The organism is Halomarina rubra, assembly GCF_023699475.1.
Taxonomy (GTDB): domain Archaea; phylum Halobacteriota; class Halobacteria; order Halobacteriales; family Haloarculaceae; genus Halomarina; species Halomarina rubra.
In genome coordinates this window covers 306,667-353,398 of record NZ_JALXFV010000003.1, presented here as the reverse complement: position 1 = coordinate 353,398, position 46,732 = coordinate 306,667, and the positions used below count along the sequence as shown (strand labels likewise).

54 protein-coding genes, 2 tRNA genes, 2 rRNA genes and 1 pseudogene (2 of these 59 running past the window's edge) are annotated in these 46,732 nt (G+C 68.9%); 39 read left to right on the top strand and 20 right to left on the bottom strand.

Annotated elements, in window-relative coordinates:
* The 6 genes from M1L36_RS07065 to M1L36_RS07040 all read left to right on the top strand — a co-directional run.
* A 23S ribosomal RNA gene (locus tag M1L36_RS07065) occupies positions 1–1,344 on the top strand; it begins 1,567 nt to the left of the window's first position.
* Between the two features lie 105 nt (positions 1,345–1,449).
* A 5S ribosomal RNA gene (gene rrf / locus M1L36_RS07060) occupies positions 1,450–1,568 on the top strand.
* 239 nt (positions 1,569–1,807) lie between these two features.
* Positions 1,808–1,883 (top strand) — tRNA-Cys (locus M1L36_RS07055).
* A 407-nt stretch (positions 1,884–2,290) separates the two neighbouring features.
* Entirely contained in the window at positions 2,291–3,529 is a 1,239-nt protein-coding gene (locus tag M1L36_RS07050) for a DUF8231 family protein (protein ID WP_250873016.1), read from the top strand.
* Between the two features lie 93 nt (positions 3,530–3,622).
* Positions 3,623–3,696, top strand: a tRNA-Lys gene (locus M1L36_RS07045).
* 210 nt (positions 3,697–3,906) lie between these two features.
* Positions 3,907–5,223 (top strand): M20/M25/M40 family metallo-hydrolase, encoded by a 1,317-nt coding sequence (locus M1L36_RS07040; protein ID WP_250873015.1) that lies wholly within the window; start codon positions 3,907–3,909, stop codon positions 5,221–5,223.
* A gap of 90 nt (positions 5,224–5,313) precedes the next feature.
* Here M1L36_RS07040 and M1L36_RS07035 read toward each other — a convergent pair whose 3' ends face one another.
* Both M1L36_RS07035 and M1L36_RS07030 read right to left on the bottom strand, forming a co-directional pair.
* Complete coding sequence (locus tag M1L36_RS07035; protein ID WP_250873014.1) at positions 5,314–5,982, bottom strand: DUF7119 family protein; 669 nt, start codon at positions 5,980–5,982, stop codon at positions 5,314–5,316.
* A gap of 117 nt (positions 5,983–6,099) precedes the next feature.
* Positions 6,100–6,261, bottom strand: a complete 162-nt coding sequence (locus M1L36_RS07030; RefSeq protein ID WP_250873013.1) for a DUF8595 family protein — start codon at positions 6,259–6,261, stop codon at positions 6,100–6,102.
* Between the two features lie 383 nt (positions 6,262–6,644).
* Between M1L36_RS07030 and M1L36_RS07025 the strand changes: the two genes are divergently transcribed.
* Both M1L36_RS07025 and M1L36_RS07020 read left to right on the top strand, forming a co-directional pair.
* The gene (locus M1L36_RS07025; RefSeq protein WP_250873012.1) at positions 6,645–8,417 is read left to right on the top strand and encodes a nitrite/sulfite reductase; all 1,773 of its coding nucleotides are present in this window, start codon (positions 6,645–6,647) and stop codon (positions 8,415–8,417) included.
* Positions 8,417–8,701 (top strand): DUF6360 family protein, encoded by a 285-nt coding sequence (locus tag M1L36_RS07020; protein ID WP_250873011.1) that lies wholly within the window; start codon positions 8,417–8,419, stop codon positions 8,699–8,701. The genes M1L36_RS07025 and M1L36_RS07020 overlap by 1 nt, the downstream gene beginning before the upstream one ends.
* Before the next feature lie 60 nt (positions 8,702–8,761).
* Here M1L36_RS07020 and M1L36_RS07015 read toward each other — a convergent pair whose 3' ends face one another.
* A complete protein-coding gene (locus M1L36_RS07015; protein ID WP_250873010.1) occupies positions 8,762–9,172 on the bottom strand; it encodes a hypothetical protein in 411 nt (136 codons plus the stop codon).
* A 195-nt stretch (positions 9,173–9,367) separates the two neighbouring features.
* Between M1L36_RS07015 and M1L36_RS07010 the strand changes: the two genes are divergently transcribed.
* Positions 9,368–10,765, top strand: a complete 1,398-nt coding sequence (locus M1L36_RS07010; RefSeq protein WP_250873009.1) for an HD domain-containing protein — start codon at positions 9,368–9,370, stop codon at positions 10,763–10,765.
* A gap of 113 nt (positions 10,766–10,878) precedes the next feature.
* The gene (locus M1L36_RS07005) at positions 10,879–12,111 is read left to right on the top strand and encodes an MFS transporter (protein ID WP_250873008.1); all 1,233 of its coding nucleotides are present in this window, start codon (positions 10,879–10,881) and stop codon (positions 12,109–12,111) included.
* Between the two features lie 68 nt (positions 12,112–12,179).
* Here M1L36_RS07005 and M1L36_RS07000 read toward each other — a convergent pair.
* Positions 12,180–12,542, bottom strand: a pseudogene (locus M1L36_RS07000) (MBL fold metallo-hydrolase RNA specificity domain-containing protein); the annotation flags it as partial.
* 92 nt (positions 12,543–12,634) lie between these two features.
* On the opposite strand from M1L36_RS07000, the gene M1L36_RS06995 reads away from it, so the two are divergent.
* The 15 genes from M1L36_RS06995 (at position 12,635) to M1L36_RS06925 (ending at position 23,283) form a co-directional block, all read left to right on the top strand.
* Positions 12,635–12,934, top strand: a complete 300-nt coding sequence (locus tag M1L36_RS06995; protein WP_250873007.1) for a hypothetical protein — start codon at positions 12,635–12,637, stop codon at positions 12,932–12,934.
* A complete protein-coding gene (locus M1L36_RS06990) occupies positions 12,931–13,866 on the top strand; it encodes a hypothetical protein (protein WP_250873006.1) in 936 nt (311 codons plus the stop codon). The genes M1L36_RS06995 and M1L36_RS06990 overlap by 4 nt, the downstream gene beginning before the upstream one ends.
* Positions 13,863–14,168, top strand: coding sequence for a hypothetical protein (locus M1L36_RS06985; protein ID WP_250873005.1), 306 nt, complete (start codon positions 13,863–13,865; stop codon positions 14,166–14,168). The genes M1L36_RS06990 and M1L36_RS06985 overlap by 4 nt, the downstream gene beginning before the upstream one ends.
* Entirely contained in the window at positions 14,165–17,602 is a 3,438-nt protein-coding gene (locus M1L36_RS06980) for a winged helix-turn-helix domain-containing protein (protein WP_250873004.1), read from the top strand. Before M1L36_RS06985 ends, M1L36_RS06980 begins: the two co-directional genes overlap by 4 nt.
* Before the next feature lie 452 nt (positions 17,603–18,054).
* A complete protein-coding gene (locus tag M1L36_RS06975; protein ID WP_250873003.1) occupies positions 18,055–18,507 on the top strand; it encodes a hypothetical protein in 453 nt (150 codons plus the stop codon).
* Positions 18,508–18,714: 207 nt separating this feature from the next.
* Entirely contained in the window at positions 18,715–19,695 is a 981-nt protein-coding gene (locus M1L36_RS06970; protein WP_250873002.1) for a hypothetical protein, read from the top strand.
* 1 nt (position 19,696) lies between these two features.
* A complete protein-coding gene (locus M1L36_RS06965; RefSeq protein WP_250873001.1) occupies positions 19,697–19,936 on the top strand; it encodes a hypothetical protein in 240 nt (79 codons plus the stop codon).
* 1 nt (position 19,937) lies between these two features.
* Positions 19,938–20,360 (top strand): hypothetical protein, encoded by a 423-nt coding sequence (locus tag M1L36_RS06960; protein WP_250873000.1) that lies wholly within the window; start codon positions 19,938–19,940, stop codon positions 20,358–20,360.
* Positions 20,357–20,800 carry a hypothetical protein gene (locus M1L36_RS06955; protein WP_250872999.1) on the top strand — a complete coding sequence of 148 codons (444 nt, stop codon included), beginning with the start codon at positions 20,357–20,359 and terminating at the stop codon, positions 20,798–20,800. Before M1L36_RS06960 ends, M1L36_RS06955 begins: the two co-directional genes overlap by 4 nt.
* 3 nt (positions 20,801–20,803) lie before the next feature.
* The gene (locus tag M1L36_RS06950; RefSeq protein WP_250872998.1) at positions 20,804–21,106 is read left to right on the top strand and encodes a hypothetical protein; all 303 of its coding nucleotides are present in this window, start codon (positions 20,804–20,806) and stop codon (positions 21,104–21,106) included.
* Entirely contained in the window at positions 21,103–21,489 is a 387-nt protein-coding gene (locus M1L36_RS06945; protein WP_250872997.1) for a hypothetical protein, read from the top strand. The genes M1L36_RS06950 and M1L36_RS06945 overlap by 4 nt, the downstream gene beginning before the upstream one ends.
* 63 nt (positions 21,490–21,552) lie before the next feature.
* Complete coding sequence (locus M1L36_RS06940; protein WP_250872996.1) at positions 21,553–21,771, top strand: hypothetical protein; 219 nt, start codon at positions 21,553–21,555, stop codon at positions 21,769–21,771.
* Between the two features lie 117 nt (positions 21,772–21,888).
* The gene (locus M1L36_RS06935) at positions 21,889–22,146 is read left to right on the top strand and encodes a hypothetical protein (RefSeq protein ID WP_250872995.1); all 258 of its coding nucleotides are present in this window, start codon (positions 21,889–21,891) and stop codon (positions 22,144–22,146) included.
* 59 nt (positions 22,147–22,205) lie between these two features.
* Complete coding sequence (locus tag M1L36_RS06930; RefSeq protein ID WP_250872994.1) at positions 22,206–22,775, top strand: hypothetical protein; 570 nt, start codon at positions 22,206–22,208, stop codon at positions 22,773–22,775.
* A 40-nt stretch (positions 22,776–22,815) separates the two neighbouring features.
* The gene (locus M1L36_RS06925) at positions 22,816–23,283 is read left to right on the top strand and encodes a hypothetical protein (protein WP_250872993.1); all 468 of its coding nucleotides are present in this window, start codon (positions 22,816–22,818) and stop codon (positions 23,281–23,283) included.
* Between the two features lie 38 nt (positions 23,284–23,321).
* On the opposite strand, the gene M1L36_RS06920 is transcribed toward M1L36_RS06925, so the two are convergent.
* Positions 23,322–23,528 carry a hypothetical protein gene (locus M1L36_RS06920; protein ID WP_250872992.1) on the bottom strand — a complete coding sequence of 69 codons (207 nt, stop codon included), beginning with the start codon at positions 23,526–23,528 and terminating at the stop codon, positions 23,322–23,324.
* Positions 23,529–23,717: 189 nt separating this feature from the next.
* On the opposite strand from M1L36_RS06920, the gene M1L36_RS06915 reads away from it, so the two are divergent.
* From M1L36_RS06915 to M1L36_RS06905, 3 genes are read left to right on the top strand one after another with little or no spacing between them, the layout of a single operon-like run.
* Positions 23,718–24,248: a hypothetical protein gene (locus M1L36_RS06915; protein ID WP_250872991.1), complete on the top strand. Its 531-nt coding sequence runs from the start codon at positions 23,718–23,720 to the stop codon at positions 24,246–24,248.
* Complete coding sequence (locus M1L36_RS06910) at positions 24,241–24,786, top strand: hypothetical protein (protein WP_250872990.1); 546 nt, start codon at positions 24,241–24,243, stop codon at positions 24,784–24,786. Before M1L36_RS06915 ends, M1L36_RS06910 begins: the two co-directional genes overlap by 8 nt.
* Entirely contained in the window at positions 24,783–25,970 is a 1,188-nt protein-coding gene (locus tag M1L36_RS06905; RefSeq protein WP_250872989.1) for a tyrosine-type recombinase/integrase, read from the top strand. Before M1L36_RS06910 ends, M1L36_RS06905 begins: the two co-directional genes overlap by 4 nt.
* Positions 25,971–26,366: 396 nt before the next feature.
* On the opposite strand, the gene M1L36_RS06900 is transcribed toward M1L36_RS06905, so the two are convergent.
* The 4 genes from M1L36_RS06900 to M1L36_RS06885 form a co-directional block, all read right to left on the bottom strand.
* Positions 26,367–27,434: an MBL fold metallo-hydrolase gene (locus M1L36_RS06900; protein WP_250872988.1), complete on the bottom strand. Its 1,068-nt coding sequence runs from the start codon at positions 27,432–27,434 to the stop codon at positions 26,367–26,369.
* 88 nt (positions 27,435–27,522) lie between these two features.
* Positions 27,523–27,831 (bottom strand): WNWW family protein, encoded by a 309-nt coding sequence (locus tag M1L36_RS06895; protein WP_250872987.1) that lies wholly within the window; start codon positions 27,829–27,831, stop codon positions 27,523–27,525.
* A gap of 101 nt (positions 27,832–27,932) precedes the next feature.
* Positions 27,933–28,250, bottom strand: coding sequence for a hypothetical protein (locus tag M1L36_RS06890; RefSeq protein WP_250872986.1), 318 nt, complete (start codon positions 28,248–28,250; stop codon positions 27,933–27,935).
* 148 nt (positions 28,251–28,398) lie between these two features.
* Positions 28,399–28,701 carry a hypothetical protein gene (locus M1L36_RS06885; protein WP_250872985.1) on the bottom strand — a complete coding sequence of 101 codons (303 nt, stop codon included), beginning with the start codon at positions 28,699–28,701 and terminating at the stop codon, positions 28,399–28,401.
* Positions 28,702–28,788: 87 nt separating this feature from the next.
* Between M1L36_RS06885 and M1L36_RS06880 the strand changes: the two genes are divergently transcribed.
* The 3 genes from M1L36_RS06880 (at position 28,789) to M1L36_RS06870 (ending at position 30,170) form a co-directional block, all read left to right on the top strand.
* Positions 28,789–29,196, top strand: coding sequence for a 30S ribosomal protein S6e (locus tag M1L36_RS06880; RefSeq protein WP_250872984.1), 408 nt, complete (start codon positions 28,789–28,791; stop codon positions 29,194–29,196).
* A gap of 4 nt (positions 29,197–29,200) precedes the next feature.
* Positions 29,201–29,623, top strand: a complete 423-nt coding sequence (locus M1L36_RS06875) for a DUF7112 family protein (RefSeq protein WP_250872983.1) — start codon at positions 29,201–29,203, stop codon at positions 29,621–29,623.
* A gap of 88 nt (positions 29,624–29,711) precedes the next feature.
* Positions 29,712–30,170, top strand: a complete 459-nt coding sequence (locus tag M1L36_RS06870) for a DUF5807 family protein (RefSeq protein WP_250872982.1) — start codon at positions 29,712–29,714, stop codon at positions 30,168–30,170.
* Between the two features lie 40 nt (positions 30,171–30,210).
* On the opposite strand, the gene M1L36_RS06865 is transcribed toward M1L36_RS06870, so the two are convergent.
* From M1L36_RS06865 to M1L36_RS06855, 3 genes are all read right to left on the bottom strand, one after another.
* Positions 30,211–31,344 carry a DHH family phosphoesterase gene (locus M1L36_RS06865; RefSeq protein WP_250872981.1) on the bottom strand — a complete coding sequence of 378 codons (1,134 nt, stop codon included), beginning with the start codon at positions 31,342–31,344 and terminating at the stop codon, positions 30,211–30,213.
* Between the two features lie 152 nt (positions 31,345–31,496).
* Positions 31,497–31,886, bottom strand: coding sequence for a universal stress protein (locus M1L36_RS06860; protein ID WP_250872980.1), 390 nt, complete (start codon positions 31,884–31,886; stop codon positions 31,497–31,499).
* A gap of 53 nt (positions 31,887–31,939) precedes the next feature.
* A complete protein-coding gene (locus tag M1L36_RS06855) occupies positions 31,940–32,353 on the bottom strand; it encodes a DUF7344 domain-containing protein (protein WP_250872979.1) in 414 nt (137 codons plus the stop codon).
* A gap of 91 nt (positions 32,354–32,444) precedes the next feature.
* On the opposite strand from M1L36_RS06855, the gene M1L36_RS06850 reads away from it, so the two are divergent.
* Complete coding sequence (locus M1L36_RS06850) at positions 32,445–32,825, top strand: universal stress protein (RefSeq protein ID WP_250872978.1); 381 nt, start codon at positions 32,445–32,447, stop codon at positions 32,823–32,825.
* 31 nt (positions 32,826–32,856) lie between these two features.
* Here the strand turns inward: M1L36_RS06850 and M1L36_RS06845 are convergent, their stop codons facing one another.
* Both M1L36_RS06845 and M1L36_RS06840 read right to left on the bottom strand, forming a co-directional pair.
* Positions 32,857–33,426, bottom strand: a complete 570-nt coding sequence (locus M1L36_RS06845; protein WP_250872977.1) for a GNAT family N-acetyltransferase — start codon at positions 33,424–33,426, stop codon at positions 32,857–32,859.
* The gene (locus M1L36_RS06840; protein ID WP_250872976.1) at positions 33,423–33,791 is read right to left on the bottom strand and encodes a universal stress protein; all 369 of its coding nucleotides are present in this window, start codon (positions 33,789–33,791) and stop codon (positions 33,423–33,425) included. Before M1L36_RS06840 ends, M1L36_RS06845 begins: the two co-directional genes overlap by 4 nt.
* A 186-nt stretch (positions 33,792–33,977) precedes the next feature.
* On the opposite strand from M1L36_RS06840, the gene M1L36_RS06835 reads away from it, so the two are divergent.
* Positions 33,978–34,712, top strand: a complete 735-nt coding sequence (locus M1L36_RS06835) for a DUF5806 family protein (protein WP_250872975.1) — start codon at positions 33,978–33,980, stop codon at positions 34,710–34,712.
* 63 nt (positions 34,713–34,775) lie between these two features.
* Here M1L36_RS06835 and M1L36_RS06830 read toward each other — a convergent pair whose 3' ends face one another.
* The gene (locus tag M1L36_RS06830; protein WP_250872974.1) at positions 34,776–35,309 is read right to left on the bottom strand and encodes a DUF7529 family protein; all 534 of its coding nucleotides are present in this window, start codon (positions 35,307–35,309) and stop codon (positions 34,776–34,778) included.
* A gap of 103 nt (positions 35,310–35,412) precedes the next feature.
* On the opposite strand from M1L36_RS06830, the gene M1L36_RS06825 reads away from it, so the two are divergent.
* The 5 genes from M1L36_RS06825 to M1L36_RS06805 all read left to right on the top strand — a co-directional run bounded on the left by M1L36_RS06825 (position 35,413) and on the right by M1L36_RS06805 (position 42,329).
* Positions 35,413–38,085 (top strand): dipeptide ABC transporter ATP-binding protein, encoded by a 2,673-nt coding sequence (locus M1L36_RS06825; RefSeq protein ID WP_250872973.1) that lies wholly within the window; start codon positions 35,413–35,415, stop codon positions 38,083–38,085.
* A 90-nt stretch (positions 38,086–38,175) separates the two neighbouring features.
* Positions 38,176–39,927 carry an ABC transporter substrate-binding protein gene (locus M1L36_RS06820; RefSeq protein ID WP_250872972.1) on the top strand — a complete coding sequence of 584 codons (1,752 nt, stop codon included), beginning with the start codon at positions 38,176–38,178 and terminating at the stop codon, positions 39,925–39,927.
* Between the two features lie 35 nt (positions 39,928–39,962).
* On the top strand, positions 39,963–40,976 hold the full coding sequence (locus M1L36_RS06815) for an ABC transporter permease (protein ID WP_250872971.1): 1,014 nt from the start codon (positions 39,963–39,965) through the stop codon (positions 40,974–40,976).
* Positions 40,973–41,950, top strand: coding sequence for an ABC transporter permease (locus M1L36_RS06810; protein ID WP_250872970.1), 978 nt, complete (start codon positions 40,973–40,975; stop codon positions 41,948–41,950). The genes M1L36_RS06815 and M1L36_RS06810 overlap by 4 nt, the downstream gene beginning before the upstream one ends.
* 1 nt (position 41,951) lies before the next feature.
* Positions 41,952–42,329 (top strand): DUF7268 family protein, encoded by a 378-nt coding sequence (locus tag M1L36_RS06805; RefSeq protein ID WP_250872969.1) that lies wholly within the window; start codon positions 41,952–41,954, stop codon positions 42,327–42,329.
* Positions 42,330–42,365: 36 nt separating this feature from the next.
* Here M1L36_RS06805 and M1L36_RS06800 read toward each other — a convergent pair whose 3' ends face one another.
* Both M1L36_RS06800 and M1L36_RS06795 read right to left on the bottom strand, forming a co-directional pair.
* Entirely contained in the window at positions 42,366–43,643 is a 1,278-nt protein-coding gene (locus M1L36_RS06800; RefSeq protein ID WP_250872968.1) for a dihydroorotase, read from the bottom strand.
* A 91-nt stretch (positions 43,644–43,734) separates the two neighbouring features.
* Positions 43,735–44,415 (bottom strand): lipoyl protein ligase domain-containing protein, encoded by a 681-nt coding sequence (locus tag M1L36_RS06795; RefSeq protein ID WP_250872967.1) that lies wholly within the window; start codon positions 44,413–44,415, stop codon positions 43,735–43,737.
* Between the two features lie 133 nt (positions 44,416–44,548).
* On the opposite strand from M1L36_RS06795, the gene M1L36_RS06790 reads away from it, so the two are divergent.
* Positions 44,549–45,430 carry a DUF8155 domain-containing protein gene (locus M1L36_RS06790; RefSeq protein WP_250872966.1) on the top strand — a complete coding sequence of 294 codons (882 nt, stop codon included), beginning with the start codon at positions 44,549–44,551 and terminating at the stop codon, positions 45,428–45,430.
* A 4-nt stretch (positions 45,431–45,434) separates the two neighbouring features.
* Here the strand turns inward: M1L36_RS06790 and M1L36_RS06785 are convergent, their stop codons facing one another.
* The 3 genes from M1L36_RS06785 to M1L36_RS06775 all read right to left on the bottom strand — a co-directional run.
* Positions 45,435–45,887 (bottom strand): DUF4385 family protein, encoded by a 453-nt coding sequence (locus M1L36_RS06785; protein WP_250872965.1) that lies wholly within the window; start codon positions 45,885–45,887, stop codon positions 45,435–45,437.
* A complete protein-coding gene (locus M1L36_RS06780; RefSeq protein WP_250872964.1) occupies positions 45,884–46,099 on the bottom strand; it encodes a hypothetical protein in 216 nt (71 codons plus the stop codon). Before M1L36_RS06780 ends, M1L36_RS06785 begins: the two co-directional genes overlap by 4 nt.
* Before the next feature lie 304 nt (positions 46,100–46,403).
* On the bottom strand, positions 46,404–46,732 hold the final stretch of the coding sequence (locus tag M1L36_RS06775) for an iron transporter (RefSeq protein WP_250872963.1). The gene runs 745 nt beyond the window's last position; the window shows 329 of its 1,074 coding nt (coding positions 746–1,074); its start codon lies beyond the right edge, outside the window — the gene reads right to left on this strand; the stop codon is at positions 46,404–46,406.

Here is a 46,732-nt window from a genome sequence, read left to right as displayed (position 1 = left end):
ATCCGTGGAAGCCGTAATGGCACGAAGCGGATGAACGGCGAGATAGTGAAAATCTGGTCAACCTGGGGCCCGTGAAAAAGCAAGTACGGAATCCGTACCAAGAACCGACACAGGTGTCCGTGGCGGAGAAAGCCAAGGCCTGTCGGGTCAAACCGACGTTAGGGAATTCGGCAAATTAGTCCCGTAAGTTCGCGATAAGGGATGCCTGCCTCGGAAAGAGGCAGGTCGCAGAGTCTAGGACGCTCCGACTGTCTAGTAACAACATAGGTGACTGCAAATCCGAAAGGACTCGTACAGTCACTGAATCCTGCCCAGTGCGGGTATCTGAACACCTAGTACAATAGGACGAAGGACCCGTCAACGGCGGGGGTAACTATGACCCTCTTAAGGTAGCGTAGTACCTTGCCGCTTCAGTAGCGGCTTGCATGAATGGATCAACGAGAGCGTCACTGTCCCAACGTTGGGCCCGGTGAACTGTACGTTCCAGTGCGGAGTCTGGAGACCCCCAAGGGGAAGCGAAGACCCTATAGAGCTTTACTGCAGGCTGTCGCTGAGACATGGTCGCTAATGTGCAGCATAGGTAGGAGCCATTACACAGGTACCCGCGCTAGCGGGCCACCGAGGCATCAGTGAAATACTACCCGTTAGTGACTGTGACTCTCACTCCGGGAGGAGGACACCGATAGCCGGGCAGTTTGACTGGGGCGGTACGCGCTCGAAAAGATATCGAGCGCGCCCTAAGTCCATCTCATCCGGGTCAGGAATCCGGAGAAGAGCGCAAGAGCAAAAGATGGGCTGACAGTGTCGTGCCTAACGAGCGACGCTGACGCGAAAGCGCGGTCTAGCGATCTTATGTGCCCGCCCGATGCGGGCCATAAGTGACAGAAAAGCTACCTTAGGGATAACAGAGTCGTCACCGGCAAGAGCACATATCGACCCGGTGGCTTGCTACCTCGATGTCGGTTCCCTCCATCCTGCCCGTGCAGAAGCGGGCAAGGGTGAGGTTGTTCGCCTATTAAAGGAGGTCGTGAGCTGGGTTTAGACCGTCGTGAGACAGGTCGGCTGCTATCTATTGGGGGTGTTTTGGTACCTGACGTGAACGTTCGTATAGTACGAGAGGAACTACGAATGGTTGCCACTGGTGTACCGGTTGTCCGAGAGGGCACGTGCCGGGCAGCTACGCAACAAGGGGTAAGAGCTGAACGCATCTAAGCTCGAAACCCACATGGAAAAGAGGTACCGTTGAGATCGCTCGTAGAAGACGAGTTCGATAGACTCGGGGTGTACGCACCAAGGTAACGAGGTGTTCAGCCCGCGAGTACTAAACGATCGAAGCCACACAATCATCTGCACTGGTCCCGTAAACGGGTCCAGGCGTTAACTGGATTGCACGTACACTGACCGACGGTGGTCCTTACCCACACGCGGTTCGATTCCGCGAGTCGGCGTTAAGGCGGCCACAGCGGCAGGGCGACTCCCGTACCCATCCCGAACACGGAAGATAAGCCTGCCAGCGTTCCAGCGAGTACTGGAGTACGAGAGTCTCTGGGAAAACTGACCCGCAAGGGTGGCCAAGCACGGGCCGAGGACCGTGATCCGTAGTACACGCAGGGTTCGTCCCGGTGGAATCGGAGATCGGTCTGTCGACGCCCGCAGCTGGTGGTTCGCCGCCTACCATTCATTCCGTATTCATCCAACCGAGAGCGGCCGCACTATCGCAGTGCGGCCGCTTTTCGTATTTGGTTCGGGAAGTGGTCACACCAGACCGCTACCCTTATTCACGCGCTCCCGGTAGAGACAGCCGCGCGCCAAGGTGACAGAGTCTGGCCATACGTACTCGCCTGCAGAGCGAGATCACGCCGGTTCGAATCCGGCCCTTGGCTCTCCTTCGTATCCGACGTCGAACAACGGTCGCGTCGTCGGACGACACACACGTATCACAGAGCGGTCCCGTTCCGTGGCCGACCGTCACGACCCGTCGTCGGCCGTTGCAGTCGGATCGTTCGTCGCGTTTACTGGCCGTCCACGAGTGGCGACACCGTACGGACCGAGACGAGGTCGGCTGTCGACCCCGACTCTCCCCGGTCGACTCCGGGGGTCGACGGGCCGAAGAGTCGTCCGCGAGGGGGCGAGGGCGGGCTGTTGGCGGGTCACACACGAGCGTGGCCGGTGTCGCCTGTGCGTGGGGGCGCAGCGTCCGGTCACTGGTCGAGAACCGTGTCACGGGGAGCGGGGCAGTGTCGTCGAGGAGAACGCAATCGATATAGGCCGCGCTATCTTCGCGTGATGTATGCAACGACGAGCAGCGGCGGTCCTCTTCGTCTTCTTCCTCGTGATGGGGGCGAGTGCGTACTCCGTCATCTCGGTCGCCGAGGAGCCGGCGATCGAGTTGCCGAACGAGCAGGCGTACGGGAACGGTACGAACTTCACCGAAGACGGCCAGGAGTACCGAGTGCTCACGGAGATGTCCGAGGGTGGTGGTGGTGGCGGCCACGGCGGTGGTGGCGGTGGCGCGACCGCGGCCGGCACGCTCCAGTGGTACGTTCCGGAGGTCGCGCAGAACCAGACCTACGACAACGGGACGGCTGCCGAGGTGTTCAACGGGACGTACCTCGTGACGACGGGTGTCTCGCCGAACCTCGACGCGGCGTACGTCAACGCCAGCGGCGGCGTCATCCCGTACGCCAGCGCCGGGCAGGCGATGAGCAGCGGGAACGACAGCGGCAACGCGTCGGGTGGGAACACCACGGGAACGGCTGCACCGAACGCGACCAACGCGTCGGGTGGCGGAGCGAACGTCTCTGCCGGAACGGCCACCCCTGCCCCGACCGCGGGTAACGGGTCGAACGCGAGCAGCGGTGCGAACGCCGCCAACGCCTCGAACGGGTCGTCGGCGGGACCGAGCGTCCCCGCCCAGCAGTCGAACCAGTCCAACGGGTCGAGTTCGCTCTACGTCCCGGCGGAGAACACGCTCGTGTTCACGAACACGACGGACCTCGCCGCCACTCTGGAGTCCGACTCGGCGGTGTACAACGAGACGGTCACCTCCGAGGGCCAGGCGTTCGTCCGGTACCGCTCGAACGGGTCGTTCGTCCCGCTGAGCGAGTACCTCCCGCGCGCGGAGCAGACCCGCGTCCAGGAGGGTGACAGCTTCCAGCTACAGATCGAGATCGACACGTTCAGCGACTCGAAGACGCTGAACGTCAGCGCGACCGTCGCGAACGTCACCAACGAGTCGGCCGTCATCGAGTACACGGCACCGCAGTACAACACGGCCGAACTCGAGTCCGGCGCGAACGTCACCCTCGCGAACGGTGACCAGCGCGTCGTGAACCTCCAGACCGAGGGCCACGGCAACGACACCAGCGTCTCGGCCCAGTTCGGCTCGAACTACACCGAGTACTCCCAGCAGGCGGCGACCCAGGAGTCGTACCACGACCGCATCACCGGTCTCTGGAACGTCCTCGTCATCTGCTCCATCGCCGGGATGCTCGTCATCGGTCTCGCGTTCCTCCCCGTCCGGGGCTGACCGGACTGTCTGACGTGGTCCGTCGGGTCGGCCGACGCTCTCCGGCCGCGTCAACCGTAACGGTTTAGCGACGAGCGGGGGTAGTCGTGGTGAGGGCTGATAGCTCAGTTAGGGAGAGCGTCTGGCTTTTAACCAGACGGTCGGGGGTTCAAATCCCTCTCAGCCCGTTTTCCTGCGAACACTGTGAGCAGTGAAAACGCCACAGAGGATTTGAATCAGGAAGCGAACGACAGTGAGCGACTGTGGTTCAAATCCCTCTCAGCCCGTTTCTACTCCGGGTGCTCGAACGAGCAGCGGTCGCGCCGCCCGAACACCCCCTCGGTTTCGTGTGGAACGATAGCGAACGCTCTTGTCGCTGGCCGGTCCATCGTCGGCCGATGACCGACCTCTCGGCTGGGTTCACGGAGCGGTACGGCGAGGACCTGCGAGCGTTCGTCGAGCGTCTCGTCTCCTTCGAGTCGACACCGGGTGCGGAGGCGGGCGTGCAGTCGTTCGTCCGGGGTCACCTCGACGCCCTCGGCTTCGAGACCGACGAGTGGGAGGCCGACCCCGAGCGGTTGGCCGGCCACCCGTCGTTCCCGGACACCCCGGCCGAGATAGCGACGGCAGGTCGCCCCAGCGTCGCCGGCGTGCTCGAACTCGGCTCGGGCGAGGGGCGGACGCTCCTGTTGAACGGCCACGTCGACGTGGTGCCCGCGAGCGACGCGAGCGACGGTGATGCAGACACGGACGGACCGTCGGCCGACGGCGCGTGGCACAGCGACCCGTTCACGCCGACGTGGTCCGAGGACGGAGGGCGACTGACCGCTCGCGGTGCGGCGGACATGAAGTCGGGGGTCGCCGCGTGCGTCTACGCCGCGCGGTACCTCGCCGACCGTGTCGAGGCGGGCGAAGTGGACCTCGACGGTCGCATCGTCGTCGAGTGCGTCGCCGGCGAGGAAGAGGGCGGCATCGGAGCGGCCGCGAGCGCGCTCGACGCGCCGTACCCCGGCGAGCGCGACGCCGCCATCGTCGCCGAACCGACCGAACTCCGGCCGGTCGTCGCCAGCGAGGGGAGCCTGATGGTACGTCTCGACGTCCGCGGGCGGTCGGCCCACGCCGCGACTGCCTGGCGCGGCGCGAGCGCCCTCGACCGCTTCGAGGTCGTCCACGACGCACTGCGCGCGCTAGAGACCGAACGCACCGACACGGTGACGCACCCGCTGTACGAGCGGTTTCCGACACCGTGGCCCCTCGTCGTCGGGACCGTCGAGGCTGGCGAGTGGGCGTCGACGGTCCCCGCGCGCCTCACCGCCGAACTCCGCGTCGGCGTCGCGCCCGGCGAGACCGTCGCCGAAGTGGAGTCGACCGTCCGGGAGCGCCTCGCCGCGACCGCCCGCGAGGCGGGGTGGCCCGACGCGCTGTCGGTCGAGCGACTCGGTATCCAGTTCGAGGCGAGCGAGATCGCACCCGACGAACCGGTCGTCGAGTCGGTCCAGGCGTCGATGACCGAGCACGGACTGGCCGGCACCGACCCGCTCGGCGTCACCTACGGTGCGGACGCGCGCCACTACATCGACGCCGGCGTCCCGACGGTGCTGTTCGGGCCGGGCACCATCGACCAGGCGCACTTCCCGAACGAGACCGTCGAGTGGGCGGAGGTGCTGACCGCGGGCGCGACGCTCGCGACGGCGGCCGAGCGATACCTCTCCTGAGTCGTTTCAGTTCGTCTCCACCAGTCTCTCTCGCGACTTTCGGCTGTCGCCGCTCGGTTGTCCGTGGTTCTCACTCAGGTTCGAACCACGCTACTCCTCCAACGGGTCGAGTTCGGCGAGCGCATCGGCGACGACGTCCTCGGGGTCGACGCCGCGACGCGCGGCCCGCCAGCGCAGGTCCCGGTAGCTCTCGGCGTCCAGCGAGAGGGTGATGTCGCCCACGGCGACGTCCTGGGCGGCGAGTGCGGTCTCGACGCTCTGCCCGTCGTTGATGGCGCTGGCGACGCTCCGGACGTCCCGGACCGTCAGGCCGTGGTCGAGGACGGCCCACGCGAGGTGGTAGCGCGCTTCGCCACGGACGCGGGCGATGTGTTTGGCGGCCGTCGGCGCGATGCGCCCCGTCGCGACGCACTCGCGGACCATCCGCGGCAGGTCGTGGACCCGCGCCCACTTGCGGATGAACGCGACTGTGACGCCCTCGCCCGCGCGTTCGGCGGCGGCCTTGTACGAACCCTCCCCACGGACGAGCGCGGCACAGGCGGCCGCGCCCCGGAGCATGTAGACGTTGTCGGCGGCCCCGGCGTTCTCGGTGGCGAACGCGTGGACGACGCGGGCGGCCCGGTCGAGGCTCTCCGGGTCGTCGGGGTCGAACTGGACGGCGCGCTGTGCCCGCGGGCCCATCAGGTCGGGGTCGCCACGGACGACCGGTCGCCCGACTGGCGACTTCCGGTCGGCCGCGGGCACGTCGTCCTCGCTCATCGTTCCGTCTCTGGGCGGGGGAGTCTAAAAGCGTCGCGCGGTCGTGCAGCGGTCGGGACGGTTCGGCGTCCTGGCCGGGGCGTCCGGGCGGTGGTCTCCCGTCCCGTCAGCCCCGGGCTACTCCTCGCGCTGCTCGGAGAGGTGGTCCATCACCTCCGCACAGCCACAGCCGTCCTCGAGGCCGTCCAGGTGGCTCGTGTCGATCTCTTCGTCCTCGTCTCGCTCCGTTCGGGACTCGCCACGGCCGGACTCGCGCGATTCGCTACGCTGTTCGGTCACTCTGTGTCCTCCTCGTACAACTCCGGTGCGACGTCCGCGGGTGCGACCGACGCACCCGACGACTCGGTCTCGGTCATCGCCCGCCCTACGTCTCGCCCTCGTTTAACCTCGCTCTCACCCGTAACGTTGGCCCGTGCTGCCGTCTCTGGGCAACGGTTGCCGCTATCTGGGTGGGCGACGTCGCCCTCGCAGACGGGCGACGCCCGACTCGCCCGAGCGTTCCCGTCCGCTGGGGTCGGGCGGACGGGACGGTGGCTCCTCCTCGCCGGCCGCCGCGCCGAACCGTCCCGACAGCTCCCGGCAACATGCTCCGGATGGCGGGAGTCACCGCCACGCTTGACGCGAGCCACGGGGGTTTACCCCGGAGTCACGGACGAGGGGTAATGCCGTCGAAGGTCGAAGGGTGGAAAGACGAGGTGTACGGGGTCGAGGTTCGCGACCACCTCCGTCGGTTCGCCGAGGAGGGTGGCTTCGAGGCCATCCCCGAGGACGAACACGACGCGTGGTTCGAGCGCTTCAAGTGGTGGGGGCTGTACCACCAGCGGTCGGGCCAGGAGGGCAACTTCATGCTGCGCGTCGGGGTACCGATGGGTCGACTCACGCCCGAGCAACTGCGCGTGGTCGGCGAACTCGCCCGCGAGTACGCGAGCGGTCCCGTCGACAACCCCGAGTTCGGGGACGCGTGGGCCGACTTCACGACCCGCCAGTCCATCCAACTGCACTGGATTCGACTGGAGGACATCCCGGCCATCTTCGACCGCCTCGACGAGGTCGGTCTCTCGACCATCCAGGCCTGCGGGGACTCCTGGCGCAACATCGTCGGTTCGCCCGTCGCGGGCCGCGACGCCGACGAGCACCTCGACGTCTGGCCGCTCGTCCAGGAACTCAACGAGGAGTTCAAGGGCAACCCCGCTCACTCCAACCTCCCCCGGAAGTGGAAGGTGTCGGTGACGGGCGACACCCGCGGCGCGGGCCAGGGCGACATCAACGACCTCGCGTTCGAACCGGCCACGAAGGAGGTCGACGGCGAACGCGTCGACGGGTTCAACGTCCGCGTCGGCGGCGGACTCGCTCGCAAGGAGCCACGCTTCGCCCGCGACCTCGACGTGTTCTGCACGCCCGAGGAGATGACCGCCGTCTCGGCGGGCGTCTCCGCGCTGTTCCGGGACCACGGCGACCGCGACAACCGGTTCAACGCCCGCGTGAAGTTCCTCGTCGACGAGTGGGGCGCGGAGAAGTTCCGCCGCGTCCTCCAGGAGGAGTACGTCGAGTACGACCTCCCCACGGCGGGCGAGGACCTGCGCCACCAGTACGACTACAACGCCGGACGCACCGACGCGCCGGGTGACTACGTCGGGATTCACGAACAGAACGACCCCGACAAACGATTCGTCGGTCTCTCGGTCCTCACGGGTCGGATGGCCGCCGAGGACGTCGTCGAACTCGCCGACCGCGCCGCGGAGTACGGCAGCGAACTCGTCGGGCTGACCCAGCGCCAGAACGTCGTCGTCGCGGACGTCCCCGAGGACGACGTCGACGAGTTCCTCGACGACCCGCTGTTCGAGGACTACTCGCCCGACCCCCACCCGTTCATGCGCGGCTCCATCGCCTGTACGGGCACGGAGTTCTGTGGGCTGGCCATCACGGAGACGAAAAACCGGATGGTCCGCTACGCTCGTCACCTTCGAGACACCGTCGACCTCCCCGACGGCGTCGAGGAGTTCCACATCCACCTCTCTGGCTGTACCGCCTCCTGCGCCCAACCCCAGATAGCGGACGTCTCCCTCCGCGGGATGAAGACCCGCAAGGACGGCGAGCCGGTCGAGGCGTTCGACGTCGGTCTCGGTGGCGGCCTCGGGGAGAACCCGCAGTTCGCCGAGTGGGTCGAGATGCGCGTGCCCGCCGACGAGGTGCCGGGCTACGTCGAGAACCTGCTCGCGACCTACGAGGCCGAGCGAGAGGACCGCGAGGAGGGCGTCGAATCGTTCCGCGAGTTCGTCACGCGCGTCTCCGAGAGCGACGGCGAGGAGGGGCTGAAGGCTCTCGCCGAACCGATGGAGACGAGCTACGACGACCCGATGATGCACAACACGAAACAGGCGTGGTACCCCTACGACGAGGAGACCATCCCCGGGACCGCCCCGAGCGACGACTGATGGCCGAGCGAATCCTGAGCGTCACGGCCTACACGACGCTCGACCTGGTCGCCGCCGAGGCGGAGGGTCACGACTTCACCGAGGAGACCGACGGCGTCCTCGACGTGAGCACGCCGCGAAACGACCCCGACCACGTCACGCTCGCACTCGAACTCGACGGGACGACGCTGGAGCACCTCCCGCCCCACGCCGACCGCGTGAGGCTCTCACCCGAGGAGGCCCGCCGGGTCGCCGCGGCGCTCGAAGAGGAGGCCGACGCGGTCGACGCCGCGCGGGCGGAGTGACCGCTGACGGCCGACCCGCCTCGGCGCGGGTCTCGGGAGCGCAGCGACCGGGACCCGCACTCACTCCGGGGGTCGGTCGTCGCGTTCGGCGCGCTCGCGCCACTCCCGTTGTTGCCGACGCTCGGTGACGTGTGGTGAGCCGTCGGCGAGCGCCTCCCGGACGTCGCCCTCGAACGCCGTCACGTCCGCGAGGAACTCCGCCCGGAACTGGTCGACCAGTTCGTACGTCCAGCGGTCTTCGATGGCTCCCACCGGGAGGTGGACGTCCCGGAGCGTGTCGGCGAACTCGGTGTGGCCGGCCGCGCGCAGTTGCGCCTCGGCCTCGGCGAAGTAGTCCATCCCGCCGCCGACGAGGTGGTGCCACTCCAACAGCGCGCCGTAGCCGCGGTAGAACTTCTCGATACCGATCTGGAGGTTGTGCAACGCCGCCCGCTCGTCCTCGTTCAGGTCGGGGTCGGTGTACTCGACCATGGCTCCCTTTCGTGTGCTGACACGATACGCGCTTTCCCGGCGGGTCCGAACGGTACTCGTGGCTCGTTCGGGGTCTCCGGCGACCGAAAGAGCCTCACTCGCCGAACTACTGCGTTCGGTAATCGGAGCGTTCGCGAACCACAACGAACGCACGCGGTCGCCTCGCGGCGACGCTCTCACCGACGACCCCCATCCATGACTCGACAGTTCAAAGACCCAGTCCACGGCTACGTCGACCTCGACGAGCGAATCGTCGAACGCGTCGTCGACACCGCACCGTTCCAGCGCCTGCGTCGCGTCCGCCAGCTCTCGGCGACCCACCTCGTCTACCCCGGCGCGACCCACACCCGGTTCGAACACTCGCTTGGCGTCTACCACCTCGGCCAGCGCGTCTTCGAGAACCTCCGCACCCAGTCGTACTTCACCGACGGTATCGGGAACGACGAACTCGACACTATCGAGCGGACGCTGGCGTTCGCCTGCCTGCTCCACGACGTCGGTCACCCGCCGCTGTCCCACCTCGGCGAACGGCACCTCGACGCCGACGCGTTGCGCGAGCGCCTCCGCGACCACGGTCTCGTCGCGGCGTTCGAGCGCTGTGGCGTCCCGAGCGTCGAGGGACTCCCGGTTCCCGTCCGACGGGCGAACCCCCACGAACTGCTCGGCTGTGTCACCGTGCTCGACCACTACGCCGACGCCATCGCGTCGTTCGGCGTCGACCCCCACGAGGTGTGTGCGTACGTGCTGGGCTGGAGCCTGCGCTACGAGGCCGGCGACCACTGGCAACACGGCGTCGCCGCCGAACTGCTCCACTCGCCCATCGACGTCGACCGCCTGGACTACATCATCCGCGACGACCACATGACGGGCGCGAACGTCCTCAACGTCGACACCGAGCGGATGGTCGCCGCCTACACCGCCCACCCCGACGCCGGCCTCGCGCTCTCGGAGAAGGCGCTGAGCACCATCGGCAACTACCTCGAAGGACGCATCTCGCTGTACATGTGGGTCACCCAGCACCACAAGTCGGTGTACGCGAACGTGCTCGTCCGCCGCCTGCTCGACGAGTTGGCCGCCCACACCGACGAACGCCTCATCACCGTCGACGCGGTCCTCGACGACGACCTGGACGACCACGCCGTCCTCGACCGGTTCCGACGGGCGGCCGCGGACCCGCCCAGCGAGGCGTTCGCCGACCTCTACGAGCGCTACCGGACCCGTCGGTTCGCCGAGTCCTGCTGGAAACACCGCCTGGGGTACGCCGACGTCGTCGCCGCCGAGGACGAACGCGCCGTCGACGACTACACCCGCTGGCTGCTCGCCAACGACGAGCGCCTCGAAGCCCACCTCGCCGACGAACTCGACGTGCCGGCCCACGAGGTGTGGATCGAACGCTCGTACGTCCCGGAGTACGAACCCGCCGAGTTGAAGGACATCCCGCTGGCGCACAACGGCCGCACCCAGTCGGTCGGCGCGTACGGTCTCTACGGCGACCGGGCGTTCGACCGCTCCATCCCGTTCGTCTACGTCCCCGCCGGCCACGTCGACCGGACGGTCGACCTGCTCAACGAACGCTACCGCGCCGAGCGGTGAGCCGGGTCGTCCGCGCGGGCGACGGGTCGTGCACGCGTCGTCGAGTTATGCACGTGTCGTCGAATCGGTCATAACAGGACGTAATCGTCCGTTCGTCGTCGGGCCGTACACAGATGGCAGCGCGCGACGTGGGCGGTCTCTCCCGGCCGGTCTCCGGGGCCGTCCTGAAGTACTACCTCTACAAGTCGACGAAGGCGGTCGAGTTCTACCGGCCGGTGATGTACCTCTTCTTCCTCGCCCAGGGGTTGACGTTCACCGAAATCGCGGTGCTGGAGGTGCTGTACAACCTGACGACGCTGTTCGGCGAGATTCCGACGGGCTACGTCGGTGACCGGGTGGGTCGGCGCAACAGCCTGCTCGTCGGGACGTCGCTCATCGCGCTGACGCTGGTCGGTATCGGCCTCTCGAACTCCTTCCTCCCGCTGGCGGTGCTGTACGTCTGCTGGTCGATGGGCTACAACTTCCGCTCGGGAAGCGAGGACGCCTGGCTCTACGACACGCTCACCGACGACCTCTCGGCCGACGAGTTCGCCCACGTCCGGGGGCGCGGGGAGTCGGTGTCGCTGGCGGTCGGCGCGGGCGCGGCGGTGCTCGGGGGGTACCTCGGCAGCGTCGACCTCTCGTACCCGTGGTTCGTGGCCGCGGGCGTGACGAGCGGCGGCGTCCTCGTCCTGCTCACGCTCGACGAACCGGAGACGTACGAGGAGACGGCGAGCGCCGACCTGAGCCTGCGCCGGACGGCCGGCATCGTCCGAGACGTGCTCGCGCGCCGTCGCCTCCGGGCGTTCCTGCTCTACTACTACGTGCTCTACGCCGCGATTACCTACCTCGTGTTCGTCTTCCTCCAGCCCATATTCGAGACCGTCGTGCTCGACCTGGGGGTCGCCGAGCCACGCGTCGAGTCGCTGCTGGGGTGGTTCTACGCGGCGTACAGCCTCGTCGGCGCGCTGTTGAGCTACTACACCGGAGCCATCCGGGAGACCGTCGGCCTGCGGACGTGGTTCCAGGTCCTCCCGTTCGCCGTCGGCGGGGCGCTGGTCGGGATGTACTTCCTCCCGCTGCTGGCGCTGCCGACGTTCCTGTTGATTCGCGGTGTCTCGGACGTCACGCGCTCGTTCGCCGGTCAGTACGTCAACGACCGCATCGACTCGCTGGCCCGCGCCACCGTGTTGAGCGCGATGGCGATGGTCAGCGGTCTGGCGGTCGTCCCGTTCCAACTCGGCAGCGGCGTCGTCTCCGACGTCGTCTCGCCGCTGTTCGCGCTGGGCGTCGCGGGCGGCGTGCTCGTCGTGGGCGCGAGCGTCCTCCTCCTCTGGGAGGACCCGGTCGCCGACGCGGCGGGGTGAGGGTGTGGCGGCGGCCGAGTGGTCCGTGTGCGTCCGAGCGGTCGCTGCGATGATAGGACGGCCGCCCTCTACACCGCGAGCGTCTCGCCCAACTCCGGGGCGTGCGCGTCGTACCCCTCGGTGCGCAACTGCTCGGCGAACCACGCACAGCGGTCGCCGTGGTTGACCAGCACCGTCGCGTCCTCGTAGTCGGCGAGGAACCCGCGAAGCCCCTCGCGGTCGGCGTGGGCCGACAGTTCGAACAGCTCCGTGCGGGCGCTGACGGGGAGGACGCGGCCGTCGAACTCGCCGCGGCCGCGCTCCAGCACGCGCCGGCCGGTCGTCCCCTCGACCTGGTAGCCGACGAACGCGACGAGGTTCGTCGGCGACCCCCTGATGGCGGGGACGTACGTCATCGCCGGGCCGCCTGAGAGCATCCCGGTCGCACATACACATTACGTCCCGGAGCGGCGACGAACGGGGGACCGAACACCCACCCCGTTGTCCGGAGCAGGCCGACGGGGGACCCTTCGGCCCCGACGTGGTGGAACTTCGCACCATCCTCCCCGCCCCGCCCGAGGCACGTGCCCACCCGTGCTACGAGTTAGCGCGGGCGCTCACCGTCCACGACGGCGTGGACGAGGTAGTGGACCTCTACCCCGACGGCACGGTGCGATTCTTCATCGTCCGCGGTGAGGACCACACGACGACGCTCCCGCGTCTCATGACCTACACACTCGACGCGTTCGACGCGCGGGTCGTGAGCGTCCGGGCCGAACCCGGCTACGGCGACGGGCCGTTGCTGGAGGTGGTTGTCGGACGGTGCGAGGAGGCAGGCCGATGAGCGACGACGGCCAGCGTGCTGGCGACGCTGACGAGACGACCGTCTCGTCCGCCAACCGGAACGGCGAGCGTTCCGGTGACGCCGAGCAGGCGTCGCTCGACGCGTTCACGGCGACCCACGAGTGTCCGTGCGGGCGGGCGTTCGACTCTCGCCCCGCGCTCACCGGCCACCAATCGACGTGCGACGAGTACGACCCGCCGCACCGCGACCCCGACGTTCTCCACGTGTTGTACGTCGAACAGAAGCTCACGGCGGCTGAAATCGGGGAGAGATTCGGTGTAGCTGAGAAAACGGTCCTGAGCGCGTTGGAGGACGCCGAGATAGACCGGCGAACGACCGGCGAATCGCTTCGCCTCGGCCCGGATGTGTGGCGAGTGGCCCCGCGGGGCTATCCTATGTTCGGGTCGGTGTGCGGCCACGAAAAGGACCGGATAGCACACCACCACCTGCTCGCTATCGCCGACGGCGCGGACCCCTACCGCGTTCTCGCTGACGACGGCTACCACGTCCACCACCTGTCGCCCGTATGGACCAACCCGCCAGCGCGGTTATCCACGCACGAACAGTTCATCATCAACGACGCGCTGAACGTCGCCGATAACCTCGCCGTCGTCCCTGCCAGCGACCACAGCATCGGTCACAACGACCACCTTTGGGGTAACGAACCGTACCGCGACGAGCGCGTTCTACGGACGTTGTACGGGACGCTCGGACTCTCGACGGCACAACTCGGCGAGCTGTTGGGGTGTAACGCCATGTCGGTAACGCGCTGGCTTCGGCACCATGGCATCGCCGTCCGCGACGCGGGGTTCCCTATCCGCCGCGCCGACGACGAGACGCTGGCCTACGCCCGAGAATGGTTCGACGCCTACCTAACGGAAACGCGAGGAGCGACCGTTGACGACGCTGACCCGGAGGTGACGAGCGCGTGACCGCGCACTCCCGCGCGGTTCGACCCGACGGGCCGGTGTGTGCGTGCTGTGGCCTCGCCGGGGCCGCCGACGAGTTAGACCCCGTGAACGAACAGACCGACAGCGGCGTGGGGCAACTGCTCGTGTGCGTTCCCTGTCGCCGCGCACTCCACGCCGCTGTCTGCTCGGTGTGTGGCCGACCGGCGACGACGGGCCGCCGCGTTGACGACGCTCCGGTGTGCTACCGCTGTCACACCGACCTGTTGCTCGGCAACGGGCGAGCGGGCTACCGGCTTCGGTCCGACCGAGGCGGTCGGTCGTGAGCGACCCCGGCGCGTTCAGCGAGCGCGTCGGGCCGGACTTCAGCGCGACCGACACGGCGACGTGGCCCGCCGAACTACTCGCTCGACGGCGGTGGACGGGTCGGACAGCGGCGAGCAAGCGCGGGTTCGCCCCGTGGGCCGACCGTGACGCCGACCTGTCCTGCTCGAAAGACCACTGCCGGGACCACCGGAGCGACGGCGACGGCCCCGTGAGCGAGACGCTGGCCGCCGCCCGCGACGACTGTGCGGCCTGTCGCGCCCACCGGGACGGGACGACGACCGCCGAGTGCGGCCACGACGCCCGGTTCAAGTGGAGCTACGACGTGAACCTCGTGGACGGCGAGACGGTCGGGCTGGCCGAGGACGACCCTCGCCTCGCCGGGCGGATGTACGTTCAGCGCGGTGGCGACGAGACGCTGTTCGGCGACTGGGATAACGTCCGCTGTCCCGAGACGGGCGCGGTGCATCCCGTCGCGCGGGCGCTGTGCGTCCACCTCGGTCCGACCTACACCTCGCTCTCGTCGTCGGCCTCGGGGTTCCACACTCCGTTCGCCTACGAGGGCGACCTGCCCGGCGGGCGCTCGACGGCGAAGCTCCAACTCGACAGCGAATCGTGGGGCGCGAACGACGACCCGCCCGTGCTGGAGCTATACACCGGCACCAAACTGTTCGGGCTGACGGGCCGCCACGTCGCCGGGACGCCGGAGACGGTCGAACCCGTCGCCGAGGACGTGCTGGCCGCCGTGCTGGAGGCCCACGGCTTCGCCGCGACCGACGACGCCGAGCAGGCCACCACGGCCACCGAGCGGACGTTCGACGCCGACCAGTACGAACCGACGGCCACCGCCAGCGACGAGACGACGACGGACGTGCGGGACGTGTTCGCCGCGCTGGAACGACTCGACGCCCGCGACGTGGCGGAGGCCACTATCGTCCACCGATGGAACGACGGCGCGAACACCTCGGCGGGCGAGCGGGCGTTCGTCCCGACGTGGGGACCGAACGCGAACGGGACGGCGAACATCGTCAACCGCGACCGCTGGCAGGACACCGGGGCCGGTGGCTACGGCGGCCCGGCGGTCATGGCGAGCATCGCCCTCGGCGACACCGACCCCGCGACGGTCATGGGCCGCGTGACGGGGCGGGCGTGGTGGCGAGCGGTCGAACACCTCCGCTCGCTCGGCTTCGACATCCCCGAGTGCGTCCGGACCGACGGCGGCACCGCGACGGCCGAGGTGGGCGGCCCTGCCGACGTGGCGCTGTTGCCCGACCTCCCGCGAGCGCGGCGGTGGGGCGACCTGCAACCGGACCGCCGCGAGGACGACGGGCTGACGCTCGACGCCGTGCGCGAGCGGACACAGACCGCGCTGGCGAGCGCGGTTCAGCGCGGCGACCGCGTGGTGTTGGACGCCCCGCCGAGCGCCGGAAAGAGCTACAGCGTGGTGGCCGCCGCCGCGGAGACGGGCAAGCCGGTGACGGTCCTCGTCCAACGTGGCAACGAGGAGACGTATGACGAGCTTCGACGGCTGTGCGACGAGTTCGACCTGTCGGCGAAACGGCTACCCTCTCCGTTCGAGTTCTGCCCGACGTTCATGGGCGAGGCGGGCGAGGACTGGTTCACGCGCGTCACCGACCGCTACGACCGGGGTGCGACGCCCGCGAACATCCACGCCCACGCACAGGACTACTTCGGCGCGACCCTGCCGTGCAACCACGACGGCCAGTGCCCCTACTCGGCGCTGTGGCGGTTCGACGCCGAGGACTACGACGTGCTACTCGGCCACCCGACCCACGCGCTCAACGACCGCGTGATAGCAGGCCGGACCGTCGTGATTGACGAGTACCCCGGTGCGGCGTTCCTCCGGACGTTCGACGCCGGAGCGGAGTGGACGCCGGGGCGGGCGGCCTCGGCGTTCCTCGCGGCGACGCCCGGCCTCCCGTTCGCCGATGTGGCGGCCATGCTCGACGCCGACCCCGACGGCGACCGAGTACGCGAGGCGCTGGCGTGGTTCGCCGACGAGGGGACCGACCGCGACGACGACGCCGCCGGACGACCCGGTGGCGGCCACGCCGACGGCCCGGCGGTGACGCTCGGCCTGCTCGGCCACCACGCCAGCGCGGCGGCCTGCCGCGATGCCGGTATCGCCGTCCACGACGCCGGGCCGGGGTTCACCCGAACGACCCTGCCCGGAGGCCGGGGGTTCGCTGTCCGTGGCCTCACCAACAGCGACGAGCGCCGCGTCGGCGTGTTCCGACCGCCGGACTACCGCCACACACACGGCCTCGTCGGCCTCGACGGCACGCCCGTTCACGGCCTGTGGGAAACCGCTGTCGGAACCCGCCTCGACGCCCGGAGCGTGCTATCCGACGACGAGAAGGCCGCGTTCGTCCGCGGCACGCAGGGCATGACCGTCGTGCGGACGACCGACAGCGCCGCCCCTGTCTCGTCGGGCAACTGGGTTCGCCCGGAGACGGTCGCCGCGCTGTGCGAGGCCGTCCGCGACCGCCACGGCGAACGACCCGCCCTGCTCACTTCCGCGGCGGTGAGCGCGACGCTCGACGCCGCCGCCGACGCGGGCGACTACCCGACCGACCTCCTGCCCGACCCCGATGTGTATTACGGGAATCTGATAGGTAGTAACAAGCTCGTCGGCGAACGCCTCGGCGTCGTGTTCGGCTCCCGCCACTTCGGCGACGCGCACGTCGGGCTGTGGACGGCGCTGGCGGGCGAGACGTTCGACACCCCCGACCGGAGCGACACCGAGAATCGCGGTATGGGGCTGTCCTACGGCGGGTCCGGCTTCGGCGACGAGGTGCTACGGCAGATGCGCGAGCAACAGACCGCCCAAGCCATGCTCCGGTTCGGACGCGACGGCGGTGGCGCGACGGTCTACGTCCACACCGCCGCCCTGCCCGACTGGGTGCCGGTCCACGACACGGGCGAGGTGATTCGCACCCGGAGCGCGGGCGAGCGGGCCGTGCTGGCCGCGTGCCGGGACCTCGCCGACGAGCAGGAGCAGGGCGACGACGGATGGACGAGCGCCGACGTGGCCGCTCACCCCGACGTGGACGTGGGCCAGCGACAGGCCCGGACCCACCTTCGACGGCTGGCCGATGCGGGCGTGCTGGCCCAACGCGGCGCGGGCCGCACCCACCGCTACGCCCCCGGCGACGACGACGCACTCGACACCGCGAACGTGAGCGCCGATGTGAACCTGCCCGAACCTCCCGATTCGGCGGCTGACGGCGACGACGACCCGGTGAACGGTGCGGGTGTGTTACACAGTAACAATCCGGAAGTCTCACGTTATAGGGTTAGTACGTGGGACTTCCGGTTTGACACACCGTGGCATGGTCGCTCCGACACCGACGCCGCCGAGGGCGTTGACCCACCGCCGGAGCCGGTCGCCGACGGGTCGGATTCGCCGGGCTGACGCTCGTCGCTCGGCGGTCGCTGGCCGCCGGGGGCGGACCCCCCGACCGAAGCGGCCCTGTGGGTGGCGTGCGTACCCCCGAACGCCACGCACGACCGGACCGGCCCAAACTACCGGCGGCGTGCGGGCCGAGGCGAGGCCGTGGATGCCTCGCCCATGCACACCGACGCATTCGGTGTTGTTCGTAGATGCGGGCAGGTTCGACTGTCGTTGCCACCGAGCGAGCGTGTGTCCTGCTCGGTGGGCGGTCGGGGTGGTTTTCACCCCCGGCCGCGGTTTTGTCACCCCGACGTGATGGTGCCGACTACCACCACCACCGCCCTCGTCGTCGGGTCCGCTCATCCGCCAGCGACCGACGGTCCGAACCGGTGACTGAAACCCCGTGAGCGGAAGGTACAACGCCCCTCGGCGAATATCAGCGAATAACAATGACCGATGTGCCACTCGACGGCGTGAGCCTCGACCCGTCGAAGCCGACGGAGGACTACTCGCCCGACGAGCGCCGGAAGGACCTACTCGACCGTGTGAAAGAGGCAGGCACCCCGGCCGCCCTTCCTGCACAGGCACGTTTGGCGGAACAATATGGTGTCTCTCAGCCGACAATCTCCCGCGACCTATCGGCGATTAGTACGTGGGTGGCCGAGAACATCGGCGACCGCCACGCGCTGACGACGTATGCGGCCTTCGAGCGGTCGCTACAGGGCGCGCTCGACGCCGAGGAGTGGGAGGCCGCGAGCAGGATAGCGAAGCGCCGGGCCGACTGGATAGAGGGCCGCAACGGCCACGACGCGCCCGTGGACGACGTGCCGGACCACCGTGACCCGAACGCAACGCTCGACTACGAGATAGTCACCGACGACGGCGACGCCGACGCCGAGGCTGACGTGGCCGAGGCCGAGCAGTAGGACCCACCCACCGGCCTCGCCCGACCGCGTACTGTACCCGACGTGGTTCCGGCCACACTGAACGCGGTTCCGCGCGGTTCGACGCGCACCTCATCCCCGCCGACCGCGCGGTTGTGCGCGGTCCGACGCGTTTCGACCCGGTGAGCGACCTGCTCGTCAGTGTGACCGAAAACGGACCTTCATATATGAAGGCACTAATGTCACCATATGACGCGCGAGTTCTGCGTCAATCAGGCCCCGACGGGTCACATCGGTGGCGACCCCGGCGTCGCCGACGTGGCGACCGACGGCGGACTGGTGGGCAACGACGACGGTACGGATAGCGACGGCGACGGAACCAACGACGACGGCCTACCCGACGACGCCGTGCGGCTGACGAAAGAGCAGGTGACGGAGAGCATCCAGTCGGCGCTGGCGACGTACCGCGAGGGCGGTGTCCCGGCCCTGCTCGACACCGCCAGCGAGGCCGAGGGCGACGAGCGCGTGGTGTGGGAGACGGTCGCCGAGAGCGCCGTGAACGCCGAGACGCGAAAGTGGGCCGAGGCGGCCGACGAGAACGACCGCGACGACGTGACCGGCGAGGACGTGCAACTCGCCAGCTACGCGGCCGCTCGTCGCTACGCGGCGGCGGTCGAACCGGGCTACGTCATCGGTCCGACGACGTTCGACCTGCCCGACGACACTGCGGACGGTGACGACGGCGACGAGGCCCGCGCCGACGGCGGCAGGACGCCGCTGGCGGACCTGTTCTCGTCGTTCCCCGCCACGTCCGCGGGTGAGCGCGAACGCGAGCAGGCGGCCACCGAGCGCGTGGAGAGCGCCGCTACCGCCTACGAGAACGGCGAACCGAGCGCGAACGAAGCCGAGCAGAAGAACCCCGTCGGTGGTCGCACCCTTCCCGGTGCGAACTTCAGCGCGTCGGTGGCCTCACCGAGCGCGAAGATGAACGGCGGGCCGTCCCGGTTGGGCGGACCCGTGACGAGCGTGCGGGAGTACGAGCGCCGCGAGAACGCCTCGCTGACGGCGAACCGTGACCGCGGCGGTGACGGCCCGGAGGACGCCGACGGCTTCCCCTCGCTGTCGGCCGACGCGTACCGGAACGCCTACGACGACCGCGGGTGGCGACGTGGCCGCGACAGCCTCGCCGACGACCGCGAGGAGAACCGCGAGCGCCGAGGTGGTCGGTGACATGACCGACGAGAACGACGGCCACAGCGACCGCGACAGGGCCGCTACGAGCGAGCGCGAGACGGAGACGATGGAGCGGACCACGGCGGTCGGGGACCCCGACGGCCGCGCTCGACGCGAGGCCCGGACCCGAACCACGACCGACGCCGACGGCACCACGACCACCGAGGACCGCACGCGAACGCGCGTTCGGACGCGCAATCGCGCTGACGGTGACGACGACCGTGGGGGTGACGACTGATATGGTGACGACGAAGCGCGACGTGGAGGCCGCGGCCCCACCTGACGGCACTGCGTGGGTCGTGACGCTCCGTGAGACGTGGGTGCGGATGGACCGCGAGGAGGCCGAGGCGCGGGACTGGTATCACAGCGCCACGACGGGCAACGGCGTGCTGGCGAAGCAACCCGCCGGAACCGTGCTGTCGCTCGCCGAAGGCACCCGGCGCTGGCGGCACTCCGCCGACCGGCTCGCGGCCGTGGGCGAGGCCCCGCTGTTCGAGCGGCTGGATTCGCCGGGGACCGCCGAGCGACAGGCGTTCCGCGTGGAGGCCGAGCAGGCCGTGAGCGCCGCGAAGAACGAACTGTCCGCGCTCCACGAGGCCGGAGAGCTACCGGACCCCGAGGACGTGGACGGTCCGCTCGACGTGACCGGAGGGGCGACATGACCCGAGACGACACACAGCGACGGTACGACGCCGACGACACCCCACCGGCAGAGACGCACCACGTCGTCGCGCTCCGCCCGTTGACGCTCTACACGACGGAGCGAGACGCCGAGGAGTACGGCGTGGGCTACACCGAGCTTCCCGCCGACAGCAACCCGGCGAAACGAGCCGCCGAGCAGGGCGAGACGGCCGTGCGCGTCACCGTGCGACCGGGCGAGGTAGTCCTGCCGAGCGCCGGGTGGGGCTGTTGGGGCCTAATTCGTCCGAACGTGGCCGCGCTCGACGCTGACGGTGAGCGCGTGGACGACCCGGCCGGGCCGAGCGAGCAGTCGGTGAGCGACGACCGCGCCGCCCACCTGCTCGACGTGGCCCGCCAGCGGCTTCGTCACGACGCCGACGACCACGAACCGACCCCGCCGTCACCGGGACCGGAGGCGTGACCGATGGCGGACGCGTTTCGGTGTGACGACTGTGGCGACCTCCACGGCGGCGACCCGTTCGTGCTGTCGGTTCGCCCGCCGGGCGGCCGTGCCGACCACGCCGCCGACACCCCGGCGGTCCGATACGAACACGCGGAGATATGCGGCGACTGTCTCGCCGACGGCGTGGGCGACCTGTTCCACCGCCGCGACGGCGAGGCCGAACGCCCGGACCCGCTCGGCGGCCCGTCCGGCCCGGAGGACCTGTTCGCTGGCGACGACGAACTGAACCCCGAGGACCTGTTCGGGGGCGGGCCGGGACCGTGAGCATCGGGACTATGACCGACCGGACGAGCGTGGCGACGGGCGACTCGGAGCAGGCCCGACTCGACGGTGTGACGACGGCGGCGCTGACGCTCGGCAGTGACGACACCGGCCCGTGGTGGACGGTCGGCCTCGGCGACCGCGTGCTGGCGGAGGTGGTCCGCTACGACACCCACAGCGACGGGTTCGGGCCGGGGGTGGCCGTTCACGCCGTGTTGGACGCCGAGGGCCGTGACGTGCTTCGTGCGGCCTCCTACACGGTGACGCCCATGACCGGCGGCGACGTGCAACGGACCGACCGGCGGTTCTGCCGGGTGACGCCGGACCGCGCGGCCCGTCCGGTCGTGGCAGTTCTCGACGCTTGCCTCGATTGCCGGTATTGTTAGACACGTGCCGCGAGTCTAACACACCGACGGAATATCTTTGGTGTGTTGTCACATACTTGGAGCATGGACCCGCTTACAGCGTACAGTGGCCTGTTCCTCCGTGTTGGCCTCTACCTGCTGGTATTCTGGCCAACTGTCGGCTACTACGTCTACCACGACTCAAAACAGCGAGGGGCGTCCTCACCACGGCTCAAAGGCGTTCTGTACGGCTTCTTCGGCGTCGCTGGGGTGTTCGTCTACCTCGCCCAGAAGCAACGAGCGAAAGAGAGTCCGAGCCGATAGACTCACGCTCTGTGTCTAACAGTTGAATCAGCTATGATAGTCTGAAAGAAAGGGGTGGTACCCCCGCTCGTCTCTGCCGGGCGATAGGGATACGCCCACGGCCCGCCTACGTCGAGTATGACTGACGACGGTGACGGCGGCGGTGAGCGCGTCGTCGCGTTCGACCCGGAGGGGGTGACGTGGATACGGAAGCTCCGGCGTCGCCCCGCGCCGCCGGACGGCGAGGAGGCGGACTACCGTGGCGACCCGCCGGAGGGTGAGGACCTGCCCGACGGGTGGACGCCCTACGGCCACGACGAACACGGACGGGACCTCGCCCCGGACGCCAAGTGTGACGAGGACCCGGACGGCGACCCCGACGACCGCGCGGAGTAGCGCGGAACCGCGGCGAGTGAGACGATACAACTGTAAGCACACGGGAACGTGTCGAACACATGGCCGAGGACAGTCTCGTCGCGTTGTTCGTCCCGCTGGTGGTCCTCGTCGTCACGCGGCTGTGCGACACTGTGCGCGAGATGGACCTGATAGCGGTCCACGGGCAACAGTCGTGGCGAATCCCGTTCATACCAGGGAGCGCGAGATACGGTGAGATACCCGCCCTCGGACGCTTCACCTACATCCACGCGGCCAACTATCTCATCTTCACGGCCGTCGCGGTCTGGTTACTTTTCACACCGGTACCGGGGTCGCTCGCGTGGCCGACGACCCTATTTATCGCTGTCATATGGGCGCTCTACCCACTACTCGAAGTCAACGAGTACGACCGAATCACCGCACACCCGTTCAAGCAAATACCCGATTCGTACCGCCACCACTCCGTCTCGGTGTTTGCGAATATCGGTCTGATATGGTGGGCCAGCACACCGATGATGCAGTCGCTCGGCGTGCTGGAGACGGTGCTGTTCGGCGGAGTAGTGACGCTCTCTATCCTGTGGGGGATAATCAACTTCCTGAACGACCTCGGTGACGAGATATTGGCGGTCAAGGAGGCCGGAGACATGTGAACGGCGGGGAACTTATCTTCGGGCCGTCGAAAGTCGCCGTATGTCGATAGTGGCGTCGGTTTTCGGGGCGCTGGCCGGGGCTATCGCAGGCGGCGCTATCTCGTATGTCGTCTCGCTGAGGGTGGCGAAAGAGCAGGTAGAGGCGCAGTACGGCAGTCAGACGAGACGAGCGCGCTACGACTGGTATACGCAAGCGAACGCGCTCGCGGAAGTGACGGAGGCCGACTGGTACGACGTGATGAATCGGCGGGAGGTAGACCACGATGTTCGCCCTGTAGAGCGATTTACGAACCGTCGTGACGAGTTGCGCGACCATGCGGCGAAAGGCGGTCCGCTCGACGTTGACGAGCAAGTGGTGGACGGATTAGAGCAGTTAGCGGCCGACCTGAACCACGCGCTCACACAACTGGATTCGGGGGTGAAACTGGCGGCGATAGAGCGCGAATTACACCCAACCATTGAGCAAGTGCAAGAGACGGCGAACCAACAGGCGGCCGAACTGGAGTAGAGCGGGGGAGCTACGTCTCGACAACCCCTTTCGGTTGCCTACGTGAGCCACCACGGGAGCTGAGCGAGCGTGGCGATAATGATGATGGCGGCGAGTGCCTGAGCGGGAACGACGCCCGTTGAGGCGGTCTGCATCCCGACCATGAACAGGCCCAGTATCTTCAGCATGGCCGCGACGGCAAACACGCCGCCGATGATGGCCGATGCCTTCCCGATGCCTGCGACCGCTTCGCCAAATCCACTCATAATACGTATGCCATTTGTCCTGTCGGAGTTTGAGTGTTTCGGCCTTTCTTATATTTCTTGCAGGCTCTCCGACCGAGCGCTCACAATGTCTGAGGCCAACTGGCCAAGTCGCTACGGGTGGCGATGACGTTATCTCCTATACAGGCGTAAGAGCGTCAGAGACGGCCGACTGTCGGCCGCTCGTAAGATATGACGACGAAACACCTCAACGCCTACCCGACAACCGAGGCCGCGGCCCGGTGGTCGGAGACGGCGGACGCGCTCGACATGGGTACGAGCGAGTTCATCTGTGCAATGGTCGAAGCCGGACTCAAGAAGTTCGACGCCACGACCGACCCCGACGACCGCGACCTGACTGCCGACGTACTCCGCGAGCAACGCGACGACGCCCGCGACGAGGCCGACCGGCTCCGTGCGAGGGTCCGGGCGCTGGAGGACCGGCTGGCCGACACCGACGCCGCCGCGACCTACCAGTACGTGCTGGCCCAACCCGGCGCGAGCTTCGCCGACGTGCTGGGATACGTCCGTGATACGAGCGTCGAGCGCGTTCCCGCGCACATCGACGCGGCCGTGGCCGACGGCGTGATTCGGGCGACGGCCGACGGTGGCGAGACGTACTACCACCCGGTGCGGGACCACGACCACGACGGCGACGAGAACAACTACTCGGACGGGTTCGGCGTCGGCCTCCCGTACTACACCGAGGGCGGCCGTGAGTAAGCGCGACGGCCGGACGTTCACCCCGACGTTCGACGTGACGCCACAGTCCCGTATGGGCGCGTACAAGTCGTTCGACGCGCTCCCGGCTCGACACCGCCCCGACGCGCTCCGGCCGCTCGTGGAGGCTCACGAACGCCGTGACGGGCGCTCGACGCTCGACGCCTACCGGGAGACGGAGAGCTACACGACCGCCTCGGCCCGGCGGCGCGAGCAGTACGACCGGGCGCTCGGTTCATGGGTGGCGTTCTGCGACGCCCGCGACGTGCATCCGACACTCGCCACGCCCGCCGACGTGGAGGCGTGGCTGGCCGCGTTGCTCGACGGGAGCGCGCCGGGCTTCGAGCGGACCGGCCGCGCGAAGTCCGTCGGCACGGTCTACCTGAACTACTACACCGTGCTGGAGCAGTGCTACGACTGGCTCGTCACGCACACCGACCACCCGACCATCTACAACGCGTTCCTGTTCGCCGCCGCGGCGTACCCCGAGGGTGCGACCGGCCGCGTCTGGAGCGAGAAAATCGCCCGAGGACAGCTATGACCCCTATCGACACCGACGACACCAACCCAACCGACGACACCGCAACGCCCGGAGACGCACTCGCCCAAATCGGGGACGCGTTCGGCCGGTCGGCCGACCCGTGGGTGGAGTACGAACCGACGTTCGCCTCGCTCGACGCCGCCGGGACTGACGTGTTCGACCTGTGGCTCGACGCGAACACGAAGCGCAAGACGCCCGACGCGGAAGGCGCGCTCCGGCCCGACACCGTGGCCGAACACGAGCGCGTCGTCGGGCAGTGGAAGGCGCTCATGGCCGCCCACGGCCGTCACCCGGCCTGCCCGAATCGGACGCACGTCGAGGCGTTCATCGCGCGGGAACGCGCGGTCGGGAACAAGCCCCGGACCATCAAGGGGAAGATAGCGATTCTCCGGGCGGCGTTCCGGTGGTTCTCCTCGCGCGGCGAGCTACCCCACAGCGCCGAGTTCGACCCGTTCGACCCGAAGGGGCTGACGTTCGACAAACAGGTTGACGCCGAGTACCCACACGTCTCGCTGGCGGACCTCCGGGCGGCCGTCCGTCGAGTGACGCACATCCGCGACCGCGCCATCATCGTCCTACAGGTCAAGACGGGGATGCGCGCCGGGGAGGTGCGGAACGCGGAGCTACGCGACGTGAACATCGACGACCCGGCCGTCCGTGAGGCGTACCCCGACCTCGGCACGCACCCGGAGGTGACGGCCTACCCGAACGCTATCTACGTCCCGTCGAAGCACCGCCGCGTCGGGAACAAGTCCCGTGAGGACCGAGTGATACCGCTCGACCACGAGACGCGGGCGGCGCTCGTCGCCTACCTGCTGATTCGGCCGACGCCCGCCGACACGCCGTGGCTGTTCCTCGGCAAGACGACCGGCACCTACCTGCACGAGCGGTCGTCGCTCTCGCCGGTATGGGAGACGGCGTTCCCGGCCGACGAGTGGGGCGAGAACGGAACGCGAGTCGGTGACGGCCGCCCGATTACGGGGAAGTCGCACTACGGACGGCACTTCTTCTGTACGTGGTTCTCGAAGGGCGAGAACCCTATCGACCGTGACGACCTCCGCTATCTCCGCGGTGACGCTCGCGGCGCGAACCACCACGGGGAGGCCGTCGATACGTACATCCACCGCTACTATCAGGACATAGAGCAGGACTACCGCGACCACGTGTTCAGCCTCGGCTTGTAGGGTGTGGTGCCGAACGGGCGACGCGTCGGGGTGGCCCCGACGGCCGCTCGTAAGATATGATGGAACACGCGGTGAGCGTGTCCGGCCGTGGCTTCGGCGGCGGAGTACGTAACGCCACCGGCCACGGTGACGAACTGTCCGGCGCTGAATACTGTTGCCGCCGGGTCAAAATAATACGCGGTAATACTGAACGGGCGAGAGCGGGCGTCTAACTCGTGTCAACGGGCGAATCGGGTGCGAACGTTTTAGTCACCGTGGGCTGTAGCTCTCGCTAACCGACGTAGGAAACGACGGGGTGCGTGAACACCCCGAACGTGGAAAGAACGCGCTGAACAGGCGGGCGACGCCGTGTTCACTTGGTTCCTCGCGGTGCGAGGACAAGTGAATTACGGTCGCTCAGACCGCTCGGCGCGAGCGCGGTCGTTTCCGCTGTCGGTTCGACCATGAGCGATAACGACTCTCGACCCGAGACGACCCGAAACGACGACCGGACCGCGAGCGCCGACAATGTGTACGGCCAACCGAGAGCATCCCGCTGGTGGTGACGACGACGGTGTTCTTCTTCGCGACGCGCTCGCGCTGGCCGTTGGAGGTGACGAACCGGGCGTGGCTGACCGCCCGCGAGAACGCGTCGGGGTCGCGCAGGAACGCGGGGTGGGACCGCAGCATCCGCGAGACGTCTTTGCCCATCCCGTCGACGTAGCAGTCGAGGTCGTAGCGCTCACACAGCATCAGCACCTCCTGGGTGCGACCGATGGCGAACGCGGGGACGACGACGGTGCCGCCCTGCGCGACGGTGTCTCGAAGCTGTCGGGCGAACCGCTGCTCGACGTGCTCGCGTGGCTCGTGGGTGACGTCGGCGTAGGTCGACTCGCAGACGACCACGTCGGCGTCCGGGCGGTCGGTGCTGCCGGGGACGAGGCGCTGGTCGTCGGTGTGGAAGTCGCCGGTGTAGAGCAGGCGCGTGTCGCCGTCGTCACCGAGACTCGCCGAGCCTCGGTCGCCAGCGGGAGTTCGTCCCGCGCTGTCGACGAGGACGTGCGCACTGCCGGGGATGTGGCCGGCGTTGTAGAGGGTGACCTCGTAGCCCGCGGCCTCGAAGGGTTCGCCGTAGTCGTGGACGTGCGACACCTGCGTCAGTCGCTGGACGTCGGTCTCGGTGAACGGACAGCGCGGGGTGTGGCCGTGGAGTTTCAGCGTGTCGCGGGCGAGCGTCAGCGCGAACTCGCGGGTCGGGGCCGTCCAGTGTATCTCGGGACGGTCGGTCCCGGACAGCAGGGCGGGGAGCGCGCCGGCGTGGTCGAGGTGGCCGTGACTCACGACGACGGCGTCCGGCGAGACCCGGCCGACGGGGTACGACGGCGGGGTCGTGCTCGCCATCCCGTAGTCGAGCAACAGCGAGTCGTCGACCAGGACGGCGCTACGACCCACCTCGCCCGCCCCGCCGAGGAACTGGAGGTTCACTGTGGGAGGCTACCGCAGCGAGCGGTTTCGCTCCGTCGGTTCGCCGGCGACGCGCTACGTGCGACGCGTCGGGTGGTCGCTCGTGTGCTCACTCTCGCCCGACCGCCCGGACCTGGAACTCGGCGTAGTCGCCGAAGGCGAGTTCGAGCGACCCCAGCCACCAGTTCCACTTCGAGGGGAGGCGCTCGTCGGGTGCGTCGGCGAGTTCGTGGACGACCACCGCGGGCGTCAACTCGTGGCCGGTGTCGGCCTCGTAGCGCCCCGAGTCTGCCAGGTCGCGGGCCTGTCGGGCGACGACCCGGCGTTCGGTGGGGGTGGCCTCGAAGCGCTCGGCGAGGGCGGTGGCGAACGCGTCCGCGTCGTCCGGCGGGTCGGCCGGTGGCGGTGGCGCGGGCATACACACGGAGAGGGGCGCGACGGGCTTAGTCGTCGGTGTCTGCGGGTGCCGTTGCCGCCGAAGAGGGACGCGGGGGAGCTGGCCGTCGCGCGCCTCGACGGTCAGTCGTCGAGTTCGTCGGGGAGCATCGTCGTCTCCGAGAGCGCCAGGTCGTGCATCGCCGCGAGCGTCTCGCGCATCTCGTCGAGGCGGTCGCTCACGCGGTCGGTGTCGACCTCCCCGCGCTTGCACGAGAGGACGACGTCGGTCGCCTGACGGTGGAGGCGGTCGACGAGGTGGGGGTACGGGGCGTCGGTGACCCGTTCGAGGGCCTCGTGGGCATGGTCGCCGACGCGTCCCCACTCCTCGCGTGCGGCGTGCTGGTGGGCCTGGTCGACCGCGTAGGCGGCACCGTCGTACGTCGGCTTGTCGCTGTTCATCGACCGACCGGAGTGGCCGCTCCCCGACGACGGTTGAGTCTACGCACGTAGTGTCGACTGCTGGCGGGGCAATACACAACGACTCGTGGTGGTGCCGTGGCTCAACGGGACGGTGGGACCGCGGCCCGACGCACGCGGCCGCGCGCTCTCAGGCCGACCGGGCGTCGGCGTGGACACGGACGTGGCACAGTTCGACGGCGGCGCGGAACGCTTCGAGCGTCGGGAGGACACTGTCGCGGGTCGCGTCCTCGGCCGCGAGGACGTCGACGGCGTCGACGCCGAGCGTGTGGACCGTCTCGACCTGCGTGTGGTACGGCGACGCTCGGACGGCGGCGAACGCGGCGCGGACGCGGTCGTCGGCGCGGTCGAAGTCGCCCGAGCGAGCGGCGGTCACGGCTTCGTCGGCGGCGTACGAGGCGTCGTCGTACGCGACGATGTGCGGGCTGTTCACACGATACGTACGTCGTGCGTGTTCATCTCCCTTTCTCGGGGCGGTCGTTTCAGTACCCTTTTGACTACGCGCCGGTTTCGACACCGTATGGCAGAGTTTCAGGTCGTCGTCGCCGACCCGGAAGACGGCACGACGCACCAGTTCGACGTCGACGGACAGGACGCGAACCGATTCATGGGCCTCGACCTCGGCGACGAGGTCGACGGCTCGGTCGTCGGCCTCGACGGCTACAGCCTCGAACTCACCGGTGGCTCGGACAACGCCGGCCGCGCGATGCGCCCGGACGTCGCCGGTGCCGGCGTGAAGAAGGTGCTGCTCGAGGGTGGCGTCGGCTACGAACCAGAGCGTGACGGCGAGCGCCGCCGCATCACGGTTCGCGGTCGCGAGATCAGCGAGGAGACCCGCCAGATCAACGCCAAGATCACCGAGCGCGGTAGCGAGTCGGTCGCGGAGCTGCTCGGTCTCGACGGCGACGACGAAGACGCCGACGAGTAAGGCGGTGGGCGACCGTATCTCGCACGACCACGCGTCGGTCACGACCCGCCGGGCCAGCGTCGAGCGGGCCGGTCGCACCAGCCGTCCGAAGCTCGTCCTCCCCGAGGACCTGTCGGTCCCCGACCGACCGGTCCGTCTCGTCCTCGACGGGCGGACGTACTACACCACCGTCGAGGAGGCCGTCGACGGCACCGTCGAGATTCGCGGTGCGTACGACAACGCCCGGATGGCCCGCGAGCGCGACGGTGAGAACCACCTCGAAGCGTGGGTCGAGTCGACGGGCCTCGACTTCGGCCGGTCGGTCCACCTCGACGTCGTCGACGACGACTTCTACGGTGTCCGCGCTCCCGGCGAGCGCGCGGTGTACGCCCCGAGTTCGGGGCCGAGCGACTCGCTGTCGAGCATCGCCGAGGACCTCGACGGGTAGTCGGGCGCGCCGTCCCGGCCGGCGGGACGCGCCGCTCGCGGCTTCCCGAACACGCGCCGTTTTTCACCCGTCCGGCAGTACGTCGAGTATGGACGCTCCACGACGCGAGTTTCTGGCCGGCGAGCGCACCGACGACGTCGTCATCTACATCGCGGGCGACGCCGACATCGACGCGCTGGCCGGGTACGGCGAGGCCGTCGACGACGGCGTCGTCCTCGTCCTCCCGGGCGACGAGGGGCGCGCGGCGTTCGAGAACGCGACCGGTATCGACCCGATGTCCTTTGCGGGCACGGCGATGAGCACCGACGGCGACGTCGACCGCGAGTTGACGGGCGGCGACTGCCCGAGCGCCCACCCCGACGAACCCGCCGCCGACCACGCCGTCGAGTTCCTGTTCGCGTTCGCCGAGGAGCAGAACGAGGAGGTCGGCGGCGTCTACGAACACGGCGACGTCGTCCACGCCTACGCGGCCTGTTCCTGCGGGACGGCGTACTCCGAGCGGTGGGTCGTCGGTGACGAGGACGTCGACGTCGCGGCCGAAGAGTAAGACGCGCTTTCCCGACGGTTCTCGGTGGTACGACGACCGCCTACCGTTCGGTGTCGACGCCCTCGTCGTCCTGCTCGGGGAGCGCCCGGAACGCGTCGAGGATGACCTGCTTGGTGACTGCGCCGCGGGTCGTCCAGTGGTGGGCGTAGTCGAGCATGTCGTCGTAGATGTCGGGCTTGCAGCCCGCGGCCTTGGGGTGGCCCCCACCGTTGACCTGCCCGGCGACCTCGTGACAGCGCTCGAACCCGTCGCTACCGCGGATGGAGGCGCTCCCGGAGGGTTTGACGACGACCGCGGCGTCCGCGCCACGCTCGCGAAGGGTCTCACACACCTCGTTCTGCGAACACCGACCGTAGGTGGCCGCGACGACGACGCCGTCGATGGTGTGGAGTTCGGCGCGCTCGACGGCCTGGTCGATGAGCGCCTGCTTCTCGACGCGGCGTTCTTCGAGGTAGCGTTCGACCTCGCTGGGCAGGTCCGCGCCGTGCTCGCGGACGACCTCGACGTACAGTTCGTAGTACCCCCAGTACGCGAAGTCCGCGAGGTCGTCCGAACGGGGGTCCTCGCGCAGCCAGAGGTCGTGGTCGCGCGTCACGGCGGCGAGGTCCCGGTACTTCTCGTCGAACTCGTGGTCGAGGCTGCGGAGGGCGACGTCAGTCGTACACTCCTCGTCGGACTCGCCGACGACCAGTTCGACGTCGTTCGCCCGGACGAGCGCCGCGAGGTCCTCGTCCCACTGGTGGTGGTCGAACCACGACACCGAGGCGGCGTGCTCGACGAGCGCCGGGAGCGCTTCGACGTCGCCCTCGCGGTCCGGACAGAGGTCGCAGACGAACACCTCGACGCCCTCGGGGGTGTACTCGACGACCTGTTCGAGCGCTTCCGAGAGGCGGTGGGGCGACGTCGGGACGACCGGGACGGTGCCCTCGTAAGTTATCTCGTCGTCCTCGACCGAGACGTCGAGGCGGGGGTCCTCGCGCGCCTCGCGAATCAGCGCGACACAGCCCAGGCCGTCGGCGTCGCCGTCCGCGACGACGACCGTCTCGGCGCGTCCGAGTCGGGCGATGCGGTCCTCGCTCGGCCCCTCGCGGTCGGGGGTGAAGAAGCCCGCGCCGGGGAGGACCGACTTCCGCGAGAGCGGGAGGGTGTCGCTGTCGATGAGAGTTTCGTCCATGGCACTCAGAGCGGGGCCAGCGGGATGAAAGACGTGGTTCGCCGGACGAAGCGGGACGGACCGGACGCGACCGACAGCGCCCGGCGTGGGCCGTCTCTCGCTCGTGTCGACACGAGGTCCTCGCGGGGTCGTCGCGGGGGCGTCGGCCCGCGCTACTCCCGGACGGCCTCCAGTTGCCGGACGGTCAACACCGGCACCGGGCAGTCGTGGGCGATGCGCTCGGCGACGCTCCCGAGGTGGTAGGAGTAGGGGCTGTCCCGGCCCCGTGTGCCGGTGGCGACGAGGTCCGCGTCGACGCGCTCGACGTACCGGAGGATGGCGTCCGCGGGGTCGCCGCGACGGACGGCAGTCGTCACGGACCGGTCGAGCGACGCGCCGAAGCGCGCGAGTCGGGTCCGTATCAACTGCTCGTGGCCGTCGTCTTCGACGACCGAGAGGACGTGAACGTCGGCGTCGAAGCGCTCGGCGAAGTCGAGTGCGACCGTGACCGCTCGCTCCGCGCTCGGACTGGCGTCGCTGGCGATGACGACCGTCTCGAACATGTCCGACCCTGCGCGGTGCGGTGGCTAATAACCGATGGTCGTCGCCCGGCCGTTCACCCGTCGGTCCCGCCGTCGGGCGAGCGAGCGTCCTCGGGAGAGTGGGCGTCGCCCGGGTAGGCGTCGGCGTAGGCCAGCAACGGTTCGACCGCCGCCAGGGCGGGACCGGGGGCGACGATTCGGTCGCCCCGGTCGTGGTCGAGGAGTGCGGTCTCGTCGAGTCGCGGCAGGTGGACGTGCCAGAGCGAGAGGTGGACCGCACGGACACGCTCAGTGTCGACCGTGTCCTCGCCGTCCGTCTCGGTGGGGTCGGCCCCACCGTCGGTCTCCCGGGCCGCGGCGACGTGGCGAGCGAGTGCCAGTTCGTCGAGCGAACCGTGGTCGCGGAGCGCGCGCAGGACCGCCCGTCGGTCGGGGTTGGCGAGGAGCGCGAACGCCTCATCTGCGGAGGGGGGCGTCTCGGGGACCATTTGACAGTTTATCTACACTAGGGTCCGCGATAGTCCTATCGGCCGACCGACGCCCCAGAGGGTTTTTGCTCTCGCTCGCGGTGGGGTCGGTATGGACATCGAGACGGTGTTCGTCCCCGTCGACGGGAGCCCTCAGTCGGTGCGCGCCGTCGAGGTCGCCGTCGCCGTCGCGGACCGACACGACGGTGGGGTCCACGCGCTGTACCTGCTCGACCACGAGGCCGAGAGCCACACCCAGGAGATGATGGTCGCCACCCAGATGCTCGCTGGCGACGTCCCGGTCAGACACTCCTCGGCGTACGGGTTCACGACCGCGACGCTCGCCCAGCACCCCGGGAGCGTCGTCCTCGACGCCAGCGAGGACGTGGACGCGGACTTCGTCGTCGTCCCTCGCCAGCGCCCCTCGGCGCTGCTCGGGAAGGCCGCGGGCTACGTCCTCCAGTACGCAGAACAGCCGGTGTTGTCGGTCTGAGCCGGGTCCGAGCGGTCGCTGGGGTGGCCCCTCAGCGCAGTCGCAACGACATCTCCAGTTCGAAGCTCTCGGTGCGCGAGGTCTCGAAGCCGACCTTCTTGTAGAGCGCCACAGCCGGGTGGTTCCAGCGTTCGACGGTGAGCCAGACGCGTTCGAGTTCGGACTCCTGACCCGCGCCGAGCAGCGCCCGGATGAGTCGCGTCCCGATGCCCGCGCCCTGGTACGCCGCGAGGACGAAGATGGCGAGTTCGTACGCCTCCGACCCGTCGCCGGCGTCGCGGCGCGATTCGGGGACGTCCGGGACGAGCGTCGCGTGGCCGATGCGCCGGCCGTCTTCGAGGACGGCGACGACGTTGACGCAGTCGTCGGTGAGGATGTGGTCCAGCCAGTCGCGGACCTGCTGTTCGCCCGTCGGCGGGATGCCCTGGGCGCGGTCCTCGGGGTCGAACGCGACGTACATCTCGACGAGCGACTCGAAGCCGTCCTCGCTCCCGTCGTAGCGCTGGATGGTCACCGGCCGGCCCTCCCTGTCGTCGAACTCGACCGGCGGCCGGTCGAACGCCTCGGCGGGGTCGTCGGGGTAGAGGCGGTCGGGACTCATCGAATCAGGGTCACCGAGGTGTTGGCGTTCAGCAGGACGAACTCGGCGATGCTCCCGATGCTGATCTTCCCGAGCGGACTGGTCTCGCCGCCGCCGAGGACGATGCGGTCGAACCCCTCGCTGTCGGCGACGTCGACGAGTTGGCTCCCGGGATGCCCGCGCAGGACCCGGACGTCGGCGTCCAGTGTCCGCTCGTCGAGGTGCTCGTGGACGCGCGTCTCGACCTCCTCGACCGAGAGGTCGGAGTCGGGGTTCTCGACGACGGCGACCGTCACCTCGTCGCCGGCGTCCTGTGCCCGCTCCAGCGCCACCGCCAGCGCGCGCAGCGAGTCGTCGCTGCCACCGATACCGACCAGCGTTCGCATGGTACTGTCGTCGCTCGGCGGTCCCAAAAGCCTCCCGGCGCTCGGTGGTGCTCGTCGAGCCGAAGACGGCGGTCGAAAGACCGTGAACCGTCGGGGCGCTCCTCCGGCGTCCCCGCGTCCGTCCACGTTCAGTTTCACCGCCCGGACGGCGACACGCTCTTACTCGCCGACCAATCAGGACGTGTCATGAGCGAGGAGTCGCCCGAACACGCCGGGTCCGACGAGGAGACCACCCCCGAGACGAACGCCGTCGGGGAGACGCACGCCGAGGAGTCCCCGACCGACGCCACGACGAACGGCCACGAGAGCGACGCCTCGGCCGCCGCCCCCCCGGCCGACGAGTCACCGGGTGACGCCCCGAACGAGTCGTCCCCGAGCGCCCAGCCGGGCGTCCCCGACCCCGAGAGCGTCGAGGAGGAACGCGACGTACCCGAGGACGTCGCCAAGTACGCGCGGTTCAAGAAGATAGACGGCGCGACGTACGACCGCGCCAACCAGTTCCTGCGCGACCGCACGTACATCACCGCTCGGGAGTGGGCAATCGCGCGCCTCTGTTCCGACTTCCGCACCGAGACGGGCGTCGAGATGACGAAGATCGGCGAGAACCTCCCCGAACTCGTCCCGTTCATGGAGGACACCTACACGCCACAGGCGGTCAACCAGGCGCGCTCGGCGTTCGAGGACAAGATACGCAAGGCGGGCGCGACGTTCCTCTACGGCGCGATGTGCGACTTCTTCACCGCCGAGGAGCTGGACGACGTGATGTACGAGGCGACGGAGGTCGCGAAGTTCCTGCTGGAAGTGGAGGGCGTCGACCTGAGCGTCGAGGAGGAACTGGAGGCCGAAGAGCGCATCTCCAGCGTGATGCGCGAGGTGCGCGCGGCGAGCGCCGAGTTGCGCGAGGAAGAAACCGAGGAGTGAGACGACGGGAGCGAGCGGCCCATCTCGGTGGGCGGCGTGCCGTCACAGACGGTTCGGTCCGCCCTACGCGGTCCCGTCGCCGTCGACCGCGGGCGCGTCGTCCGTGTCGTCGGCCTCGCCACCGAAGAACACGTCCGGGTCGTCGAACTGCAGGACGACCGCCTCGTCGTTGGCGAGCGGGCGGACGAACGCCCGCAGCGACCCCTCCTGGTAGACGTCGCGCTGGAGCTGTGCCACCTCGTCGTCGGTGAGGTGGTAGTACAGCGGACAGCAGACGGCCGCCGAGCCGTCGTCGGCGGCGAGGACGGCGACGAAGAACGCGACGTCGTCGGCCTGCGCCCGGAACACGTCCGTCGCCGGGAGCGCGGTGTCGGCGACCACCTCGCGCAGCGCGTCGAACTCCGAGTTCGGGACGAGGACGTCGAACCCGCCGAGGTCGGGGCGGGGGACGACGTCCCCGGGGTGGAGTTCGACGACGTCGGCACCGGCGTCGCGGAGCTGGTCGGCGGTCGCGTTCATGTCGTCGACGACCGCCTCCCAGTGGTCGGCGACGCGCTCGATGGGGTGTTCGCGGTCGGCGTCGGGTGTCTGGTCCATACTCGCCGTGGCGGCTCCCGACGTAAACGCGTTACTCATGTGGTATCTCGGCCCGTGAGGCGGACTCCCAAAACGATTTACTTCAGTTCGTCCAACGCCGGATGTGACCGCAGACGAGTTACTCTCTCTCTCCGACCTTCGTACGCAGTTCGACACCGACCGCGGCGCGGTCAAGGCAGTCGACGGCGTCGACCTCACCGTCCGCGAGGGCGAGACGGTCGGTCTCGTCGGCGAGTCGGGCTCGGGCAAGTCCGTCACCGCCCTGTCGGCGATGGACCTCATCGACAGCCCCGGCCGCATCGCCGGCGGGAGCGTCTCGTTCCGGGCCGTCGAGACCGTCCGCCGACTCGCTCGCCGCTATCCGAAGGGAATCGCCACGCCCGACCACGACGGCTACATCCACGTCGAAGCCGGAACCGCCCGCGACGGCTCGACGAGCGACCCCGACGAGGTCGCCCGCGCCGCCCGGGAGTCGCCGAAACAGATCGCCGCCGGCGACGTCGACGGCACCGTCCACATCGAGGCCGGCCGCGTCGACCTGACCGACGCGCCCGAGAAGGTGATGCGCGAGATTCGGGGCGGCGACATGGGGATGATCTTCCAGGACCCCATGACCTCGCTCAACCCGGCGCTCACCGTCGGCGAACAGGTCGCCGAGTCGCTGCGCCTGCACCGCTACGGCGGCCGCAAGAAGGACTCGTGGTTCAACGCCGTCCGCGAGGCGCTCTCGCGGAGCGGCCTGAACGAGGAGGTCCGCGAGGAGGCCGTCGACCTGCTCGCGGAGGTCGGCATCCCCGAACCCGCCCAGCGCGTCGACGAACACCCCCACGAGTTCTCGGGAGGGATGCGCCAGCGCGTCCTCATCGCCATCGCGCTGGCGTGTCGCCCGCAGTTGCTCATCGCCGACGAGCCGACCACCGCACTCGACGTCACCATCCAGGCGCAGATACTCGACCTCATCAACGACCTCCAGGACGACCTCGGGATGTCGGTGCTGATGATCACCCACGACCTCGGGGTCGTCGCCGAGACGTGCGACCGCGTCGCCGTGATGTACGCGGGAGAAATCGTCGAGGAGGGACCGGTCGAAGAGATATTCCAGAACCCCTCTCACCCCTACACGTACACGCTGCTCGAGTCCATCCCCAGCGAGGACGCCGAGCGCCTGACGCCCATCGAGGGCAACGTCCCGGACCTCATCGACATGCCCGAGGGGTGTCACTTCGCGCCGCGCTGTCCGTGGGCGAAACCGGAGTGTACCGAGGGCGACATCCCGTTCCTCCAGCACGGTCCCGGCGAGAACAGTGGGCCGGGAGCAGGGAGCGCGAGCGACCGTGGTCCCGAGGAGGTCGACCACCGGGCGAAGTGCATCCTCGACGACTTCGACACGAGCGAGTACGGCACCGACGCCGGCATCGCCGCCACCTCGAAGACGCCGACGGGCGAGCCGATTCTGGAGGCCAAGGGGCTGAAGAAGCACTTCTCGCGGGCCGACGGGCTGCTCGACGAGTGGCTCGGCGGCGACCTCGGCACCGTGAAGGCAGTCGACGGCGTCGACCTCACCGTCCACGAACGCGAGACGCTCGGTCTCGTCGGCGAGTCCGGCTGTGGGAAGTCGACGACGGGACGGTCCATCCTCCGCCTGCTCGAACCGACCGACGGGACGGTCGTGTTCGCGGGCGACGACGTCGGCGGCCTCTCGAAGTCCGCGCTCCGGAAGAAACGGCGGGACATGCAGATGATATTCCAGGACCCGCTGTCGAGCCTCGACCCCCGCCAGACCGTCGCGGCGACCATCGCCGAACCGCTGAAGATACACGACCTGCCGGCGGAAGCGCCCGACGACGGAACCTCCAGGAGCGACCAGCGCCGCGAGCGCGTCACCGAACTGATGGAGGCGGTCGGTCTCGACCCGAACCAGCGCGACCGCTACCCCCACGAGATGTCCGGGGGCCAGCGCCAGCGCGTCGGTATCGCCCGCGCGCTGGCCGTCGACCCCGACTTCATCGTCTGTGACGAACCGGTGAGCGCCCTCGACGTGAGCGTCCAGGCCCAGATACTCAACCTCATGGAGGAACTCCAGGAGGAGTTCGGCCTGACGTACCTGTTCATCGCCCACGACCTCTCGGTCGTCCGGCACATCTGTGACCGCATCGCCGTGATGTACCTCGGCGAGGTCGTCGAGGTGGCGGCGACCGACGAACTGTTCGACGACCCGAAACACCCCTACACGCGAGCGTTGCTCTCGGCGATTCCGACGCCCGACCCGACGGTGACCGCCGACCGCGTCATCCTCTCGGGGGACGTCCCGAGTCCCGTCGACCCGCCTTCGGGGTGTCGGTTCCGAACGCGCTGTCCGTCGGTCATCCCGCCGTCGGACGTCGACATCGAGCAGGAGACGTTCCGCGAGGTGATGGACTTCCGCCAGCGCGTCGAGGAGGACCGCGTCGACGTCGCGGCGCTGCGCGACCCCGAGACGCCGGCGGCGGCGGCCGACGGCGGCACCGAGGCCAGCGGCGTCACTGACACGGCGACCCGCACCGACGCCACCTCGGTCGTCGACGACCTGTTCGAGACGCGTCTGACCGGAACGAACCGGACGACGGTCGAGAAAGCGGTCGAACACCTGCTCGCCGACGACCGCGAGGCGGCCGCCGAGACGCTCCGCGAGCGGTTCGAGACGGTGTGTGAGCGCGACCGCCCGCGCCTCCAGGACGCACCTCACCCGGCGGCGTGCCACCTCTACGAACAGTCGGGTGGGGACGACGACCGATAGTCTCTCGACGAGTAGAATCGCCCGACTGTGAGTTAATTGCCGTTTTCACACTCCGGTAGAGTTATCAGTCACGATGTGCCGTGTGTGGGTATGGCTCAGGATGACACGTCTAGACGAACGTTTCTCAAAGTAGCCGGCAGTACCGCGGCGGCCGCCTCGCTGGCCGGCTGTCTCGGTGGCGGCGACGACGAAGAGCCGTCCGGTAACGGCACGGGCGGTGGCGACGGTAACGGCACGGGCGGTGGCGACGGTAACGGCACCGGTGGCGGTGGGGGCGGCGGTGGCTCCGGTGGGACGCTCATCTACGGTCGCGGGAGCGACTCCGCGACGCTCGACCCACAGAACACGACCTCCGGTGAGGACGCGAAGGTCATCAACCAGGTGTACGACACGCTCATCAAGTTCGAGACCGGCGCGTCCTCGCTCGTCGAGGGGCTGGCGACGGAGTACGAACTCGACGGCACGACGGCGACGCTGACGCTCCGCGAGGACGCGACGTTCCACAACGGTGACACCGTCACCGCCGAGGACTTCATCGCGACGTACCGCCGGTTCGTCGACGAGGAGTACGAGTCCTTCATCGGGATGACCGACGACGAGGGCGTCTCCGGTGCCAAGCAGTCGTACTACGGTGGGTACCTGCTGAGCAAGGTCACGAACGTCGAGGCATCGAGCGAGACCGAACTCACCATCGAACTCGACAGTCAGTACGCGCCGTTCCTGCGGAACCTCGCGGTGTTCGCGATGGCCGTGATGCCGAAGAGCCTCATCGAGGAGGGTCACGACTTCTCCAGCGACCCGGTCGGCAGTGGCCCGTTCAGCTTCGACGAGTGGGACACGAGCAACCAGCGCATCCGACTGGCCGCCAACGGCGAGTACTGGGGGACGACGCCCTCGGTCGGCGAGGTCGTCTTCCAGGGTGTCGGCGACAACTCGACGCGGACCCAGCAGCTCGTCGCGGGCGAGTCCCACATCATCGACGGGATGGACGCACAGTCCATCCAGACCCTCGAGAACAGCGACGCCGCGAGCGTTCAGCGCACGGAAGGGATGACCGTCGGTTATCTCGCGTTCAACATGGCACGCGTCGAGGCGTTCCGCGACAAGCGCGTCCGCCAGGCCATCAACTACGCCATCAACACGCAGGCCATCGTCGAGAACATCTACAAGGGGCTGGCGACGCGTGCCAGCCAGCCGGTTCCGCCGACGGTGATGGGCCACAACGAGAACGTCGACCCGTACCCCCACGACCCCGAGCAGGCGCAGTCGCTGCTGGAGGAGGCCGGCTACAGTGACCTCACGTTCCAGCTGGAGACGATGACGAACCCACGACCGTACTTCGCGTCGCCGGTCCAGACCGCCCAGACCGTCCGGACGAACCTCTCGGAGGTCGGTGTCGAGATCGAAATCAACCAGCAGCAGTGGGACCCGTATCTGGAGTACACCGCGGAGGGCAAGCACGACGCCTGTTTCCTCGGGTGGATCTCGGACAACGCCGACCCGGACAACTTCTACTACCCGCTGCTCCACCCGCAGGTGGAGACGAGCACGGTGCCCGAGGGTCAGGACTGGCTCAGCTGGGACACCGAGGGTGTCAACACCGGCAACCGCTCGATGTGGGCGAACACCGAGTTCATGGACCTCGTCTCGGAGGCCCAGCAGTCCTACGACGAGGGGAGCCGCGAGGAGACGTACAAGCAGATCGGCGAACTCGTCAACGAGGAAGCGCCGTGGGTGTTCATGACCCACACCGAGGAGCTGCGCGGTGTCAGCAGCGCGGTGTCCGGGTTCACCGTCTCGCCCATCAGCGGGCCGGCGCTCAACGAAGTCTCCATCGAGTGAGGTAACGACTCGGCCGCGTCCGAGTCAGTTTCAACATGACATCTAAACGATTTATACTGAAGCGACTGCTGTTGCTCGTCCCGGTGTTGCTGGGCGTCGCGACGCTCGTGTTCGCTATCCTGCACCTCTCGCCGGGGAACCCGGCGCGGGTCATCGCGGGTGCCCGAGCGAGCGAGGCGTTCGTCCAGCGCATCGAGAACGACCTCGGGTTGAACGACCCCATCTGGATCCAGTACGGTCGGTTCCTCGGCGACGTCGTGACGTTCGACTTCGGTCGGTCGTACACCGTCCGGCAGGGTACGCCCGTCTCGACGGTGCTCCAGACGTTCTTCCCGACGACGCTCGAACTCGCCCTGCTCGGCCAACTGTTCGGCATCCTCATCGGACTGCCGCTGGGCGTGCTGAGCGCGGTCAAACAGGACTCGTTGACCGACCACTTCACGCGCATCGGCGCGCTGGCGGGCATCAGCGTCCCTATCTTCTGGAGCGGGCCGCTGCTCATCATGCTGTTCGCCGTCCAGTTGGACCTCGTCCCGACGAGTGGTCGCCTCGGCGTCGCGTACGACAACCCAGAGATAACGGGGCTCATCACCGTCGACACGCTGCTCGTCGGTGACATCCCGGCGTTCGTCGACGCCGCTCAACACCTGGCGCTGCCCGCGCTGGTCATCGGCATCTACGCGACGGCGCTCATCTCCCGGATGATGCGCTCGTCGATGCTGGAGGTCATCAGGCAGGACTACATGCGGACCGCCCGCGCGAAGGGTCAGGGCGCGAAGATAACGGTGATGAAACACGGGTTCCGCAACGCGCTCATTCCGGTCGTCACCATCATCGGCATCCAGTTCGGGTCGCTGCTCGGTGGGGCCGTCCTCACCGAGACGGTGTTCAACATCCGGGGTATCGGCACGCTGCTCGTCGAAGCCATCCAGAGCGGTGACTACCCCGTCGTGCAGGGCACCGTGCTGCTGTTCGCACTGCTGTTCACGCTCGTCAACCTGGGCGTCGACATCACCTACTCGTACCTCGACCCGAGGATCGACCAATGAGCACGGAGACCACCAGCGAGGAGCACACGAGCGAACGGGGGCTCGTCGACCGCCTGTTCGCCTCGCCGTTCCTCACCGACCTGCTGTCGAATCGCCTCGCGCTCATCGGCCTGGGCATCATCGGGATGCTCGTCGTCGTCGCGCTGTACGCCCGGTTCGTGATGATCGGTGGACTGACGCCCGACCTCACACCCATCGTGAGCTCCAAGCTCGGTACCGCGCCGTCGATGCAGGGGCCGTGTGGCTCGTCGAAGGTGGGCCAGTCCATTCAGAACGCAGGGAACTGTCCCTACCCGTTCGGGACGGACATCCAGGCGCGGAACATCTTCGACCGCGTGCTGTACGGCTCGTGGCTGGCGCTGAAGTGGGGCACCGTCACCGTCGGCATCTCGACGGTGCTCGGGGTCGGACTCGGCACGCTCGCGGCGTACTACGGCGACGTGACGGACAACGTCATCATGCGGACGATGGACGTGCTGCTCGCGTTCCCGTCGCTGCTGCTGGCGCTGGCGCTCGTCGCCATCTTCGGTCCGAGTCTCACCAACGCCGTCATCGCGCTGGTGCTCGTCTACACGCCGCGGTTCGCCCGTGTCGTCCGCGGGGCGGCGCTGAAGGTGCTCGAAGACGAGTACGTCGACGCGACGGTCGCGCTCGGTGCGACCGACCCGCGCATCCTCGTCAAGCACGTGTTGCCGAACTCGCTGGCTCCCATCACCGTCCAGTCGACGCTGAACTTCGGGCTGGCAATCATCGACCTCGCCGCGCTGTCGTTCCTCGGGTTCGGCGCGCAGGCGGGGACCCCCTCGTGGGGGGCGATGCTCTCGGAGGGTGTCAACTACGGCCTGCTCAGCGGCCAGTGGTGGTGGTCGTTCTTCCCCGGCCTGTTCCTCGCGGTGACCGTGCTGGGGTTCAACCTGCTCGGTGACGGGATGCGCGACGCGCTCGACCCGCGGATGCGCGAGACCGTCGACTGACGTGACCGACACGTCCGACTCGACGGCCGCGTTCCGGCGGTACCTGCGGGCTAGCGCCCGCCTGCTGGCCGGTAGCGCGCTCGTCGGGGGCGCCCTCGGAACCGCCGTCTACCTCGCGTTGTTGGTCGTCGGGGACGGTCCCCGGCCCGCGAGTACGACGGCGTTCGCACTCGGCGCGCTCGTCTTCGGCTTCGGGACGCTCGGCTGGTCGGGGTCGGTGTTCCTCGGCGAGAGCGTCGAGTCGGCACAGCGCTTTCTCGACACCGAGTCGAACTGGACCGAAGCCGGCTCACGGCGGGCGATGGCCCGCCTCGCCGGTGCGGGGGCGGGGGCGATGGTCGCCGTCGCCCTCCTCGGGAGCGTCGTCGGGGCGCTCTGAGGCGGCCGACGTAGAAGCAGTTCCGCGACCGTCTCCTCACTCCCGGACGTTCCGCCCGACGGCCTCGCCGAAGCGCTCGCCACCTTCCGTTCGCTCGTACACCAGTTCCCCGCGCACCATCGTCCACAGCGGGAACACGCCGGCCATCCCCTCGAACGGGGTCCACTCGCAGTTCGAGTGGAGGTCCGCACCGCGAATCTTCTGACTGGCCTCGGGGTCGACGAGCACGAGGTCGGCGTCGTACCCCTCCGCGACGCGGCCCTTCTGCGACAGGCCGAACACCTCGGCGGGGTTCCGAGCGGTGGCGTCCCGGACGCGCTCGTAGCTCAGGTCGCCTCGACGGGCGGCTTCGAGCAGCAGTGGCAGCGACGTCTCGACGCCGGGGACGCCGCTCGGGGCGTCCCAGATGCTCGCGTCCTTCTCCGCACGGGTGTGTGGGGCGTGGTCGGTGGCGACCATATCGACCGTGCCGTCGGCCAGGCGCTCGAACAGCGCCGCTCGGCGCTGCTCGCTCCTGAGCGGCGGGTTCATCCGACCGAACGTGCCCAGGTCGTCGTAGTCGTCCCGGGAGAGGAAGAGGTGGTGGGGCGTCACCTCGCAGGTCATCTCCGCCTCGGCGGCGACGTCGACCGCCTCGGGGGTGGAGGTGTGAGCGACGTGGACGGTCGTGCCGGTGTCCTCGGCGACCCCACAGGCGCGCTCGACGGCCGCTATCTCGGCCTCGGCGGTGCGGAAGGCGCTCCAGGCGTCGTGGTCGTCGCGCTCGCGAGCGTCCGCCGAGAACAGGTCGGCGTCCTCGGCGTGGACCGTCACGGGGACGCCGGCGTCGCGGGCGCGCTCCAGCGCGTCGGCGAACAGGTCGGCGTCGATACCCATGTCGCCCGTCGAGTCCGCGAGGAACACCTCGCCGAGCGCGAACAGCGGGCGCTCGAACAGCGTCTCGGGGTCCCACTCGGGCGTGACGCCGCCGTTGATGCCGTAGTCGACGAGCGACTCGCGAGCGAGTTCGGCCTTCTCGTCGAACGCCGCGCCCGTCGTGGTCGCGGGGTCGGTGTTGGGTTGGTCGACCACCGTCGTGACGCCTCCCGCGGCGGCGCACCGGGACCCCGTCGTCCAGGTCTCCTTGTGGGAGAACCCGGGTTCGCGGAAGTGGACGTGGACGTCGACGACGCCGGGCAGGAGCAGGTTGCCGTCGGCCTCCACGACCGACGAGTCGTTCTGCTGGAGGTTGCGACCGACCGTCACGATACGCCCGTCGCGCACCCGAACGTCTCGGACTCGCCCGTCCGCGAGGTGGGCGTCCCTGATGAGCATACCCACTCGTCCGTCGGCATCGGTGGTAATCCTGTCCCTTCTGTCGATTCGTGGGGGTCGAATGCGCCGCCGACGCCGGGGCCGAACTCGTTCAGCCGTCGAGGCGTTCGACCCGCGCGTCGTGGCCGCCGACCAGCGCGTCCTCGATGGCGTCGACGACCGCGTTGGGGTCGCTCGGCCCGCCCGCGTTCGCGACGCTGCCGACGCTCGCCGGGTCGAACGGCTGGTCGAGCGCGTCGTACACCGCCGCCAGCACGTCGGCGATGGCCTCGCGCTCGGCCACGATGCAGATGCCCGCGGTGAGCGCGACGCCCCGCTGGACGCGCTGAGCGAGGCCCACGACCTTCCCGTCGGCCTGGATGGAGTGACTGCCCGGACAGAACGAGTCGGGTGGTTCCCCCGGCCGGGCGTCGACGCCCAGTGTGTCGAGCGCCGCCAGCAGGTCGCGCTCGGCGGCCTCGTAGCGTTCGTCGATGCCGACGCGCATGTCGCCGACGGGTGTCACGCGGGCGAACGCGACGGTGTCGCCGGTGTACGCCACCGCTCGGCCGCCTACCCGACGCTCCCGTGGCGGGAACCCCCGGTCGGCGGCGGCCGTGCGGGCGGTCGCGTACCCTTCCGCGTGGGTGTCCCGGCGACCGAACGCCACCTGCCGGTGGGGCGTCCACACCCGGACCGCTCCCTCCTCGGCCTCGCGAGCGTCCTCGACGAGCGTTCGGGTCACCGCTCGGTCGGCTTCGGGGTCCTCTGCCCGTCCCCGCAGTACGCGCATGGCCCGGAGTTGGGGCGGCGAGCGCTAAAGCCGTCCGCTCTCGGGGGCCGCCGACGGTCCCCCGTGGCTAGCCCCGGTGGGCCGCGACGCCGCTTTCGACGCGGCTAACCCGCCGCCGTCCCTACCTCGGGCAATGGCGGTGACGCTGCCCGAGTCGGTGCTGGAACGCTACCCGCGACTGTCGCTGTACAACTCGCCGTACGTCGCCCACGACGACGGCTGTGCCATCGACCTCTACCCCGAAGTCGGCCCCCAGCGAGCGACGAGCGCCCCCTCGCCCGTCGCCGGCGAGGTGCTCGACACGCGTTCCGTGCGTGCCCCACCCAAACCGTACGCCGCCGCGGAGGACCACCTGATTCTGGTCGAACTCGACGACGACTCCTCGCTCGACGCACCACCGGGTACCGTCGCCCGGATGCTCCACGTCGACCCCGCGGTCGAACCGGGCGACCGCGTCGCCGTCGGCGACTCGCTCGGCACGCTCGTCCGTGCCGGCTTCTTCGCGCCGTGGGTCGACAACCACGTCCACCTCGGCTTCCGCGCGCCCGACGCGAACCCCTACCGGGCGTCGGGGTCGGTCCCAATCGCCCTCGGCGTCGACCCGCTGGCACTGGAGTGGGACGGAACCGGCACCGTCCGGGAGGCCGGCGAGACGTTCGTCGTCCTCGACGCGCCCGCCCACCCCGACCCGGGTCGGTTCGTCGGCGTCGCTTCCGAGGAGGGGTGGGTGCTCGACGGCGGTCTCGTCCACTACGAGGGCGGCGGTGCCCACGGCGCGACGAGTGGACCGGTGACGCTGCTCGGTCGGGAGGTCGGCGTCGCCGACGGCCGGACCGTCCGCTGGAACGACCTCGCCGTCTTCGCCGACGGCGAGCGCGTGACGGGTCTCTCGCTGTTCCTCGCTCGCGACGACGGCTTCGGCGCGAAGGTCGTCTGCCCCGGCCACGACTTCGCCGTCGGCGACCGCATCGACGTCACGCTCGAACCGACCGACGACCCGACGGTGCTGGGCTGAGCGGTCAGTCGTCCGCGGTGTGGTCGCGGTGGCGTCGCTTCAGTTCCTGGTAGCACTCGTCGGCTTCGACGCGGTCCCACCACACCTCGTAGACGAGCGCCGCCTCGCGTTTGTCGTGGTCCGCCCAGTGCTCCGGGTCGCGCTCCGTGCCGTCGTCCTCGTACTTCTGCCCGCCGGGGTACCGCGCGTAGCGCATCGCCCGGGTGTAGCCCATCTGGAGGTACTTGCGGGCCATATCCATCCCGACGAACTCCTCGCGCTCGCGGTACTCGCGGAACCGCTCGTAGATGGCCTCGCCCGCCTCGTCGGCGGTAGCACGGTCGGCGTACCCCCACAGCGGGAGCAGTTCGGACTTGTACGGTTCGACCTTGAACACGTCCTCCTCGCCACGACCGACCTCGTACTGCTCGGGGTGGTCGCGGAAGTCGACGTCGTACTCGGGGCCGTCGTCGGTCACTCTCTCACCCCCTCGTTCCGCGAGCGAGTGCAACGAGCAAGCGGGCCGACCGAACCCTCGAAGGAGCGAAGCGACCGAGGGGGTTCGGGAGTGCTTTTGGTCCAGCTTTTGCCAGTGAGCGCGCCAGCGGCGCGCGTACGCAGCAAAAGGTGGCGGGGGTCGACGTCGTACTCGGGGCCGTCGTCGGTGTCGTCGCCGTCGTCGTCGGTCACGCCTGTCCTCCGCGTTCGCAGTCGCTCATTGGTAAGCGGTTCTCGTGCCGGGACGGTCAACCTGTGGCTGGCGGTGTGGTGACAGTCCACCGAGGCCGTCACGTGAGAGACATGACGGAGCGACGGGCCCGGCGGAACGAACTGGTCGCGGCGGGGGCGACGAGCGTGATGATTGGGTCGGGTGTGCTCGTCGCGTCGCCGCATCAGTACGGAACACCCGGACACCAACGAACGCGGTGGCTACGTCTATCGGGCCGCGGTCGAGCGGTGTCGACACCTGTAGCCCCGGGCGGTCGGCGACCGCTCACAGCGAGATCCGAACCGGGTCGGTCGCGAGGAACGCCGTCTCGTAGCCCTCGTGGCGGGCGACCTGTGGCGGCGAGAGCACCTCGACGAGGAGGTCGCCGCCGTCGGGGAGTGCGGGCACCGCGGTGCCGTAGTGGTACCCGAGCGACGGGTCGACCGTCCGGGTCAGGAGTCCCTCGAACGCCACCGACGCGCCGTCGGAGACCCGAACGCGGAGACCCATCGCGGGGAGGACGAGTCGGTTGTACGGCGTGGAGGTCGTGAGCGCCAGATACCGCTCGGCGTCGAAACGGTCGGCGGCCTCGCCGTCGAGCAGGTAGGCGAGGA

Coding starts and splice junctions, on each gene's coding strand:
- M1L36_RS07050 (WP_250873016.1), top strand. CDS start 2,291: ATGCAACGACGAGCAGCGGCGGTCCTCTTCGTCTTCTTCCTCGTGATG.
- M1L36_RS07040 (WP_250873015.1), top strand. CDS start 3,907: ATGACCGACCTCTCGGCTGGGTTCACGGAGCGGTACGGCGAGGACCTG.
- M1L36_RS07035 (WP_250873014.1), bottom strand. CDS start 5,982: ATGAGCGAGGACGACGTGCCCGCGGCCGACCGGAAGTCGCCAGTCGGG.
- M1L36_RS07025 (WP_250873012.1), top strand. CDS start 6,645: ATGCCGTCGAAGGTCGAAGGGTGGAAAGACGAGGTGTACGGGGTCGAG.
- M1L36_RS07020 (WP_250873011.1), top strand. CDS start 8,417: ATGGCCGAGCGAATCCTGAGCGTCACGGCCTACACGACGCTCGACCTG.
- M1L36_RS07015 (WP_250873010.1), bottom strand. CDS start 9,172: ATGGTCGAGTACACCGACCCCGACCTGAACGAGGACGAGCGGGCGGCG.
- M1L36_RS07010 (WP_250873009.1), top strand. CDS start 9,368: ATGACTCGACAGTTCAAAGACCCAGTCCACGGCTACGTCGACCTCGAC.
- M1L36_RS07005 (WP_250873008.1), top strand. CDS start 10,879: ATGGCAGCGCGCGACGTGGGCGGTCTCTCCCGGCCGGTCTCCGGGGCC.
- M1L36_RS06990 (WP_250873006.1), top strand. CDS start 12,931: ATGAGCGACGACGGCCAGCGTGCTGGCGACGCTGACGAGACGACCGTC.
- M1L36_RS06970 (WP_250873002.1), top strand. CDS start 18,715: ATGACGCGCGAGTTCTGCGTCAATCAGGCCCCGACGGGTCACATCGGT.
- M1L36_RS06965 (WP_250873001.1), top strand. CDS start 19,697: ATGACCGACGAGAACGACGGCCACAGCGACCGCGACAGGGCCGCTACG.
- M1L36_RS06960 (WP_250873000.1), top strand. CDS start 19,938: ATGGTGACGACGAAGCGCGACGTGGAGGCCGCGGCCCCACCTGACGGC.
- M1L36_RS06955 (WP_250872999.1), top strand. CDS start 20,357: ATGACCCGAGACGACACACAGCGACGGTACGACGCCGACGACACCCCA.
- M1L36_RS06950 (WP_250872998.1), top strand. CDS start 20,804: ATGGCGGACGCGTTTCGGTGTGACGACTGTGGCGACCTCCACGGCGGC.
- M1L36_RS06940 (WP_250872996.1), top strand. CDS start 21,553: ATGGACCCGCTTACAGCGTACAGTGGCCTGTTCCTCCGTGTTGGCCTC.
- M1L36_RS06935 (WP_250872995.1), top strand. CDS start 21,889: ATGACTGACGACGGTGACGGCGGCGGTGAGCGCGTCGTCGCGTTCGAC.
- M1L36_RS06930 (WP_250872994.1), top strand. CDS start 22,206: ATGGCCGAGGACAGTCTCGTCGCGTTGTTCGTCCCGCTGGTGGTCCTC.
- M1L36_RS06925 (WP_250872993.1), top strand. CDS start 22,816: ATGTCGATAGTGGCGTCGGTTTTCGGGGCGCTGGCCGGGGCTATCGCA.
- M1L36_RS06920 (WP_250872992.1), bottom strand. CDS start 23,528: ATGAGTGGATTTGGCGAAGCGGTCGCAGGCATCGGGAAGGCATCGGCC.
- M1L36_RS06915 (WP_250872991.1), top strand. CDS start 23,718: ATGACGACGAAACACCTCAACGCCTACCCGACAACCGAGGCCGCGGCC.
- M1L36_RS06905 (WP_250872989.1), top strand. CDS start 24,783: ATGACCCCTATCGACACCGACGACACCAACCCAACCGACGACACCGCA.
- M1L36_RS06895 (WP_250872987.1), bottom strand. CDS start 27,831: ATGCCCGCGCCACCGCCACCGGCCGACCCGCCGGACGACGCGGACGCG.
- M1L36_RS06890 (WP_250872986.1), bottom strand. CDS start 28,250: ATGAACAGCGACAAGCCGACGTACGACGGTGCCGCCTACGCGGTCGAC.
- M1L36_RS06880 (WP_250872984.1), top strand. CDS start 28,789: ATGGCAGAGTTTCAGGTCGTCGTCGCCGACCCGGAAGACGGCACGACG.
- M1L36_RS06870 (WP_250872982.1), top strand. CDS start 29,712: ATGGACGCTCCACGACGCGAGTTTCTGGCCGGCGAGCGCACCGACGAC.
- M1L36_RS06865 (WP_250872981.1), bottom strand. CDS start 31,344: ATGGACGAAACTCTCATCGACAGCGACACCCTCCCGCTCTCGCGGAAG.
- M1L36_RS06860 (WP_250872980.1), bottom strand. CDS start 31,886: ATGTTCGAGACGGTCGTCATCGCCAGCGACGCCAGTCCGAGCGCGGAG.
- M1L36_RS06855 (WP_250872979.1), bottom strand. CDS start 32,353: ATGGTCCCCGAGACGCCCCCCTCCGCAGATGAGGCGTTCGCGCTCCTC.
- M1L36_RS06850 (WP_250872978.1), top strand. CDS start 32,445: ATGGACATCGAGACGGTGTTCGTCCCCGTCGACGGGAGCCCTCAGTCG.
- M1L36_RS06845 (WP_250872977.1), bottom strand. CDS start 33,426: ATGAGTCCCGACCGCCTCTACCCCGACGACCCCGCCGAGGCGTTCGAC.
- M1L36_RS06840 (WP_250872976.1), bottom strand. CDS start 33,791: ATGCGAACGCTGGTCGGTATCGGTGGCAGCGACGACTCGCTGCGCGCG.
- M1L36_RS06835 (WP_250872975.1), top strand. CDS start 33,978: ATGAGCGAGGAGTCGCCCGAACACGCCGGGTCCGACGAGGAGACCACC.
- M1L36_RS06830 (WP_250872974.1), bottom strand. CDS start 35,309: ATGGACCAGACACCCGACGCCGACCGCGAACACCCCATCGAGCGCGTC.
- M1L36_RS06820 (WP_250872972.1), top strand. CDS start 38,176: ATGGCTCAGGATGACACGTCTAGACGAACGTTTCTCAAAGTAGCCGGC.
- M1L36_RS06815 (WP_250872971.1), top strand. CDS start 39,963: ATGACATCTAAACGATTTATACTGAAGCGACTGCTGTTGCTCGTCCCG.
- M1L36_RS06810 (WP_250872970.1), top strand. CDS start 40,973: ATGAGCACGGAGACCACCAGCGAGGAGCACACGAGCGAACGGGGGCTC.
- M1L36_RS06800 (WP_250872968.1), bottom strand. CDS start 43,643: ATGCTCATCAGGGACGCCCACCTCGCGGACGGGCGAGTCCGAGACGTT.
- M1L36_RS06795 (WP_250872967.1), bottom strand. CDS start 44,415: ATGCGCGTACTGCGGGGACGGGCAGAGGACCCCGAAGCCGACCGAGCG.
- M1L36_RS06790 (WP_250872966.1), top strand. CDS start 44,549: ATGGCGGTGACGCTGCCCGAGTCGGTGCTGGAACGCTACCCGCGACTG.